The following is a 57,671-nucleotide window of genomic DNA, read 5'->3' on the forward strand; positions in this document are numbered from 1 at the left end:
GTAGGGGTGAAAGGCCAATCAAACTGAGAAATAGCTCGTACTCCCCGAAATGTTTTTAGGAACAGCGTCGTGGAATGTATGGCGGAGGTAGAGCTACCGATAGGACTAGGGGGAGTCATATCCTACCAAATCCTGACGAACTCCGAATGCCGCCATACAGTAACGGCAGTGAGGGCTTGGGTGCTAAGGTCCGAGTCCGAGAGGGAAAGAACCCAGACCTACCGCTAAGGTCCCGAAATTTACACTAAGTTGAACAAAGGTGGTCCAGCTGCTTAGACAGCCAGGAGGTTAGCTTGGAAGCAGCTATTCCTTTAAAGAGTGCGTAACAGCTCACTGGTCGAGCGGCAGGGCGTCGATAATAAACGGGCATCAAGTGTAATACCGAAGCGTAGGATTTACGGCAACGTATAATGGTAGGGGAGCATTCCAGCGGCGGTGAATGTGCATGGCGATGTGCGCTGGAGCTTCTGGAAAAGCAAATGTAGGCATAAGTAACGATAATGCGGGTGGGAAACCCGCACACCGATAGACCAAGGTTTCCTGATCAATGCTAATCAGATCAGGGTCAGTCGGGACCTAAGGCGAACCCGAAAGGGGCAGCCGATGGACAACAGGTCAATATTCCTGTACCGCGCATATGATAAAAGCGACGTAGGGGTGTACCCGGTGCGCACTGACGGAATAGTGCGTTGAACCGCGCGGAAGCGCGGGATAGTACACGGAGGCTCCGGCCGAAGTGATAATCCGGGGAATCCACTTCCAAGAAAAGCGAATATGCGTGCCCGTACCGCAAACCGACACAGGTGGTCAAGGAGAGGATCCTGAGGTGCTCGAGTGAATCATGGCTAAGGAACTCGGCAAAATGGCCCTGTAACTTCGGGAGAAGGGGCGCCTACCCTCACTTCGGTGGGGGAGGCCGCAGTGAAAAGGCCCAGGCGACTGTTTAGCAAAAACACATGGCTTTGCGAACTCGAAAGAGGAAGTATAAGGCCTGACACCTGCCCGGTGCCGGAAGGTTAAGAGGGGAGCTCAGCGCAAGCGAAGGTTTGAATCGAAGCCCCGGTAAACGGCGGCCGTAACTATAACGGTCCTAAGGTAGCGAAATTCCTTGTCGGGTAAGTTCCGACCTGCACGAATGGTGTAACGATCTGGGCGCTGTCTCAGCCATGAGCTCGGTGAAATTGTAGTCACGGTGAAGATGCCGTGTACCCGCAACGGGACGGAAAGACCCCATGAACCTTTACTGCAGCTTAGCATTGGTACCGGGTAAACGATGTGTAGGATAGGCGGGAGGCTGTGAAGTGGCGTCGCCAGGCGTTGTGGAGCCGTTGTTGAAATACCGCCCTTTGTTTGCTTGGTATCTAACCCCGCATAAGCGGGAGACATTGCTTGGTGGGTAGTTTGACTGGGGTGGTCGCCTCCAAAAGGATAACGGAGGCTTCCAAAGGTTCCCTCAGCACGCTTGGTAACCGTGCGCGGAGTGCAATAGCATAAGGGAGCTTGACTGTAAGGCCGACAAGCCGAGCAGGGTGGAAACACGGGTATAGTGATCCGGCGGTACAGCATGGAATGGCCGTCGCTCAAAGGATAAAAGGTACTCTGGGGATAACAGGCTGATCTCCCCCAAGAGCTCATATCGACGGGGAGGTTTGGCACCTCGATGTCGGCTCGTCACATCCTGGGGCTGGAGAAGGTCCCAAGGGTTCGGCTGTTCGCCGATTAAAGTGGCACGCGAGCTGGGTTCAGAACGTCGTGAGACAGTTCGGTCCCTATCTGTTGCGGGCGTGGGAAGTTTGAGGAGCGCTGACCTTAGTACGAGAGGACCGGGTTGGACTGACCGCTGGTGTACCGGTTGTGGTGCCAACTGCACTGCCGGGTAGCTACGTCGGGAAGAGATAAGCGCTGAAAGCATCTAAGTGCGAAACTCCCTCCAAGATGAGACTTCCAAACAGGGCCGTCAGAGACGATGACGTCGATAGGCTGCAGGTGCAAAGTCAGTAATGACAAAGCCGAGCAGTACTAATAGCCCGAAAACTTGCTTCAGGTCAGCCCTGTTGCATTCTCTGCAAGACATATCATCCCGATAGCTATCGGGACAAGTACGAAGGCCATAGGCTGAAGTACGAAGGAAAGAACATAAGAAATCAAGGGTAAAAGGCAAAAGAGACGTGCAGGATGAAAAACAATACTTCATCCTTCCTCCCTCCGCCTTCATCCTTCACAGTCTAGGCGGCCTTGCGCAGGGGTCCCACCTCTTCCCATCCCGAACAGAGAAGTTAAGCCCTGCAGCGCCGATGGTACTGGGGTTACACCCGGGAGAGTAGGCCGCCGCCACATTATTCAAAAAGCCAGCCCATAAAGCTGGCTTTTGGCGTTTTTGGAGGATTCCATTACTGTAATGATATCAGTCCGCCTCTTGCTGCCCCGATCCGCAGGGGCGGATAAGCCCCGCCAAAGCCGGGCAGGCCCGCAGCGCAGGTGGTACCGGTACGCCACGGCGCACGGGAGAGTAGGCCGCCGCCACATTATTGAGAGCCTTTGGAGAAATCCAAAGGCTTTTTGCGTTTATGATCACCCAACAGACCACAAAATTTTTCTGAACAACAAAGAAACAAAGAACCAAAGACTTCAAAGACGGCATTATAGTCGCCTCCACCTACGATCGCTATCTATGTTTAAAATGGAGCTGGCACTAGGTGTAGATACATTCTACACCTTTTTGTTTAGTAGAATTTGTAATTCAAATAGCCAAGAATTACCTTTCGTTTGAGCGTTTGGATAAATAGTCCAATTTCATCCCGATTGCTATCGTTGACGGATTTTATAGTAAAGATGAATCACAATTTCCACACAGTCCTAGCATCAAAAAGTTCTACTATGCCCATAAGAATAGAGTGAGAAATGGCGAAAATGCAAGAATTTGGAACAAACAAATAATAATCAAAAACCATCAATACAAATAAAACTAATTGAAATGCTTAATCAGATCACTTTAGCATGTTATACGCAAGGACATAAAAATCAATCAATTAATTCAGAAGCATGGTCGGTTCCTGAGTTATATTGTTCTTTTCTAAAAGAATTAGAATCTGGCAAAGTAGTAAAAGCAAATATCAATATTAGAGATGAATGGGGTGATTTGTTAGATTACTATGAAAACTATGGTGATGTAATTACTGTTAGGAACCATTTTGACTTTTCTGTCTATTCAATTTTAAACAAGCAAGAAAAGAAAAAGATGCAGCTGGAAGCTGTCCATAAGGGTATGATGCAAATAGCAGAAAAGGAAGGGTGGTCAATAGACTCACTTCTGGATGCCTATAACCAATGCTTGGAAAGGAACCTGGAATACCAATTTCAGGTTGGCAAGCCGAAATCATCACCTAATAGGAAGCACAAAATCGGTCTCTGGTGCAATTGGGATTTGGATGTTTTTGAATTCTATTGGATTTTGTTTGACAAGCAAAACATGGAGTTGAAGCGTGAAAGGTTTGTATCTAAGTCTCCTTATGAAGGTGAGATCGTTTACTATGTGAAATGGAATTGGATAAGTGAATCAGCCGTGGTTTTCCAAGACAAATACAAGTACGGGAAAAACGAATCTTGGAAGATTGATTTTTCGGATAAATTATTCTAAATCAACAAAGTGTAAGCCCCAAATTGGTGTAAAAAGGCCTCAATTTTAGGGGCAATTTGAAACTATACCTAAATTTAAATTAGTTCTTGTATAGCTGTCGGGAAGCAATTTACATTATTAACAATTTTCGTCCGTTTGGACAGCGCCTAAAAAATAGATTAAGATGAAATTTCAAACTGTAAGCCTTTTGTTATTTTTATTTTGGGAAGAAGCTCCCTCCACTAATGTTTTCACCAACTCACTTCCACCATCACCGGAAAATGGTCTGAAGGGTACTTCATTCCATAATTGTCTGTCAGGATTCCATGTCTGATTACGGTGATAGTTGGACTGACAAAAATATGGTCAATGATACCTTCGGGAAGCTTATCCCAATTGAAACCATTGAATGTTCCCTGATTTCCGATTGAAGGAATTTTTGAAATCAGCCTGCTGTCTTTCATATCAGAATTATTAAGAACAGTCTGATATGCCGGATTGTCGGGCATGACATTGAAATCTCCCATAAACAAAACAGGAAGGTTTTCTGTATTGATTTCTTTTATTTTTCTAATTACCAATTTACTGCTCTCTTCTCTTGCCTTTTGACCGATATGGTCATAATGGATATTGAATACATAGAACTTTTTACCTTCCTTACTTTCAAATTTCACCCAGGTACACACCCTATTCAAAGCGGCGTCCCATCCTTTTGAGGGCTTGTCCGGGGTTTCGGACAGCCAAAATGTGCTTTGATCCAAAACTTTTAGCTTTTCTGGATTGTAGAAAACCGCACTGAATTCTCCTTCTTTCCCGCCTTTGTCCCTGCCGACACCTACATATGGATAGCCCAACCCATTTTTGATTTCTTCAAGTTGATGGTACATCCCTTCTTGGGTTCCGATGATGTCCATTTTGTGAAATTTGATTTGATTAATCAAATGAGGCGCACGGTCTTTCCAGAGATTTCCTACGTCATTGGCATTATCAAATCGGATATTGTAGGTAGCAATGTTCATGTTTTGGGCTAAGGAGAATGAAACCGGAAAAGAAAATGCAATGAAAAACAATACAACAAGAGAATAAACGCGAATTGAGGAAGGTATCATGGTCTTTGTAATTTTTGATTTCTAAATTTAGCAATTAAATAAAGGCCTTACCGAACCGTTAATAGAAACCATTGTTATTATCTTAAAATTAAAAAATGAAGACCATCAATCCCAAGGATGTTTCGATTGCCCAATTCCACAGTTACCTGCTAGGTGCTATAGCCCCGCGTCCGATTGCATTTGCCAGTACGGTGGACAAGGAAGGCAGTGTCAATTTAAGTCCATTCAGTTTCTTCAATGTCTTTGGCACCAATCCTCCTGTGTTGGTTTTTTCACCTTCCCGAAGAGTCAGGGACAATACGACTAAGCATAGCTTGGATAATGTCTTGGAAGTGCCTGAGGTAGTCATCAATATGGTCAGCTTCTCTATGGTCGAACAAATGTCTTTGGCAAGTACTGAATATGAAAAAGGAGTCAATGAATTTGTGAAATCCGGGTTTTCGGAAGCATCATCCATTTTAGTAAAACCCCCAAGAGTGAAAGAAGCTTCTGTGGCTTTCGAATGTAAAGTGCTGCAAATATTACCAATAGGTGAAGGAGGAGGGTCCGCCAATCTGGTGATCTGTGAGGTTTTGCTCGCGCATATTTCCGAAGAGGTTTTGGATGAAAACGGGCAGATTTCCCCACAAAAATTGGACGCTGTGGCCAGAATGGGAGGGGATTGGTATTGTAGGGCAAATGGGGAAGCCTTATTTGAAATCGCCAAACCAATCAGGAATAAAGGCATTGGCGTTGATAACATTCCTCCGAACATCAGGAACAGTTCTGTATTGACCGGAAATAACCTTGGGAGGTTAGGCAATTGCGAAAAACTTCCCGAACCCATAGAAATACACCAATATTCTCAGGATGAAACGATTCAAGAAATGAAGTTAAGATTTAAAAATGACAGGGAGAGTTTTGATTTTCACTTGCACGAATATGCCAAAGAAGTGTTGGAATCAGGGGATGTGCAAACTGCTTGGAAGATTTTGCTTCAAGAACAAGGATAAAAAAAGGAGCGTTTAGCTCCTTTTTTTGTTATCTGATCACTATGTCATACGGCATCCTGACCATCATACCTTCGTATTTTTTGACACTTTCTACCTGTTTGTAAATCGGGTAAAATGTACCTAGCTGTTGCCTTTGATAGAATACCTGCACATCATTGCTAAATTCGCTCAAAAATCTTTCAAACCAAGGCTTGGCCTGTGGGTAATATATCACGCGGTAATCGTCTGCAACTCCGGCTTTTTCAGCAGCGATTTTCACAGCATCGTCCAATCCCCCCAAAACATCCACCAAACCATTTGCCAAAGCCTGATTTCCTGACCAAACTCTTCCTGATGCTACTTTCATAATTTCCTCTTTGCTGCGGTTTCTACCGTCCGCAACTCTTGTCAAAAAGACATCATAACCTTCTTCTACCTGGGCCTGGAAAATACTCTTTTCCATTTCAGAGATTTTTCGGGTTGGCGTAAGGAAATCAGAAAGTTCGCCGGTCTTGACCACATCGGTGGTAATTCCCATTTTGTTGTTAAGAAGGCCTTGGGCATTAAACCACAGGGCGAAAATCCCGATAGAACCAGTTATGGTATTGGGTTGTGCCACTATGGTATCTGCAGCAGCAGCAATGTAATATCCCCCGGATGCGGCAACTTCTCCCATGGAAGCGATGACGGGCTTTTCTTTGCTGGCAAGATCAAGTTCTCTCCAGATTACCTCAGATGCCAATGCGGATCCGCCGGGAGAATTTACTCTCAATACTATAGCTTTTACGTCTTTGTTTTTTCTGGCCTTTTTGATTTCTTCTTTGAAAGTGTCTGAAGCAATAGAGCCTTCGGATTTACCACTGACAATGTCTCCTTCGGCGACAATGACCGCAATCCTGTTTTTAGAGGTAAGGTTTTTGGTTTTAGAAGACCTGTTGATACCGGTCATGGTGATGGTATTGATATTATCCTCCTCACCCAATCCAAGTTTTTCTTTCATCAGGTCAATCACCTGATCTTCGTACCAGAGTCCGTCAATGAGTTTGTATTCCAAAGCATCGCTAAGTTTTCTCACCAACATTTTATTATTGATTTCGGTGATCGAATCCAAGGAAATGCCCCTGCTTTCGCTGATTTCATTCAAAGCAAAATTATTGAGGTCATTCAGAAAAGAGGCCGTCTGCATTCTGCTCGAATCACTCATTTTATCCAAAATAAAAGGTTCTACGGCACTTTTGAAATCTCCTACACGGAAAACCTGCGGCTCTATTTCAAGCTTTTCAAACATTCCTTTGAAGAATACCACCTCTGAAGCAAAGCCGTTGAATTCCATCAGACCGGAAGGGTTGATGTAAATTTCATCCGAAATAGAACTCAGAAAATATCCTCCTTCGGTGTAATACTCTCCATAGCTCACAATGAATTTTCCAGAAGATTTGAAATCCTTAAGTGCATCTCTCAGTTCCTTGATTCCTGCCTGTCCGGCTGAAAATGTTCCGGCTTTGATAAAAATCCCTTTTACATTTTCATTTTCTTTTGCTGTTTCAATTGCTCTTTTTAAGGAAGTCAAACCAACCGTCGAAACACCTCCAAAAACGTTGAAAGATGAAAAATCAGGATCATCCTCGCTGCTTCTTTCGACAAGTTGTCTTCCTTCAAGATTTAACAAGAGAACAGTGTTTTCTTTTACATTTACATCACTGTCCGCGGAAGAGGAAATGACCGCAATGATACCTGCGAAGATAAAAAAGCTCATTACCGAAAATATTAGCAATCCCACAATGACTGCCAAAACGTTACCAAGAAATCTCATAATATTTAATTTTGATGGCTAAATTACTTCTTTTTTATTTAAGTTTATCCCAATACAAACCTTAACAGCGGAATGAATCAAGTGGTTTTTATATTAGGGGGGAATCTTGGTGACAGGTTAAGATTAATAGAGGGGAGTGTTGATTTGATGGTCTCGCATTTTGGCTCCATAATCCGCAAATCTTCCATTTTTGAAACCGCAGCCTGGGGTGGAAAATCTAACGGGAATTACCTCAATCAGGTTCTTGTGTTCAACACTTCATTTTTCCCTGAAGAGATTTTAGATGTTATTTTGGAAATAGAGTTAAAAATGGGTAGAACAAGAGGAGAGAAGTGGGGTGACCGGACGATGGATATTGATATCCTTTACTTCGGAAATGAAAAGTTCCAATCAGAAAGACTTACTATTCCACATCCATTTCTACAGGAAAGAAGATTTGTTTTGAAACCTTTGGCAGAGATTCTCCCTGATTTCGTGCATCCCGTTTTATATAAAACTCACCAAGAACTTTTAGAGAATTGTTTGGATAAATCAAGTGTGATGCGCTTTAAAAATTGAAGAAGCCATCCCAAACGTTGGAATGGCTTCCCATTTTTTCTTTCTATTTCAATTAGTTCAATTCAGTTTCTTGAGAATTCAATTAACCAATTAACCAATTAACCAATTAACCATTCCCCGACTCTAAATGCTACTGACTTCCGCTTCTTTGTGGATTTTTTTTACCAAACCCTGAAGTACTTTTCCCGGACCACATTCCACAAAATGGGTAGCACCATCGGCCACCATATTTTGAACAGACTGTGTCCATTTGACTGGTGCGGTCAGTTGGGCAATCAGGTTTTTTTTGATTTCTTCTATGTCACTCACTCCTTTTGTGCTTACGTTTTGGTAAATAGGACAGCTTGGTTGGTGAAATGTGGTTGACTCAATGGCTTTTTGCAGTTTCACTCCGGCAGGTCCCATAAGTGGGGAGTGGAAAGCACCTCCAACAGGCAAAGGCAAAGCTCTTTTTGCTCCGGCTTCCTTCATTTTTTCACAGGTGATTTCAATTCCTTTATTTGTGCCTGAGATGACCAATTGTCCGGGACAATTGTAGTTGGCAGGAACGACAATTTCCTCTTTGACCGAAGCGCAGATTTCCTCTACTTTTTCATCTTCAAGGCCCAAGATGGCAGCCATTCCGGATGGGTTGATTTCACAGGCTTCCTGCATGGCAAGTGCCCGCTGGTAGACTAATTTTAGACCATCCTCAAAGGCTAGAGTTTCATTGGCTACCAAAGCAGAAAATTCACCTAAAGAGTGACCTGCTACCATATCTGGGTTGAAATCTGGAGATGTTTTGGCGAGTATTACCGAATGCAAAAAGATGGCCGGCTGGGTTACTTTAGTTTGTTTCAATTCCTCATCCGAACCTTCAAACATGATATCAGAAATTCGGAACCCCAAGATTTCATTGGCTTTTTCGAAAAGCTTTTTTGCATCTTTATTGCTTTCATAAAGGTCTTTTCCCATACCTGAAAACTGTGCACCCTGTCCCGGAAAAACGTATGCTTTCATAATTTGTGATTTAATTTTTATTTATGACCTGCAAATATACCAAAAAAAAAAGTGGCCTATGTTTAGGTCACTTTTTCACCGTCATGATTTATCATCTTTTCAGGTATTAACTTCGGAGTGATGGAAATCACCAAGATTATAAATTTCCATGATATCTTTTAAAATTCCCTGAAAATCAATGTTTAGGTCAATTAATTTCCCGGTTTGGATGTCAAAAACCCATCCATGAACTTTCATATCCCTTTCTTTAATGGCTTTTTGGACCGCTGCAGTTTTTATAAGGTTGACACACTGTTCCTGTACATTCAGTTCCACAAGCCTGTTGTATTTTTCGTTTTCATCAATAATGGCATTCAATTCTTTTCTATGTATCCTGTAAACATCCCTGATATTTCTCAGCCAAGGGTTGAGTAATCCAAGATCTGCCGCGTTCATTGCTGCCTTTACTCCGCCACAAAAATAGTGTCCACACACCACCACATGGTTCACACCTAGATTTTGTACTGCATAGTTCAATACCGACATCACATTGAGGTCAATGCTGATAACCATATTTGCAATATTTCTATGTACAAAAACTTCTCCGGGTTGTACTCCCATTAATTCTTCTGCGGTGACTCTACTGTCAGAACAGCCAATATATAAAATATCAGGTTTTTGGCCCTTGGACAAATTTTCAAAATAATTTGGATCAATCTCAAGTTTAGAGGTTATCCAGTTTTGGTTGTTTTCAAAAACTCTGTTTATATCCATATCATTAAATAATTACAATTGTTGAGCTTTTGAAGATAAAAAGAAAAGCCAAAATCAGAAGGGGTTTTTATACCAATAGCTAAATTATCCATTCATTCTTTATAAAAATTTTTGTTTTTCTTTTGTAGAGGGAATCCTGCAAGTTTCTTTTTTCCCAAACCACTTATACCTGTTTCTCGCAATCCAGTCATAAATCGGATCTCTAATAAAGGCAGGCACGACATTAAAAATATACATGGCGGGCCAAGGGCTTTCCAAATTTCTTGCGATTTCAAGGGCCGCTTTACTTTTGTAAAACACCAAGTCACCTCTGATCAAAATGATAGAATCAATATAATCTTGGTTAATTTTATACTCCTTTAGAATAATTTTAGTGGCATTGTCCTGAAGAGCTCCAAATTTGAAGCAGTCGTTTTTATCCCTTCGGATAATAAAATCGACGGCGTTGTTGCACAAATTGCAGACGCCGTCGAAAAGGATAATATCATACTTGTCTTGGATTCTCATCGGATGATCTGAACAGTCCCTTTGAGTTTTTGTTCTTGCTTTGTAGGATCCAAGACATCAAATTTTACTGTTGCAGTATAGAAATAAGTGCCCGAAGGCAATTCATTACCTTTTTTATCAGTACCATCCCATCTAATGTAGACGTCATTTTCTGTAGAAGATAGACTGTTGTAATTGAAAACTTCCACACCCCATCTATTGACAATAAATATTTCTACTCCCAACACAAAACGTGGACATTTGGCGAATGGATTGTCAAAAGCCATAAAAGTCTCATTGATGCCGTCCCCGTTTGGGGTGAATGCGTTAGGCAAGAAATAGCTTGGGCAATTGTCTACACAGACAGTGTTGCTTGGTTCGCTTTCATTCCCCGATCTGTCTACTGCTGTGATATAATAACATCCCCTGTAATTAGGAAGGTCTTTGATAAGGGCATCCCTTTCAAATGCAGAGTAAGTTTCGACCAATACAAATTGACCTTCTTCGCCTTCTGAAGTGAAATACAGCCTGAAAGCACTCAATTCATCATCACAAACACCACTGAAATTGGGTTCCCAGCTAAGTTCATGCTCAAAGGTGTTGTTGCCACAGCCTTTTTCAGACAAGTATTCGGTACACTCAGGTCCTTCAAAAACCAATACAGGTGGACAAGGCAATCTGTCATCATCGGGTCTGGCACAGATGATTTGAGATTTGTTTTCCAAAGGATATTCAATTTGATCTATATTATATGCACCCTTTGTGATCACAAAATAGCAATATTCAATGTCCTTTTTTAGTGTGACACCATTGTGTCTGCCATCATCGAAATAAGTAAATCCTGTAACAGTGGGGTCAACTTCAGCAATAAGCTCAAAATTGTTTTCATCCAAAGCATCAGTATCATTTCTATTTCGATATACTTCGTGCTTGTATTGGGAAATCGTGTTGTTCCAAGGAGTGGTGAATTGCCATTTCAACTCAATAGCCTCATTGATGATGACCAAATCCAACCTTACAGAGGAGGCGGAACTTGAACTGTCAATAGTAGTTGTATTTTGCTTTAAAATTACCTTATAATTATACACCAGATTTTCAGTGTTCAATCCTGTATCAGTAAATGATGTATCGGAAGTACTGACAACAGACACTCTGTTTTGGCTTCCCGTAAAACCATTATTTCTTAAAAGTTCATATGTAAAAGGACCCGGGAATTGGGTTCTATCTATATCATAAGGAGGGGTCCATTTCACAAAAATCTGACCTGATTCAGTATCTGTTGCTTCTATGCTGACATTGGTTATCAATGGTACATCCACATCTATAGTAATGCAGATTTCTTCCGAGACAATACTTTCACCTGATCTCGGACTTGGGAATCCTGCCACCAACCTATAGCAGTAGGTATTTCCGGGGGCTAAACCTTCGCCCATATTGGTGTCCAAGAAATCAAAAGTGGCCATATCTGTGGTTCCTACTAGCTCGTAGCCTGCCCTTATCCCGGTTTCACAGGAATCAGGCTCATAAGGATCGGAATTAATCTTTCTCCATACCTGCATGGTTTGCGCTGAACTCCCGCAGGAATAAGGGGCCCATTGGACATTGACAGACCTACCTTGCCCCTGTTCTACATTCTCAAGAACGGGAGGTGGACCGATTACTTTAATATTCCAAGTCTTTATGTCTACAAGTGCAGGGCCTGATCTTGGTTGGTCGGTGATCCTAATTCTTACTTGATATTCTCTTTCACGGACGTGGCTACAAATGGTCTGCCATGAAAAATTAATCACTCCAGGTGTTATTTGGAATACTGACTCGGGAGTGTAGGTAGCAGGAGAGCTAAGAATTTCAATAGGGTCTCCAAAAACTTCAATTTTGATGGGGTCTCCGTCTGGGTCAGAACCCTGGATTATTTCCTCTATTTTTGTTCCTGCAACCACACAGAGGTCATCAGGAAGGATTAGTACAGGTCTATTGTTGTTGGAGTTTTCGATAATAATCTGCATATCCCTCACCACATAGCCGATTAGTTGCCATTCTCCCGCGATTCTTCTGTATTCATTTATCCTGAATGCCACATTATATTGTCCGGCCAGACCAGGTGCATCCCAGACAAGGTCACCTGTCAAAGGGTCCACGGTCAAAAAAGGATTGGGAGATCCGTCTTCTCTATTGAAACTAAACTCAGGACTAGCGGGGCTACGGTAATTATTTACGGGTCTTTGAAAATTCTGCTTTGGAATGTCTAAACTGTAGGATAAACTGTCCCCGTCAGGATCAAAGGCTCCGGGATTGTGAATAAATCTCCTGTTTACAGCACCATTGTCTACCGGAGGAATCGTCAAAACAGGAGAATTGTTGACTCCAATAAATGGATCGATGATGATCTGAGTCTCCACATAAAACGGAGTTTCAACAGAATTATCCATATTTAGGGTAAGGTCATTCCTGTTGAATTCCCTAAACCAGATAGTATATCTTCCTGGCCCCTGAAATGTGTGTTCAATGACAAATGTATTTTTTTCGATTTGGTTGCCTAAAGCTTCTACAAGTTGAAAGTCGCTTTCGGTATTAAGGCTGACTTCTCTGCCATCACCAAAATTGATAAATCCAGGACCAAACTCAACACTTGATCTGGTATCAGTATAACCAACTACTGTTATCTTATAAGTCAATGTCTGTATCGAAACCCGCTCTGCTGTGATCTCCCCAGCACGGATGTGCGTGGCAAATGCCTGGGAAACAGAAAGGATCAAAATACAAAAGGAAATTAAAAATGAATATCGTAATCTCATGCAGGTAGAATTTGATCATCAAGATATACGAAAATAAATAAATCAGGATGAAATTTTGTACTTAAATCAAACAATAAAAATAAACAGATGGTTAGCAGTAAATTAAAAAGAAGTGAAAATAACCTCTTAATAAAGGCTATTTAGAATAATTTAAAATAAGTTCATTCGATTGCTCTTGGATTGTTTACTAACCTTTCCAAATGTAAATTTGGCCTCTAAGTTTAAAAACCTATTTTCAATCGAACACTTAAGAAAAAACATATGAGTTGGGTATCAAAAACCTTAAGCAGCACCTTGGGCAAAAAACTACTAATGGCCCTTACAGGATTGTTTTTAATATTATTCTTGGTCATCCATTTGATTGGTAACCTTCAGCTTTTATTTCCCGATAACGGTGAGTCTTTTAACCTTTATGCAGACAGCATGGCCAACAATCCACTCATCAGGATAGTCTCTATCGGTAACTTTGCTTTTATCCTTCTTCATGTTCTCTATTCTATTATGTTATCAAGACATAATAATATTTCTAGGCCGATAGATTATGCGGTAAACAAAGCTTCCACAAACAGTTCTTGGTCTTCACGAAATATGGGGATTCTTGGTACAATTATCTTAATATTTCTCTTGGTACATTTAAAGGGGTTTTATTACGAAATCAAATTTGGCGAAATGCCTACGGTGGATTACGCGGGAGTGACTTACAAAAACGTATTTGCAATTGTTGCGGCAGCGTATTCCAATGTGCTATATGTCGCATTTTATGTTGTCGCTATGGGGTTCTTGGGTTTTCACCTTTCCCATGGATTTGCAAGTGCCTTTCAGACCCTTGGTCTAAATCACGTGAAATATTCTCCTTTGATCCAGAAAGTCGGTTTTGGCTTTTCTATCATAGTTCCGGCTCTTTTTGCCCTGATTCCTATTGTGATGTACATCCAGTCGCTTTGAATGGATTGATTAAAAATGAATGTAGAAAATTAAATCTGACCTAGATGATACTAGATTCTAAAATACCTGAAGGCCCATTGGCAGAAAAATGGACCAAACATAAATTTAACGTGAAGTTGGTCAACCCGGCCAATAAAAGGAAATATGATGTCATTGTCGTTGGGACAGGACTTGCAGGTGCTTCAGCAGCAGCTTCTCTGGCAGAGTTGGGGTACAATGTAAAAGCGTTTTGTTTCCAAGACAGCCCACGAAGGGCGCATTCTATTGCAGCTCAGGGAGGAATTAATGCAGCTAAAAACTACCAAAACGACGGGGATTCAGTGTACAGGTTGTTTTATGACACCATAAAGGGAGGTGACTACAGGGCAAGAGAGTCCAATGTCTACCGCTTAGCAGAGGTGTCTGTAAAGATCATTGACCAATGTGTGGCCCAAGGCGTTCCTTTTGCCCGTGAGTATGGAGGCTTGTTGGCCAACCGGTCTTTTGGAGGGGCGCAAGTTTCACGTACTTTTTACGCGAGAGGCCAGACAGGCCAGCAATTACTTCTAGGCGCTTATTCAGCATTGAGCCGTCAGGTTGCCAATGGTAAAGTGAAATTGTACCCACGTACTGAGATGATGGATGTGGTGACTATTGATGGGAAAGCAAAGGGAATCATAACAAGGAATCTGATTACAGGTGCTATAGAATCTCACGCTGCACATGCAGTTTTGCTTTGCACAGGCGGTTATGGTAATGTATTCTTTCTGTCTACCAATGCCATGGGATCTAATGTGACGGCAGCATGGAGGGCGCATAAAAAAGGCGCCTTGATGGCAAATCCGTGCTTTACACAGATTCACCCTACATGTATTCCGGTGTCAGGAGACCATCAGTCCAAATTGACGCTTATGTCCGAATCTTTGAGAAACGACGGTAGGGTATGGGTACCTGCCACTGTTGCTACTGCAGAAAAACTTAGAAAAGGCCAAATCAAAGCCAACGATATCAAAGAGGAAGACAGGGATTATTTCTTAGAAAGAAAATATCCTTCCTTCGGTAACCTTGTGCCAAGAGATGTTGCATCAAGAAATGCAAAATATGTTTGTGATGAAGGCAGGGGAGTAAATGAAACAGGAGAAGCTGTTTTCTTGGATTTTAGAGATGCTATCAAAAGAGACGGAAAAGATATCATCAGTGCCAAGTATGGCAACTTGTTTGACATGTATCAGCAGATTACAGGTGAAAATCCTTATGAAATGCCAATGATGATATACCCTGCAGTCCACTACACAATGGGCGGGCTTTGGGTGGATTACAACCTGATGACCAATGTCCCCGGCTTGTATGCATTGGGTGAAGCCAACTTTTCTGACCATGGTGCCAATAGGTTGGGTGCCTCTGCGTTGATGCAGGGACTTGCAGATGGATATTTCGTGATTCCTTATACCATAGGGGATTATTTGGCGCAAAATCCTGCCGGAAAAATCGGGACCGACCATCCGGAATTCCAAAAGGCCGAAAAAGAGGTAAAAGAGAGGATTCAAAAACTTCTCGGCATCAAAGGAGAAAAGACCATTGACCATTTCCATAAGAGATTGGGAAAGATCATGTGGGATTATTGCGGAATGGCTAGAACAGAAGAAGGTCTAAAAAAAGCAAAAGCTATGATCAAAGAACTGAAATCGGAGTTTTGGTCAAGCGTTAATGTACTTGGAGACAACGAAGAACTCAACCAATCTCTCGAAAAAGCGCATAGAGTTGCAGACTTTATTGAGTTGGGAGAGCTGATGGTCGATGATGCTTTGAACAGAAATGAATCCTGTGGGGGTCATTTCAGGGAAGAATACCAGACTCCTGAAGGAGAAGCCCTAAGAGACGATGAAAATTTCGCCTACGTGGCAGCTTGGAAATACCTTGGAGAAGGTCAGGAAGAGGAATTGGTCAAAGAACCGTTGATATTTGAAAACGTCAAACTGACCCAAAGAAGTTACAAGTAAACCAGACGCATTTAACTCGTTAGAGATATGAATTTAACTTTGAAAATCTGGAGACAGAAAAACAACTCCGACAAGGGGGGATTTAAAGATTATAAATTGGGGGGAGTATCCAAGGATATGTCCTTTCTGGAAATGCTTGATGTACTCAATGAAGAACTTGCAGCCAAAGGCGAAGATCCGGTACATTTCGACCATGACTGTAGAGAAGGAATCTGCGGAATGTGCTCTCTTTATATTAATGGAAAGCCTCATGGCCCTCAGCAAACTACCACCTGCCAGTTGCACATGCGTTCGTTCAATGATGGGGAGACCATTACCATTGAACCTTGGAGAGCAAAAGCATTTCCTGTATTAAAGGATTTGGTGACTGACAGGTCTGCTTTCGATAGGATAATCCAAGCAGGAGGTTATGTTTCTGTCAATACAGGAGGCGTCCCTGATGCCAACGAAATCCCTATTCCAAAAACTATCGCCGATATGGCTATGGATGCAGCACAGTGTATCGGATGCGGTGCCTGTGTAGCCGCCTGCAAAAATGCCTCAGCCATGTTGTTTACTTCTGCCAAAGTTTCTCAGTTGGCATTGCTGCCCCAAGGTCAGGTAGAAAGAAAAACACGAGCAGAGAAAATGGTAGCCCAAATGGACGCCGAGGGTTTTGGTGCCTGTACCAATACCGGTGCCTGTGAAGCGGAATGTCCAAAAGGAATCAGCATCACGAATATTGCCCGTATGAACAGGGAATATTTTTCAGCTGTTGTCAGCAGTCAAAACGTCTGATTCCAAATATAATAGAATAGAAAAAGCCGGCTTGTCCGGCTTTTTTTTGACCAAACCACACCTTACATCGGTGAAATTATATTAATTCTTTCTTTTGGCCTAAAGTAATTATTCATATCTTTGAAAAATCATTTTAAATAGATTTTTTATTAGGTAAAGGAAAGTGCACATGTACTTTCTCTTTTTTTGCTTGTAAATCCCATAAGTTTCTGTAAAAGGAATTCATTGATTTTGTGAAAGGCACATATTCAACAGATGAATAGCCTTACTCCGGATTATTAAAGTCTAGCCATGTCTTTGGCGGCTTATTTGCTTATTTTCTGATTTATGAAAACCAAGAATCAAATCCACTTAGGACCTATGCTTAAAATAGAAACCTTAGCCCCCAAGAATCAAGCTACTATCCTGCAGAAAAAAGAAATAGCTGAGTTTCTATTTGTCCAGCTAGAACAATATGGAGATCCAATAGGCCATATATTGAAATGTTTGGATTATGCTTTAAATCAAGCTGAAGACAAGGGCGGATTTGTAGTCATGGCTAGACAAATTGATGAGATAGTCGGTGCAGTAGTGGTAAACAAAACTGGAATGTCTGGATATATCCCTGAAAATATACTTGTATATATCGCTGTTGATGCCTCCCAGCGCGGCAAAGGTTTAGGAAAAACTTTGATGAAAACAGCCATTGATTTGGCACATGGAGATATAGCATTGCATGTAGAACCGGATAATCCGGCCAAAAAGCTCTACGAGAAACTGGGGTTTTCCAATAAGTACTTAGAAATGAGGTTAAATAAATAAGATGGCATTTTTGACTTTAAACAGAATCAAACTCCAAGAGAATTTCTACTACCTTAAAAAAAACTTTGAAGAGAATGATATCTCTTGGGGGGTTGTATCCAAAATGCTCTGCGGAAACAGGAGTTTTCTAAAGGAATTAATAGATCTTGGAGTAACCGAAATCCATGATTCACGGATCAGCAATCTTGCCAAAGTAAAAGAAATAGCTTCCTCTATTCAGACAGTTTATATAAAGCCAGTCTCGAAAAGGAATATTCCAAAAATGGTCAAATACGCAGATGTCAGCCTAAACAGCGAATTGAATACGATCAGATGGATTTCGGAAGAGGCAAAAAAACAATCAAAGAACCATAAGATCATCATCATGGTCGAAACAGGAGATCTCAGAGAAGGTGTTGTCGGTGACCTAATTGTAGATTTTTATGAACAGATATTTGAACTCCCTAATATCGAAATTATTGGATTAGGTACCAATCTTAACTGTCTCAATGGGGTGATGCCTTCCTCCGATAAATTGATTCAGCTTTCGCTTTATAAGCAGATTATCGAACTCAAATTCAATAAAAAAATCCCTTGGGTATCGGCAGGCACTTCGGTGACCATTCCCTTACTCAAGACTCATCAGCTTCCTAAAGGCATTAACCATTTTAGAGTAGGTGAGACACTTTACTTCGGGGTAGATCTATTTGAGAATAATATTATACCGGGAATGCATGGTGATGTCTTTGAGCTTAATGCCGAAATCATTGAAATGCAGGAAAAATCCCTGTTGTCTTCAGGGACGCTTGCTGCTAATCCACAGGGAGAGGTCATGGAAATCGATAGTAGTCTATACGGCAGGACTTCTTTCAGGGCAATTTTGGATATTGGGCTATTGGATATTGACCCAAGATACCTCATTCCTAAAGATGATAAATTTGAGATATTGGGGGCTAGTTCAGACATGTTGATTCTGAATCTCGGCCGTAATCCCCATGAATATAAGGTTGGTGATTTAGTCAAATTCAACCTAAAATATATGGGAGCCCTGGGGATAATGAATTCTAGTTATGTCGATAAGGTGATTATCAATTAAAAATAAAGGATTGGCTATCATACAATTTTTATGAATACTCCGTAATAGTGCTTTTTGATTTTTTTAGTTAAAAAATAATCCATACTTATATTGGATTAGTACTCATCATTGATTTCAATCCAATAGCCATCTGGATCCTGAACATAGATCTGCTTTATGCCATCAGGACGGATATTGATTTTATTTTTATTTCCCGGCCAGTCTTCGTATTCCACACCGTTTTCTTTCAGGTTAGCAATGATCAAATCCATATTGGAGACGCTGAAGCAGATATGGTTAATTTTGTTGACAGTTATAGGTTGCCAAGGTGCTTCGATGAGATGGAGCGATAGGTTATTTCCAATATTCAGCCAAGCGTGTAGGCCATCTTTAAAAGGTTCATCAATTTCAGGAAACTCGAAGATATTTTTATAAAAATCACTGCTTCTCTTCAATTCCTTAACATATACAGCAATATGGGTAATTTTAGATTGTTGTGCCATAAGGTTAGTGGGGATCAGAGGCAAGATAAAAATAATCAATGCAATTAGAACCTGCTTTTTCATGTTACTTGGGGTTTTGTATTTTTGAAGTTACAGTTTTTATCAGAATTTTCCGAAATAACAGGTAGTCTTGATTTTTTGAAGAAAAAAAAGGGGGATGTTTATCCCCCTTTTTTATTTCTTTCTGCTACTCTAATTCTTCCTGTTTAACTTTAGAAGAGAAGGCAAGTTTTTCTGCTTCATCAAAAAGCCCCAAAGCCTGCAGGTAAACCTCGTTGATGTCATTGATTACCATGTAAAAGGCATTGTCATCGTATATCTGTCTTCCCATATGTGCTTTCAAAAGAACTTTAAGATAATCTTTTGATTTATTGAAATCTTTTTCATCAAACTTCACCTTATTTCTTTCTCCTACTTTGACCAATGCCTGCAACATTTCTTCAGAGATTTGATATTTTTTATAATATTCTTCGAAGCTCATTCCATCGAATTTCTTCTTGTTTTTATCTAGGTAATCCAGGATAAATTCTCTCGAGGAGTCCGAATTGAAAAGCCTGTTTACATAGGCACTCGCCATCGTGGTGTCAAGTGGTACAAAGAAATCCGGCATGATACCCCCACCTCCAAATACAGACCTGCCGGATACAGTTTCATATTTTAAGCTGTCATTGAATTTGATACTATCTGCTGAGAAGAACTCTCCATGCTCAAATCTATTTGAAAAATCCCTACTGTAATCTTCATCTGATCCATATGGTTTTTGGATAGACCTGCCGGAGGGAGTATAATATCTTGCTATCGTAAGTCTCAACTCTGCACCATCTGAAAGGTCAATCGGCATCTGTACTAATCCTTTTCCAAATGACCTTCTTCCCACAATCAAACCACGGTCATTATCCTGCAAAGCACCCGCGACGATTTCTGATGCAGAGGCACTTCCTTCATTGATCAATACAATCACGGATCCATCTTCAAACAAGCCAGGTTTGACAGCATAGGCTTTTTGGTTATACCTGTTCAATTTTCCTTTTTGGGATACGATGAGAGAATTGGAATTCAGGATTTCATCAGCAATGTTGATGGCAGCACCCATATATCCACCTGGGTTGTTTTGAAGGTCAAGGATGAGCTTTTTCATTCCTTTTTCTTTCAGTTCCGTTACGGATTTTTTGAATTCTTCATGTGTAGTGGCACCGAATCTCGTCACTTTGATATAGCCGACCTCTTCATTTACCATGTAGGAAGCATTGATACTGTATTGGGGGATTTTGTCCCGGATTATATCATACCTGATCAGATCTTTTTGGTTTTTTCTTTTTATATCCACTTCTACTTTACTTCCTCGAGGCCCTCTCAAAAGATCGAAAACATCCCTGTTGGTGATGCCTGTGCCTGCCACGGTTTTGCCATCCACGATGATGATTTGATCTCCAGATTGGATTCCAAGTTTTTCTGAAGGTCCACCCGTCAGTGGTGCAACGACATAAATGGTGTCCCTAATTATACCAAACTCAACTCCGATACCGTCAAATTCTCCGTCCAATTCTGATTTCGCAAGGGTTGCGTCTCTAGCAGGAATGTAGGTAGAGTGAGGATCAAGTTTTTCAAGCATCTTTTCAATTCCAAATTCAACAAGTTCATTGGTGTTGACACTATCTACGTAATCCCTATTGATGTAGGTGATTATTTCTTGAAGCTTGTAAATTGCTGCTTTGAGGTCGTTGGTGTCACTTTTTGGCTCTGCAAATGTGGCCCCGATCCAGATGCCGGCAGATATAGCCAAAGCCAAAATAATTGGCAACCTGATTTGCTGTTTTGTATTTTTGATTTCGCTCACGATATCCTCCGGTTAATAAATTTTTGTTTTATTAAATAATGAAATTAAATCAAATATAACATTTAACTGAAATTTGAGTCATTTCGTTTATATAAATGCAATAAATTGAATTTTGATGAATAGTCTAAGTGTAATTGGTTAAATTACCTTAATTTTACAAATATGTTTGATTCCAAAGATATCGAAAAAAGCCCCATCAAAGAACTCGTTTCTGAGAATTATGTCTTTGCTGCGGTTCTTCATTATTTTGGCATCAGTTTTTTTCAATACGAACATAATTCGCTTTTTGAGGTCTGTAAAAAATATAAAATCAATTCCCAACAACTGATCGATGAACTCGAATCTTGGGCAAAGGTAAAAGAACCTACCTCCGAGGAATTATACCTGCATCCGATAGAAGTTCTCGTTTCTTACCTAAAAAGAAAGCATTATTTTTTTGTCAGACAGGAGTTGCCTTTTTTATCCAATATGATTTCGGGTATAAAAGTCAAAGAGGATATTTATGCAGGGATATTGGCTGACTTAAAGATCATGTTTCCTCTTTTTGTAGATGATTTTATCCATCACATTCATGAGGAAGAAAGTCGGTTGTTTAAAAGGATTAAATTGTTGCATCAAATCGAAGCTGATGAATACCGGCTCAATGATGCCTTACAAATCTTAGAAAAAAGCCCTGTAACATTACTCTCGGAAGCACACGATGCCCATGATGATGAGATGGAAGGAATCAGAAAACTGACAAAGGATTATTTTTTACCTGAGGATGCACCTATCAGTATGAAAGTTCTCTATAATGAATTGCAGGTTTTTGAAAAGGAATTGAGTATCCATGCCCAAATTGAAGATTGCTTGCTTTTTCCCAAGGCCATAGAGCTGGAGAAGGAAGTGCTTAGAAAAGTAAAAAAGAAAATCCGTAACAACTGATGGGCAGAATTATAGCCATTGATTTGGGAACCAAAAGAACAGGTGTTGCAGTTACAGATCCGCTCAAGATGCTCGCCAATCCTCTTGAGATGGTCGAAACACACAGGCTCCTCGATTTTCTTACATCCTATTTCAAAAAAGAAGAAGTTGAAACCATTGTCTTGGGTTATCCGCGACACCTTGACGGTAATCCAAATGAAATGACACCTAGAGTCCTTAGTTTTAAAGATAGACTTTCAAAATTGTATCCTGATAAGAAACTCGTTCTAGTTGACGAACGTTTCACCTCCAAAATGGCCATGCAAACCATGATTACCATGGGGAGCAAGAAAAAAGACAGAAAAGAAAAGGCAGGTAACCTTGATAAAGTAAGCGCTGCCATCATCCTACAATCTTACTTAGAACAAATATGATTTACCCAATTGTCGCTTATGGAAATCCCATACTCAAAAAAGAGGCAGAAGAAATCCATGAAGGTGAAAATATCAATGAATTGATACAGGACATGTTCTTTACCATGGACAATGCCAGTGGAGTAGGCCTAGCCGCTCCTCAAATTAACAAAGGGATAAGGCTCTTTGTAATTGACAGTACCTTGATGCTCGATGAAAAAGACGAGGAAAAAGGGATCAGAAGGGTTTTTATTAATCCCATTATTTTGGATGAATATGGGGATAATTACGGTTTTGAAGAAGGTTGTCTAAGTATACCTGATATCAGGGCAGAGATTATCCGTCCGGAAAAACTCACTCTGGAATATTTTGATGAGAACTGGAACCTGAAGGAAGAAGAATTTTCGGGCATGACGGCAAGGGTAATTCAACATGAATATGACCATTTGGAAGGTATTCTTTTTATCGATTACCTCAAGGGTCTCAAAAAAAGAATGGTCCAAAGCAAACTTATAGATATAAGCAAGGGAAAAGTTTCCACAGATTATAGAATGGTTTACCCTCTGAAATAAAAATATAATTATCAAAACCTCACATGAATTCAGCCTCTCTAAAAATAGCATTGGTTCAGACTGACCTTTATTGGAAAGACAAAACCGCAAACATGGCGATGTTGGAAGAGAGGCTTATGAATTTGGAGGCAAAGGTGGATATGGTCATTCTGCCCGAAATGTTCACGACGGGTTTTACAATGGATGCTAAAGAGGTAGCTGAACCCATGAACTTCACCACCACCAAATGGATGAAGCAAATGGCCGCTCAAACACAGGCCATTGTGACAGGGAGCTTTGTTGTGGAGGAAAAGGGGGATTTTTACAATCGCTTACTCTGGGTCAGTCCGGATGGGAAAATTGACTTTTATGATAAAAGACATCTTTTCAGAATGGCCGGTGAAGATGGACATTATGACATGGGTAAGGAAAGAAAAGTTTTTGAATGGAAGGGTTGGAAAATCATGCCGCAGATTTGCTACGATCTACGGTTTCCTGTTTGGACAAGAAACAGGCTTCAGGATAGTAAACTGGAATATGACCTTGTTTTTTATGTAGCAAGCTGGCCGAGTCCAAGAATCAGTGCTTGGGATATTTTGTTGAAAGCAAGGGCTGTAGAAAATCTTTCTTATTCCATTGGGGTAAATAGGATCGGTCAGGACGGAAATGGCATCCCGTATTCCGGACATTCTGCGGCTTACAACTTCAAAGGGGAGACTTTGGGTTTCATTGAAAGTAAAGAAGATATTCTTTTTATTGATCTTGATCTTGATTCTTTGCAGGAATATAGGCAGAAGTTTCCGGCTTGGCTCGATGCAGATAGATTTGATTTGCGGTGATTTTTTAATGCTACAGCATAGAATTTTGGTGGCAGTTCACTTAATTTCCCTTTTTTACTTGTCGATTTTCCCTTGGCATAATCCCTCTTTGAAACCGTAATAATTTGCTTAATTTAGCCGAAATTTTGAAAATGGGCCGAGATGTTTTGTGAATAATTCGTGAGTTGCGGATGCCATTTTGTTTCTTTGCGCCTTTTCGATTATTAATTGTTATACCTATCTGAATCTATTGAAAATGACTACAAAAACAGCTAAAATTCTGTATACGCTGACCGACGAAGCACCTGCTTTGGCCACTTATTCTTTACTACCTATTGTCAAAGCCTTCACTGACTCTGCCGGGATTACGGTAGAGACAAGAGATATTTCATTGTCAGGAAGGATTATAGCTTTATTTCCTGAGTATTTGAGCCCTGAGTTGCGGATCAATGATGATTTGTTGGAATTGGGTAATATCGCCACTTTGCCCGAGGCCAATATTGTCAAGTTGCCGAATATATCGGCTTCTATGCCCCAATTGAAAGCAGCCATCAAAGAATTGCAAGGTTTGGGATATGGATTACCTGATTATCCCGACCATCCCAACAGTGAAGAGGAAAAAGGTATCAAAGCCAAATATGATAAAGTGAAAGGGAGTGCTGTCAATCCGGTTTTGCGGGAAGGTAATTCTGATAGGAGAGCCCCATTGGCAGTGAAGCAATATGCCAAAAACAATCCACACAGTATGGGTAGGTGGTCTGCAGATTCCAAAACGCATGTTGCAAGTATGAACCATGGGGATTTTTACGGAAGTGAAAAATCAGTCACATTGGAAAATGCCGGGTCTGTCAACATCGAATTACACACATCAGCAGGTGATGTGGTCCAATTGAAAGAAAATCTCACTTTACAAAAAGGAGAAATTATTGATGCCTCTCTGTTGAGTGTAAAGGCGTTGAAGCTATTTCTCAAAGAACAAATTGAGGATGCCAAAGCTGCAGGGGTTTTGTTTTCACTTCATATGAAAGCCACCATGATGAAGGTTTCTGACCCAATTATTTTCGGTCATGCTGTAAAAGTGTTCTTTGCTCCGGTTTTTGAAAAGCATGCAGCTACTCTGAAAGAAATGGGGGTAGATGTCAATAATGGTTTTGGAGATTTGGTAGCCAAGCTATCAACTGTATCTGCTGATAAGAAAAAAGAAATTGAAGCTGATATAGAAGCTTGTTTTCTGACTGGCCCGGAGTTGGCCATGGTCAACTCAGATAAGGGAATCACTAACCTGCATGTGCCAAGTGATGTCATCATCGATGCTTCTATGCCTGCTATGATCAGGACATCAGGTAAAATGTGGGACAAGCACGGCAAATTAAAAGATACCAAAGCTGTGATACCTGACCGTTGCTATGCAGGTATTTATCAAGAGACAATTGATTTCTGTAAAGAACACGGGGCTTTTGACCCATCAACAATGGGGAGTGTCCCCAATGTAGGTTTGATGGCGCAGGCGGCTGAAGAATACGGATCTCACAATAAGACTTTTGAAATTGAAGCTGAAGGTGTAGTAAAAGTGGTCTCCGAGTCAGGAGAGACTTTGATCGAACACAAAGTAGAGAAAGGTGATATATGGAGAATGTGCCAAACCAAAGACGCCCCAGTGCAGGATTGGGTAAAGTTGGCAGTCAATCGTGCAAAAGCCACCGGTGTCCCAACTATTTTCTGGCTCGATGGAAAAAGAGCCCATGATGCTGAAATCATCAAAAAAGTAAATCAATACCTTCCAATTTATGATACCAAAGGATTAGATATCCTGATCATGACTCCTGCTGCCGCGATACGATTCTCTTTGGAGCAAATCAAAGCCGGCAAAGATGTCATTTCAGTAACAGGAAATGTGCTGAGGGATTATTTGACTGACTTATTCCCGATTCTTGAATTGGGAACCAGCGCAAAGATGCTATCAATCGTCCCATTGATGAATGGTGGAGGCCTTTTTGAAACCGGTGCCGGAGGTTCAGCTCCAAAACATGTCGAGCAGTTGATAGAAGAAAATCACCTCAGATGGGATTCTTTGGGCGAATTCTTGGCCTTGGCTGTTTCTCTCGAACATTTGGGTGATACATTTTCCAATGACAGGGCGAAGGTATTGGCCGAGACTTTGGATCAGGCTACCGGGAAATTTCTGGAAAATGACAAGTCACCATCAAGAGATGCCAAAGAATTAGATAATAGAGGAAGTCATTTTTACTTAGGGCTGTATTGGGCGGAAGCTTTGGCAGCACAGAATAAAGATCTGGATCTCAAAACCAAATTTGAACCTATTGCCAAAGAACTGCAGGAAAATGAAGTTAAAATTGTATCCGAACTCAATGATGTCCAAGGAGTAAAAGTTGATATAGGAGGGTATTATAAGTTGGATGAAGCTAAAATTTCCGCAGTAATGAGGCCAAGTAAAACCTTCAACAAAATCCTTGAAAAAATCTAATTGGTTTTTTCAATATTCAAAAAAAATAGCGGCTTCGGTCGCTATTTTTTTGTAACTCCCTACCTCACAGCCAAGTGTTTTAAACTTAATCAAAAAAACACCTGAAAATTATGGTTCTGATTATCAGAGATTTGATTTTTGACTCTTTTTCCGCAATCGATTGTATTTCCTTCTTATTTTAAAATGTTCATTTTCAAACCTTTAAATATTTTGGGGAGCAAGATATATTTGGTAAATTTATCCCATTAAAAGTGGTAATTTATTTCAGTTATTGAGATTTCGAACTTCAAAAATCCCTTTTTGCATACTAACCAGTACAACAATAAATAAAATAACTATGAGCAAAATTAAAGTAGGAATCAACGGATTCGGAAGGATCGGTAGATTGGTTTTTAGAGCAGCACAGAATAGAAGTGATGTTCAGGTCGTGGCTATCAATGACCTTATCGATGTGGATTATATGGCTTACATGTTAAAATATGATTCTACCCATGGAAGATTCGACGGAAGCGTTTCTGTGAAAGACGGAAAGTTGGTAGTAAATGGAAATGAAATAAGGGTTACTGCTGAGAAAAGCCCTTCAAATTTGAAATGGGGAGAAGTGGGGGCTGATTATGTGGTAGAATCTACAGGTATATTCCTTACCAAAGAAACAGCACAGGGCCATATCGATGCCGGTGCCAAAAAAGTAATTATGTCTGCGCCTTCCAAAGATGATACTCCGATGTTTGTAATGGGAGTAAACGAAGGTTCATATACTTCAGATATGGTATTTGTTTCCAATGCTTCTTGTACTACCAATTGCCTTGCGCCAATTGCAAAGGTATTGAATGACAATTGGGGTATTGAAGAAGGATTGATGACGACTGTACATGCTACTACAGCTACCCAGAAGACCGTAGATGGTCCTTCAGCAAAAGATTGGAGAGGTGGAAGGGGCGCAGCCCAAAACATCATCCCTTCCTCCACAGGTGCAGCTAAGGCTGTTGGGAAAGTTATTCCGGAATTGAATGGCAAATTGACAGGAATGGCTTTTAGGGTTCCAACTCCAAACGTATCAGTGGTGGATTTGACTGTAAGGTTGAAAAATCCTGCTACCTACAAAGAAATCTGTGCAAAAATGAAAGAGGTATCAGAGACTTCCATGAAAGGGATACTTGGATACACTGAAGACGCTGTGGTTTCTACAGATTTCAACGGAGATCCAAGAACTTCTATTTTTGATGCTGAAGCAGGTATCCAACTGAGTGACACATTTGTCAAAGTGATTTCTTGGTATGACAATGAGTGGGGTTATTCCAACAAAGTCGTAGACCTATTGACCTATATTGCGAGCAAATCCTAATCGGGAAATGTTTTGCAAAAACGGGCTGTCTCAGATTTGGGACAGCCTTTTTTGTTGGTAATCCTCATTAAGTTTTAATTCCTATCCTTAATTTAGGGTAGATGTTAAGTAAAAAATAACCAAACCCTATCTGGGCTGTTACTATTCATATGGACTATCAAATCCCTTTATTTCCTTTAAAGCTTGTTGCTTTTCCGGGCGAGCAATTGAACCTACATATTTTCGAACCGAGATATAAACAGCTCATTGAGGATACCCTGTCTACAAAAGGCACTTTTGGAATCGCAGTTTATTTGGATACGCTGATGTCTTTTGGTACAGAAGTGGAGTTGGAAGAGGTATATAAAGTATATGAAGATGGGAGGATGGATATCAAGACTCGGGGGAAAAGGACATTTGAGATTATTTCATTTCAAAATCCCTTGAAAGACAAGTTATATGCAGCAGGCAAAGTTTTTTTTCATGACAATGACCCAAGGGTAGGAGAAAATCAATATGCCGAATTTATTTTTTACCTCAAGGAGCTTTTTAGACTGATGGAATACCAAGCAGAGATAATTCCACTCCGGCTTAATTCCTTCACTTATGCGCATAAGTTGGGATTGAAGTTGTCAGAAGAATATGAACTGCTACTGATGTCTAAAGAATCAGATAGGATCAAATTCCTTATCAATCATATGATGAAGGTCATTCCAATAATGAGAGAAATTGAAATCGCAAAAAAGAAAATCCAGATGAATGGCCATTTCAAAAACCTTGAACCTTTGGATTTTTAGGTACTATAGCCTAGTGATATTGTCTTTCTTCACAAAAGCTACCTTTTCTCCCCAAATTACCTCATACCATACATCTTTTGTAGATTTGATGATGACCCTATGTCCCGGTTCTACCAGCTCAATTAATTTTCCACCTGCTGTTGGTTGGTCCATAATCAGTGTGGGACTTCCTGTTACGATTCCTGTTTTTGGTTCTGACAGAAAATTGTTGATGATAAAAACCAAAATAATCAATACAGCTGTGGGAAGGTAATACCTCGGTTTATCGGCCTTGGTCCTAAACACAAACAATAGAATCAGAGAAAGAAAGAGTAAGAGCGAAAATGTACTTGAAAGCTCTGTTTGGAAATCAGATACAAATTTGAAAAGTCTGTCACTGTCATCAAGGTCATAACCTATCAAATTGACCTGTTCGGTCAATGATTTGATTTTCGTGATTACCCTCTGGTTGGGATTTTGGTCATAATATTTGGCCAAAAAGAAACTTGCGCTTGAATAATCACCCTTTCCTTCAGATATAAATGCCATCTTCAAAAGCATTGCAGGAGAGAAAGTTTCTTCATTGTTGAGCAAGTTTTCATAAACTAACATTGCTTCTTGGTAATTCTTGGTAGAAAACAAAGAATCTGCTTTTTGGAGCTTTGATATATTGGCCTGACAATTAAAGCTTTGTAAAAAAGCCAATAAAAATATTATAAATTTTGTAAGAAAGATTCGGTTTAGGTTTGGCATTTTAAATTCAGAGGCTTAAATTTGCACTCCAATTACGGGAATGATTTAAAAAAAAACAAATCAATTCGTAACTGATTATCCTTCCTGATAACGATCAGAAAGATAAAAAAACAACATGATTCCGTAGCTCAGCTGGTAGAGCAATACACTTTTAATGTATGGGTCCTGGGTTCGAATCCCAGCGGGATCACTGAGAAATCAAAGGGTTTTTCAAAAAAGTTTGAATAAGTTCGGGGTGTAGCGTAGCCCGGTATCGCGCCACATTTGGGATGTGGAGGTCGTAGGTTCGAATCCTGCCACCCCGACTATTTTACCGGTCCTGTAGCTCAATTGGATAGAGCAACTGCCTTCTAAGCAGTAGGTTTCAGGTTCGATTCCTGACAGGATCACATCAAGACTTCAAGAGCATCTCTCCAGAGGGATGCTCAATTTATTAATATGAGTTCCTGTTCATTCTTCCAGCAGAATGATATAGGTATAGCAAAGAAAATGATTCCGTAACCCGATAGCTATCGGGATGGTAGAGCAAAATAAATGATTCCGTAGCTCAGCTGGTAGAGCAATACACTTTTAATGTATGGGTCCTGGGTTCGAATCCCAGCGGGATCACAAAAACCTCCCCTAAAATGGAGGTTTTTTGTTTTAATGACCTGGCTATTTCTTGTGGCATTTTTTTTAAAAATCAAAAAACCTCAGGATTTTTAGGTTATTTGGATCTAAAAAATTTAATTCGGTTTAGATTTCTGTAACAAACCCTTCTATATTGAGTACAATCATTTTGGTGTAGCTTTGAACCTACTCCATAACCTACCCAAATTATGTCTAGAACCATTACCCAACAACGGAAATTAAAAGTTGCCATTATTCTGACGGTTTTAATTGTCATGATTTTTGGAAAAAATATCCTTGAAAGAAAAAATTTCAATGAGCTTGGCAATTCCTTCGTGTCGTTTTATGAGGACAGGTTGGTGGTCGAAAGTTATATATTCTCAATATCAGAAAAACTGTTTAGAATAAAGCTTTTGGTGAACCATTGTCAGTTTGAAAGTGACTACAGTCATGTGGTAGAGGACATCAGTGGCTATGAAACCGATATTTTAAACCTCGTCAAAGAATTTGAGGATACCAAATTGACGATTGCTGAAGCAGGATTTTTGACAGACTTCAAAAAGATTATTCAGGAAAATTTGAGAATAGCTGATTACCAGTCGCTTTATTCTGAAGAATCCGGAATAAATGCAGATAAGGTTAAAGAATACAATTCCTATATTGAAAGGGCGATTTTGGACTTGGAGAAGCTTTCTTTGATCCAGATTGAGGAAGGAAAAAAATTGGCGACTAATTCTGAAAAAGTGGTCAATAGATCAAAAATTTGGGCTCAATTTGAAGTGGCAGCCTTAGTGATATTAATTGTAATTATCTATTTATTGATTTATACCTCAAGATCCATCAAATCCGATTTTGTAGAATAAACTATATGTTTTTACGCAAAGATGCCACAAGATTGGATAAATATATTAAATCTCGTCCGCAGACCGAAATGCCTGGTACTTCGGCCTTCCGTCAAGCTAGAAGAAAAACAAAGTGTTACTGGCAAAGAAGCGGATAACCATAATAAATTATAAAGGCCTGCATCAAATATGCAGGCCTTTATTGTATTAGAATACTAAGGACTTCATAAATGTGGCATTTTTTTCAGCTGCTTCCATAGGGTTTGTTCCGTCAAACCTTTCTTGCTCCACAATAAAATATTTCATTCCGTTATCCATACCGGCTCTAAGAATAGAAGGGAAATCCATGATACCTGAACCGATTAGGGTTGACCCGTTGGGTTCTGAGAATTCCAAGTCAGCAGATTTGTCCTTCACATGACCTAGCGTAAACCTATTGGGGTACTTTTTGATATATTCTATCGGGTCTTTTCCTGCGGTATACACCCAATAGGTATCCATTTCGAATTCCACCAAAGTAGGGTCTGTATTTGCCAAAAGATAGTCGTGTGGGATTTGGCCGTCGAGGTCTACAAAAGTATAACCATGATTATGATAGGCAAATTTGATCCCGTGCTGTTTGCAAATTTCCCCCTGCTTGTTAAAATCATCATTGATTCTCTTGAAGTCATCCATGGATTTTTGAGGACCTACCCAAGGATTGATCAGGTATTTCATTCCGATGGCGGCAGCCTCCTCTGCTTGTTTCTCAAGATTTTCATAGGTATTGGCATGCGAGGCGATAAAGTCAAGGCCCAAGTCGCTTGTCAGGCTTTTGAATTCAGTATTTTTCATTCCCCAAAATATACCTTTTCCTCCATCAAATCCTTCGATCTGTGTATAACCAAAGCCTGCAACGGCCTTTATTGTTGCCACGGGGTCTTCTGCCATGTTCTCTTTGACCGAATATAGCTGTATACCAAAGTTGTCCAAAATTCCTACAGAAGCGCTTAAAACTGCTTCTGAGAGGCTGTCACCTTCTTTTTTTGGCGAGCAAAATTGCAAGGGCAGGAATGCTCCCATTCCCATTGCGGTGCTTAGCTTGATAAAATTTCTTCTATTTTTCATGTTGGGCTTTTTTTAATAGAGAAGAGACTGTCCAAAGACAGCCTCTTATTTTTATACTAAGTTAAATGGCATAAGCTTTATCTCCCGGCTTATATTCAATGCAAGGGTCATATTTACCCGGTACTTCGTAATACCTTAGTTGCTGTGTTGCCCCCACCTCAGAAGTAAAGTACCCCAAAACCGTCAAATCCTGAAGCATTTTTATCACGCCTGCATTTTTGTCTTCTGCATCTGCATTTGATTTTGCTTTGAGTTCGTTGAGGTAGGCGGTGCGTTCTTCTAAAGTAGCTGCCATGAAATCACTTCCTATGCTTGTTTTGAAATCCTTCCTAATGAAATTCAAACCTTCCACGAAGGAGGTTTGCTGCTCTGCATTGTAGGTGTCTTTTACCATCATTACCATAAATCCTCCAATACCAACAGCTTTGGCACCCGGAGTATCAGTAGTTGGTATGATTGCTTCACCGATCTCGTCGAGAAACGCAATGTCTTTTGGCGAAAACTCCAAGCCTACTATTTGGTCTTCCGGGGCACAACCGGTCAGGATCACATTGGCACCGACCATTGTTCCTCCCATCATCAAAACGACACTTTTCAAAGCATCTCTTCTATTCATTGCCATGATTCAATTCTTTTAAGATTATAAATTTCCTTTCTTAAATTCACTTACAGCAAAGTCTACCGCCCGAGCTGTCAAAGCCATGTAGGTCAAGGATGGATTTTGTGCTGCTGCAGAAGTCATACATGCTCCATCTGTGACAAAGACATTTTTGGCATCCCACACTTGGTTGTTTTCGTTTAGAACCGAAGTTTTAGGGTCCCTGCCCATCCTGGCAGTCCCCATTTCGTGGATTCCTTGACCAAAAGTATAACCGGCATCAAAGGTCTTGACATTTTTCAATCCTGCAGCTTCCAGCATTTCGGCTGCATCATTCATCATATCCACCCTCATTTTCTTTTCGTTCTCTTTGATTTCGGCATCCATTTCCAAAATTGAAATACCCCATTTGTCGACCTTGTCTTTACTGAGTTTGATGGTGTTTTCATGGTAGGGAAGGATTTCCCCGAAGGCAGTGATCCCCATACTCCATGGCCCTGGTTCGCTCAAGGCCTCCTTCATAGGTGCGCCAAAGTTCATCTCCGCTACATTCCTATTCCATCCTGACCTTGAAGCTGCGCCTTGATAGCCAAAGCCTCTTAAGTAGTCTCTCTTGTCTCCATCGATATTTCTGAATCTCGGGATATAAACCCCATTTGGCCTTCTTCCAAAATAATACTTATCCTCATATCCTTCGGCTACTCCATTGGCGCCCAATCTGAAATGATGGTCCATCACATTATGGCCCAACTCTCCCGAACTGCTACCCAATCCTTCCGGCCAAATATCGGTCGCTGATCTCATCAGGATAGAAGTCGAATTGAAGGCAGATGCACACAGGAAAATGATCTTGGCATTGAATTCATATGTCTGATTTGTCTCGCCGTCAATGATTTCAACACCAGTGGCTTTTTTGCTGTCTTTGTCATATATCAATTTGGTAACAATTGACCAAGGTCTCAAAGTCAGGTTACCTGTCTTTACAGCTGCTGGTAAGGTTGACGCTTGCGTTGAAAAATAACCGCCAAAAGGACATCCCAAAGAGCATTTGTTTCTAAACTGACATTGTGATCTTCCTTCCAAAGGTTGGGTCAGGTTGGCAACTCTTCCGATAGTGACGAGTCTTCTTCCGTCAAAGGCCTTCTTTACCCTTTCTGCTACATCTTTTTCCACGCAGTTGAGTGGCATAGGCGGCTGAAAATCACCGTCAGGAAGCTGTGCCAGTCCATCTTTGTTTCCTGATATCCCGGCAAATTTTTCCACATAACTGTACCAAGGGGCCAAGTCTTTGTATCTGATTGGCCAATCCACGGCAATGCCTTCTTTGAGGTTTGCTTCAAAATCAAGATCACTTAACCTATAGCTTTGTCTTCCCCAAAGTAAGGATCTTCCTCCGACCTGATATCCCCGAAACCAGGTGAATGGTTTGGTTTCGATATAAGGTGACTCGGATTCGTGTGCCCACCAGTCAAGGTTAAGCTCATTCAGTACATAATCTCTCTTTAAATTGGGATGCGCATCCAGCATCTCTGTAGTTCTCCTACCCCTGTGTGGGACCTCCCAAGGGGCAAGGGTGGCTGTTTTGTAATCTGTTTTGTGTACTACATTTGGTCCTCTTTCGAGCATAAGGACTTTAAGCCCTTTTTCTGTCAACTCTTTCGCGGCCCAGCCTCCGCTGATTCCCGAACCGACCACGATAGCGTCATACGTATTGTCTGCCATAATAATTATATAATTGAGTTTACTTATAAATCACAAATTTTGATTGCTTCGGCAAGTGAAGCCATTTTGTCTGCCTTCTTTGGAACGAATTCCTGACAGAAATATCCTTTGTATCCTGTCTCCAGTATAGCTTTTACAATCGGAGGATAATAGATTTCTTGGGACTCGTCTATTTCATTCCTTCCGGGATTGCCTGCCGTATGGTAATGCCCAAAGTATTGATGGTCTCTTTTGATCGTCCTGATGATGTCACCCTCCATGATCTGCATGTGGTAGATGTCGTAGAGCAGTTTGAGGTTTGGAGAACCAACCATTTTGCAGAGTTCTATGCCCCAAGCGCTTTTGTCGCACATATAATCAGCATGGTCTACTTTGCTGTTGAGTAGTTCCATGATGATCATGACATTGTGTTTTTCGGCAGTAGCCATGATTTTTTTGAGACCTTCGGCAGAATTCTTCAACCCCGTCTCATCATCCATGCCATTTCTGTTACCACTGAAAGCTATCAAATTTTTATAACCGGCCTTTTCTACCAACGGAATCACTTCCTCATAGCCTTTGATCAATTGTTCGTGGTTTTTGGGGTCATTCCATCCTTTGACTATACCCATATCTGCACCGTTGCATAGGGAGCAAACTACTCCGTGTTTTTGGAGAATGTGCCAGTTTTTTGGGCCTATCAAGTCAATGGCATTGAATCCGATTTTTTTGATTTCGATGCATAGCTCTTCGATTGTCATCGGATTAAAGGGCCAATGACAGACAGCATGGTTCACATTGCCTTTGAGCTGATACGGAAGGCTTTCAGCATGAGAGCTTACGAGGGGAAGGCCTGTGGCGGCCACTGTCCCCACTAACATTTTTTTTAGACTGTTTCTTCGGCTGAGTTGGGTCATGATTCAATAGGTTTGATTTCGGGTTTTTTGTTCATTGTTTCATTTTTAAAGAAGATTAGGAATATCAATACCACCAATATAGCAATACCGGAGGGAATCATCCAGATGGATTTCCAATCATGTGTACCATCTGCATTCAAATATAAATCAGTGACTTGTCCGGCGACAGCAAATCCTATCAGCATTCCCAGACCATAGGTTGCCAGGGTAATAAGGCCTTGAGCTGAAGATTGAAATTTCTCTCCGGCCTTCGAATCGGTATAGATTTGACCGGAGACAAAGAAGAAATCATAGCAAATGCCATGAAGTGCTATTCCGAGGATCAATAAATAAAGTCCGTTACCTGCATCTCCAATAGAAAACAAGGCATACCGTATCACCCAGGCTAGCATTCCTACCAACATGGTCATTTTAAATCCAAATCTTTTGAAGAAAAATGGAAGCAATAGAAGGAATAACGCTTCGGAAACCTGTCCGATAGTCATTTTTCCGGTAGGGTCTGATACGCCGATTTCAGCTAGGAACGGATTTGCGTTTTGATAATAAAAAGCCAAAGGAATGCAGATTAAAATTGAAGATAAAAAGAAGATAGCGTAGTTTTTGTCTTTCAATAATTTCAAGGCGTCCAGTCCGATCAGATCGCCCATATTTACTTTTTTGGTTTTATTGGCTCGGGGAGGAGTTTTTGGAAGGGTAAATGAAAACAAACCAAGAACCAAAGAGGATATGGAGGCCATCAGAAAAGTGTTTTTGAGAAAGCCATTCGACATGTTTGCGGCTTCATCCCACAAGAAGACATAACTGATCGAAAGCCCTGCTGCGATCCAACCGATTGTTCCCCATACCCGGATCGGCGAAAATTCTTTTTCGGGATCTTTCATCTGTCTAAAAGAAACAGAATTGACCAAAGCCAAAGTAGGCATGTAGAGAACCATGTACCCAAATATGAACGGATAAAACAATTCAAAACTTGTAGCCTGATAGCATAAATACAATAATACAGCACCAATCAGATGAAGGAAGCCCAAGATTTTTTCTGCATTGAAATACCTGTCTGCAATCAATCCGATGATAAACGGAGCGATAATGGCGCCAAATGACTGCGTGGAAAAGGCAGCGGCTATTTGGGTATAGCTAGCACCAAGATTGGTAACCAAAAAAGTGCCCATGGTCACATACCATGAACCCCAAACGAAAAATTCCAAGAACATCATAAAAGAAAGTTGGGCTCGGGTTCCGGAATGCATAATTATCGTGGTTGATTGGTTAAAATCGGAGATAACGAAGCTGTAAAGTATTAATTTTATGTTTAAAATTCAGGTATTTTGCCTTAATTTTAGTTTTTCCGAAAGACCAAATGAAATAAGTCAATAAGCGGTTCAAAACTTTACCACTCATAACATCTTACTGCAATTGGTCATTTATTTCATTTCGTGTTTATGGGAAAACAAATCATAAATTATCTTACAAGAAATTTAATCCAAAATATTTAACCCTGAAAACCAATAATCCAATATAATATGGCAGCACAGAAAAAACTCAAAATGGGAATGGTTGGCGGAGGTCCAGGTGCATTTATCGGTGCAATCCACCGGAGTGCGGCGTTGATGGACGGTTTGATAGAAATCACAGCAGGTTCTTTTAGCAGCAATCCTGAAAAAACCAAGCAGGCCGGTGAGGAACTCATGCTTGACCCATCCCGGGTTTATTCATCCTATGACGAAATGATCCAAAAGGAACTGGCATTGCCTGAATCCGAAAGGATAGACATCATCAGCATCGTCACACCCAACAATGTACACTTTGATCCAACAAAGAAAGCTTTAGAGGCAGGATTCCATGTGGTCCTCGACAAGCCGATGACCCTAACCTATACAGAAGCAAAAGAATTATACAAGATTATCAAAAAGAGTGACAAGCTTTTTTGCCTGACACATACCTATACCGGATATCCGATGATCAAGCAGATGAAGCAAATGATTGCAGAAGGGGTGATCGGAGAAGTCAGAAAAGTCTATGTGGAATATCCTCAGGGATGGTTGCATAAGCTGCTAGAGTATGAAAACAAACAGGCGGAATGGAGAACAGATCCTGCCAGAAATGGGAAAGCCGGTTGCTTTGGCGATATTGGGACACATGCCTTCAACCTCGCTGAATATGTGTCCGGAATCAAAGTCGCTAAAATCTGTGCAGACCTTGATATCAAAGTAGCAGGTCGCCCTATCGATGACGATGGAGCAGTTTTGATGCGATTCGAAAATAATGCCTCCGGAATACTGACTGCATCCCAAATAGACGCAGGATGTGAAAATAACCTCAAAATCCGTGTTTATGGAGAAAAAGGAGGGTTGGAATGGATGCAGGAAGATAATAATTCCCTAAGACTAAGATGGTCTGACAGACCGGATGAAATATATCGGGCAGGAAACGGCTATCTAGGCTCAATGGCCAATGAAAATACCAGAACTCCCGCTGGTCATCCGGAAGGATATATTGAAGCTTTTGCCAATATTTACCGAAACTTCGCAAGGTGCATTTGTGCCTTGAGAAAAGGGGAGGAGCCCAAAGCTGAATGGTGGGACTTCCCAGGTGCAGAAGATGGAATCCGCGGCATGGCCTTTATCGAAAATGTCTTGGCAAGCTCGGCTTCCGATCAGAAATGGACACCGTTTACAGTAGAATATTAAAAATAGAAGCGAGAGGCGAGAACCGAGAGACAAGAAAAAAGTACTATGTACTAAGTATCAAGTACCAAGTCCTGAATTCTTTTAAAATATCGGACAAACCTTAACCAACTTTAAAACCTTCTAATCTTTTAACATTTAAACCATTTCAATTTTCCAATTTTGCAATTTTCCAATCTTAAAATCAAAAAAATAAACCTATGAAAACCATAAAAGGACCCGCAGTTTTTTTGGCACAGTTTGCCGATGACAAAGCACCGTTCAATAGCCTTAAAAGTATTTGCGAGTGGATGTCTGCTGCCGGATACAAAGGTGTACAGATTCCATCTTGGGACGGAAGATTGATCGACCTCCAAAAAGCCGCCGAAAGCAAAACCTACGCCGATGAAATCAAAGGCATCGTCAATGCCACAGGCATGCAAATCACCGAACTTTCGACCCACCTTCAGGGTCAGTTAGTGGCGACCCATCCTGCTTACAACGAGCTTTTCGATGGTTTTGCTCCTGCAAACCTTGCCGGAAATCTCAAAGCAAAATCTGAATGGGCAACCCAACAGCTAAAATTTGCGGCCAAAGCCTCTGCCAATCTTGGACTAAATGCACACGCCACCTTTTCCGGAGCACTGATGTGGCAGACAGTATATCCTTGGCCACAGCGTCCGGCAGGTTTGGTGGATACCGGATTTACCGAATTGGCAAAAAGATGGATGCCTATCTTGGATACTTTTGAAGAATATGGCGTCGATGTATGCTATGAACTCCATCCCGGAGAAGATTTGCATGATGGTATTACTTTCGAAATGTTTTTGGAGAAAGTAAACCACCATAAGCGAGCAAATATCCTGTATGATCCAAGCCACTTTGTATTACAGTGCCTTGACTACCTCCAATTCATTGATTTCTATCACGAAAGAATCAAGATGTTCCATGTCAAAGATGCGGAGTTTAATCCAACAGGCAAGCAGGGCGTCTATGGAGGATACCAAGGATGGGTGCAGCGTGCAGGAAGATTCCGCTCCTTGGGAGATGGCCAAGTAGATTTTAGTGGTATCTTTAGCAAACTTTCGCAGTACGACTACTCAGGATGGGCGGTACTCGAATGGGAATGTGCCATCAAACATCCTGAGCAAGGAGCACTTGAAGGCGCTCCATTTATTGCAGAACATATCATCAGAGTCACAGAAAAAGCCTTTGATGATTTTGCTTCGGCAGGAGCTGACGAGGCTTTCAACAAAAAAATCCTAGGAATTTAAATTACCGTTAACCTATATTTTATGAAACTGATTAAATCTTTGACACTTGGCTTGATAGCCGTATCCGCCTTGACTTACTCCTGTGGAGGAGGTTCTACTTCCGAAACTGCCACTACGGAGACCGAGGTCACCACTCCCCCTCCTGCTGCTCCCGTTAGTTTGGAAGATAAATACAAAGACAACCCGCTCTTTATCGCAGGTCAAGCAAAAACAAAAGAAGCGGGCTGTACAGCCTGTCATATGGTGGAGAGAAAAATCGTAGGGCCATCTTACGCGGATGTAGCAGCCAAATATGAAAGCACTCCTGAGAACATCGCCTTGCTTACCAAGCACGTGATAGAAGGACACGTAGGAACATGGGGTGAAATCATGATGCCTTCTCACCCACAACTTGCACCTGCAGATGTAGAAGAAATGGTGAAATATGTTCTCCTTTTGAAGAAATAATAATGAAAAAACAAGCATTTATATTCCTGATTTCAGCATCCTTGGCATTTGCCTGTGGAGGAAATCAAGAAGCAACTGAGGAAACTGAAGTTGCAGAGGTAGCTGAAACTGTTGCTCCTGAATCTGAATGGATCAGCCTATTTGATGGGACTTCATTTAACGGATGGTCCAAATATGGTGGAGGTGAAGTCGGTAAAGCCTGGAAAGTTCAGGATGGTGCCATTTACCTTGATGCTACCAACAAGGCCGGCTGGCAAACTGGTGACGGTGGTGACATCGTGACCAATGAGGAGTTTGACAACTACCACCTACAAGTCGAGTGGAAAATAGCTCCAAACGGAAACAGTGGTATTATCTTCTTTGTGCATGAAGCACCCGAATACACCTATCCTTGGAATACCGGCATGGAAATGCAGGTTCTAGACAATGATGGACATCCTGATGCCAAGATTGTAAGCCACCGTGCTGGTGATTTGTACGACCTGATCGTCAGCAGTGAAGAGACGGTCAAGCCTGTTGGAGAATGGAATCTTGCTGAGATCATCGCCAAAGACGGTAACCTTGAACTTCACCTTAACGGTGTCATGATCGTGTCTACCACACTTTGGACTCCTGAGTGGGAAGCTTTGATCGCCAAAAGCAAATTCAAAGACATGCCGGGCTTCGGTACTTTTAAGAAAGGCAAGATCGCACTTCAAGACCATGGTGATGAAGTTTGGTTTAAAAACATCAGAATCAAGAAGCTGTAGATTTCTGAAAATTCATTGAAAAAAAGAAACCCGAGCCTTGGCTCGGGTTTTGTCGTTTACAAGGGAAAGTAATTTATTTTCCAGGAAGCCTAAAAACCAAACCTCCATCAAATCCAAACTGATACATGGTGGAAAAAGTCGAAACTCCTGCACCCAATCCACCTGTGCCAAAATACAATCCCCCGCCCAGTGATTGAACAGCTGAGAACAAAGATGCCTGAATTCTGATCGCTATATTGTCAGCTACCCAGAAGTTGGATCCACCCCTGATATTCCATGCAAATTTTGTCCCGTTGTTGGTGTTTCCGTTGTCCGGATTTCTTACATTAAAAATCCCCATACCTAGACCTCCTCCAAAAAAAGGTTCGACAGTTTCATTGAGCGGAATATAATTGGTGAAATTCAACATGACCCAGTTAATTCCTAACTCAAAATTTGACCTTTTCAGCCCACCCCCGCCTATGCTTGGATCCCTGAAGGTCGTCGGGGCAAATGTGTCCTGCCTTTTATATTGAATTTCAATGGCACGGTTGCCGGGAATGGCATATTCCAATCCCAAACCCCATCTGAACCCATCTTGGATTTGCCCTTCGGCATAAGAATTTGCCGAATAGAAATTGTTAAATCTATCAGGAAAAACATATCCCGCGTAGGTATTTACTCGAAGTTCCTGAGCAAATCCTAAGCCACTCAATACCATCAATAGGATTACAATAATTGATTTTTTCATTTTATTAGGGTTTATAAAGTTGTTTTTATTCTTCAATCAAAAATTCAGAAAACATAGTTTCCAGTCCAAATTTCTTTATCTGCTTAATGGAATTATTTTACTCGCAGAAGTAAATTTTCTATAATGAACGGGTAATGATGATTGTTTCTTGCAACCATGATCATTATCAGGATATAATTCTCAAATATTTTTTTCTTTAAAATATGAATCGATCAACAATATATAGGATTAAAAGATGGTGTAATAAACCACATTACTCTTTCTTTTTTCCGGTAAAGGTTCCCTCAGCCATTGTTCCCAATTTCACTTTCCCCTTCATTTCATTTCCGGTCACTGTACCGTTATATTCGATGATTTCTCCACTAATGCTAAACTCTAGGTAAATGATATTGCCATTTAGGGTTCCTTTTACTTCGAAATCTCCCAACTGACCGGTGTAGGTTCCCTTGAGGTTGGTGGAGTCCACATGCTCAAGGACAAAAGTAGGTGAACCGCTCCCCGCTGAGGTTTCGACATTCATAATCCAAGTTCCATTTACATTTGTGGCGGTTTGAGCCAATAGAAAATCGGTTTTTACCACAAAGAATAAGATGAGAATAAAGGCTAATTTTTTCATTTCGATTGATTTAAGTAAAAGTCGAATTTAAGAAAATTCTGAAATTATTTTATTTCACTTTTTATGCTCATCGGGAAAGTTTCTGATTTCTGCCTTTGGTTTTTAATTTCAGATTTGAAATTCCTCCTATGGAAAAATCCCATTGGTGGTGTTTTGAGCAACTACCTGAAGAAATTGAATTGAAGGATTTAAGCTATAGCAGCCTTTTCCTGCTTTTCTAATTTTCTGACTACCATCAGTAGAATCAGCCCTATGGAAAACCAAATGGCCAAAGCAATGATCGAATTGCGCATGCTGCCGGTGAGGTTGTCCATAAATCCCCACATGACGAGTCCGCACATCATGGCCAACTTTTCGCAGACATCAAAGAAGCTGAAGTAACCTGCGTTGTTTTCTGTTTTGGGGATAAACTTCGCATAAGTCGACCGGGACAGAGACTGTATTCCTCCCATCACCATCCCGATAAAGAAACCTGCTATGTAAAAGTGAAAAGCAGTCTGTATAAAATAGCTGCCGATGCACACGAAAATCCAAATAGTCACCGCAATAGTCAGAGCCTGAAGGTTTCCCGTCTTTTTGGAAATCCAAGCAAACAGGAAAGCACCGATAATACCTACATATTCCAATAAAAGGATGGTTATGATCAACTCTGTCATACCCATTCCCACTTCCTTTTCTCCAAATGATGCAGCCATGAACATTACCGTCTGTACACCCATGATATAGAAGAAAAAACTCATGAGGTACATCTTTAATTTTGGTTCGGTATTAAGTCTCTCCCAGATCTTGGCCAATTCCCGGTATCCATTGAGGAGAAACTTCCTCTCTGTCCTGGTTTTGGAATAGATTCCTTTGGGAAGCTTTCGGAAAGTAACCTGAGCAAATCCAAACCACCATATCCCTGTGAGGAGAAATGAAATTCTGGGGAGTAGCGAACCATCTTCTATGCCTAGGGCTTCCTGATTGAGGATGGCGGCAAGATTGAGGAGTAGTAGGGTCGTAGAACCGATATACCCAAATGCGTAACCCCGGGCGCTGACTTTGTCTTGTTGGTCTTCGGTGGCGATAGCCGGGAGATATGAATTATAAAAAACAATGCTGCCCGAATAGCCAATCGTGGCCAACATCATGAAGGCCAATCCGAAGTGAACCATTTCGGGTCCATCAAAAAAGAATAGAGAAGAACAGCCGATCGCTCCCAGGTAGCAAAAGAACTGCATAAACCTTTTTTGATTGCTGTAATAATCCGATATCGAAGACAGGAGTGGAGAGACGAGGGCAATGATTCCAAAAGCAATACCGAGGTTGATGGAGTAAGCTGCTGTATTTTCGATCTCCAATCCAAAAACCGTGATTTTGCTGCCGGCATCGGTGGTAGTAATCGAATTGTAATAAGCCGGGAAAATCGCCGAGGCGATCACCAAAGAATAAGCGGAATTGGACCAATCATACATGGCCCAAGCACGAATCGTTTTTCGGTCATTCTTTGCGATGACCTGACTGTCTTCTTTCATCTGATTTGGTTATTGGGCTAGTGGTACCCAATGAAGATAAAAAGAATTTTGTCCAATAAATAGCTGTCAATTATTCATATTCTTTTGATACGCCGCAATGGCTTCCTGTAGGACTTGGAATGCCTCTTCTTTTTCACTTATTGATTTGATTTTTACTTGACCTTTTCCTTTGTAATTTTCAAACCAGATAGTCAATATTTCAATCATCCCCGGATAATCATCCTCTAGGTTTTTCATAGTGCGAATATTTTCAAGGTATCCTTTTGCCGGCAATCCGATCAATTTGTCATCCAATTCGCCATTATCAAGCATTCTGATAATCCCAATGACACGACATTCTACGAGGCTTCCTCGGGTTAGGGGCGGTCCCAAAATCAGAATATCAAGAGGATCTCCATCTCCGCCTTTTGCCGGATCCTGCAGGGATTGGGGTATCATCCCATAGTTTCCCGGATACCCTAGGTAGTCCACCACCCGTCTGATTCCATCTATTTCAGGCAATTCAAGGTGACCGTTCTCCTTATTGACTTCCCATTTTTCCAAAGTTCCTGTCGGAATTTCGACCACCACGTTGATTAGGGAATCTCCAACCATCGCAGGATAACCGTGAAGAAAATGAACTGAATCCTTTATCGAATGTTCCTCAACTTGAGGCAATGGTGGCAAAACAGTTACAGAACTTTCATTCCTCTTTTGACAGGAAAACAAAACAATTCCCAAAAACAAAATGAATCTAACAGTTACCTTATTCATAAATCATTATAAAATATTGGAGGTATAAATTATATTTTTACACTTGATGAGGATACTTTTTAAAGAGTTTGGGTTTATTGAATTCATTATTTTTTTGAATTTATCACCATGTTTTTTTAACTAAAACTGGGTTCCGACAATTCCAATCAAGCAAAGCAAAAATAAAAGATATCCAATTCTGACTAACCACTACATAAATTTCCTGTCTTCTGCGTAACTGCCACGCCCTTCCCTTTTGCTTATTGTTCTTTCAAATGCCAAAGAAAATGCTCTCCTTGAAAATTCTAGAGGTGCTTGAGTTAATGTTAACGGAATAAACTCTTTTGAATATTTTATCCAAAAAATGATTCTTACGGCCTGATATAAGGCAAAACTACTTAATGGTAAATATGATATCGATGTGCCTGCCCATAGGAATGAGAAACATAAAATCAGCCATGTGATAAAAAAATAGATATTTCTGAATCGTAATCCAATAGGTCTTGTAATAGTAATTGCCAAAGTGGCAATCCCTATAAAAAGTAGGCTAAAATGTTTGAAATTCGGCAAATACTGGACGAGTAAAAAATGAGACAAAATGCAAATCGAAAAGGTTAAGAGGATTAATAAATCCGAATTGTCAAGTTTTCTAAATTCTAATTTCAGATATGTAAATTTTCTTTCATTGGGAATTCCACTTTTCTTCATTTCGAAATATGTGCTAGTAGATTGGTATCTAATTTGATTTTATGTAGATAGTGATTATACAATAATATTTTTCTGATATAAATATTGATGAGTGTAAGGTTATTTATTCCTTTTAAAACTAACCCTTCTCCTTTTATTTTCCTATAAAATCACTTCCTTTCCCCCATCCTCCACCGATCACTTTCATTTTCCATTGGTAGATTTTGGAGTTTTCGGACTGTTATTTTAAAGGTCAATACCCTATATTACAGCAGTATTGCATTCCGAAATCACTTTATGGACAGAAGAAAATCGCTTAAAATCCTTGGAGGTACCGCAGTGGGTATCGCAGGGTTGGTTCTTGTGGACTGGAAATGGCAGCTCGTCGACCAGTTGACACACAAAGGTTTTTTCTCTTTCAAGGAAGAGCAATTGATCACCGCCATCGCGGACACGATCATTCCTGCAGGATTGCCAACCAAAGTCCCTACCCCGGATGCCCAACCTATCGGTGCACTGAGTACCGGCACGGACAAATATCTGATCAGGCTTTTTGAGCATTGCTACGAAAAGGAAGATCAGGATATGATCAAATCCCAATTGTCATCACTTGCAGCAAAGTCAAAGACAACACTAGGTAAATCTTTTGAAAAAGGTACTCAAGAGGAACGTGAAGGGCTTTTACTTTCATTTTCTGCTTCCGAAAATGAGGAGGAGAAGAAGTTTTTTGACCTTATAAAATCACAGACCATCACGGGATTCACCACCGTCAAGGAGGTGATGGCAGATTATCGAGGCTACAAAGTGGCACCGGGCTATTTCCATGGATGCATCGATGTACCTTCCCAAGCTTAAACCCAAGACGACATGTTACAGGATTCAAAAGATAAGCGCACCTATGATGCGATCGTGATTGGTTCAGGCGCCAGCGGAGGATGGGCTGCCAAGGAACTCACAGAAAAAGGATTGAAGACCCTAGTCCTCGAAAGGGGCAGGATGGTCCGGCACATAGAAGATTACCCCACCGCTTCCAAAGCACCTTGGGAGTTTGAGTTCCGTGGTGCGGTTCCTGTAGATAAGCGATCAGGTATCGGTGCAGCCAGGTGGGCGAGAGAAGAGACCATGCATTGGGCTTTGGCCGAAGATGAGCAGCCGATCATTGAAGAAAAGCCATTTCGTTGGTTTAGGGGATACCATGTCGGAGGCAAGTCATTGCTTTGGGCTAGGGCAACGCAGCGTTGGTCTGATTATGATTTTGAAGGTCCGGCGCGGGATGGCTTTGCGGTGGATTGGCCGGTGAGGTATAAAGACTTAGAGCCTTGGCTGGATTATGTAGAGACATTTGCAGGAATCGCCGGAGGAAGGGACGGATTGCCTGAGTTGCCGGATTCCATCGTGCAGCCGGGATTTGAGTTGAGTTGCATCGAGCAATATTATAAAGAACAGCTCAAGCAGAATTATGGCGATCGACACCTCATCCAAGGAAGGTGTGCACACCTAACTGATCCTCAGCAAATACATAGAGAACAAGGACGGAATAAGTGCCAAAACCAAGGTATGTGTAACCGAGGCTGCGTGTACGGAGGTTATTTTTCTGCCAATGCTTCTACTTTGCCATGGGCAGAAAAGACAGGAAATCTTACTATCAGACCCGATTCTGTGGTGGAATCTATCATCTATGACGAATCAAAAGGAAAAGCTTCAGGTGTGAGGATAATTGACAGGAATACAGGGGAGGCAATGGAATTTTATGCGAAGATTATCTTTGTGAATGCGTCGACCATTGCGACAAATGCCATATTACTCAATTCCAAATCATCCCGATTCCCCAATGGCATCGGCAATGACAACGGTTTGATGGGCAAATTCCTTGCCTGTCATAATTACCGTGGAAAAGGAAGCGCGAGCTATGAGGGATTTGCTGACAAGGCCACCGACGGCAGGCATGCAGGACACGCCTATGTGCCGAGGTTCAGGAATGTATTCCGTCAGGACACAGACTTTTTACGCGGCTATTCGATCGGGATGGCAGGAGGAAGAGGTCTTGGCTCGGACACAAGTGGCATCGGGCATGACCTTCGTGACAGCCTACTCAACCAAAAATATGGTACTTGGCGCATGTCTGCTTGGATGCAGGGAGAAACCATTCCCATCGAAACCAATCATATCCGACTCAGCACAGAAGAAAAGGATAAATACGGAATCCCAAAGATTATCCTTTCGGTCGAATGGACTGAGAATGACGATAAGATGACAGCAGATTTCCTGCAGCAGCAACAGGAGATGTTCGAAAAAGCGGGTTTTACAGATATCAAAGTCGAAGACAGCAAAGCACCTCCGGGATCAGATATCCACGAGATGGGAGGCGTCCGAATGGGAAAAGATCCAAAAACCTCCCTGCTGAATGAATGGAATCAGTTGCATACCTGCAAAAATGTTTTCGTCTCGGATGGGGCGAGCTTTACGAGTACAAGTACCCAAAATCCTACACTGATGTTTATGGCTTTTACTGCCCGTGCAGCAAACCACGCGGTGGAGGAATTAAACAAGGGAAATTTGTAGCTATTGTGGAATAAAACCATTCGGAAAGAGAAAAGCCTAAAAGTGGTTGAGAATTGCCTCTTGATTTTGTTGATGTAAAAGTAACAAAAAAAACCTCAGTGATGAGGCTGACGGTTTTTGGGCTAGAAAGAATCGACGATCAGTATATGTCCTTTTTGTCTATCGTTCTATCGATTGAACTAGCTGCACTAACCTAACAAAAAGTAAAATATAGTAAGTACTATGAAGGTGCTGACACAGCCACCATCTAATTTTTTTGCGCCGTAGTCTGCAATCAATGTTCTGAACAGGTTGTTCAAACTTTTTAGGTGATTTTTGAATCTTGGTTTCTAACCTTCCCAATCAAATTGCTGTAGTTGCAGAGGGAATACCAATGCTGTTTTGGTATTTTGGAAAAACACCCCTCCTGAATACTCAGAAGAGGTTGATTTCGAGTTCGATTTTTATTTTTCAGAAAGTGTCCGGTTTGGTTGGGGTTGATTCCTCATCGTTCCGGTCTTTTCTCTGCGGTTTTCATTCTCTGCATTTACATTTGGATCTTCATTCCTTGGAAGGGACTTGTTCTTGTTTTGTTTATCCAAATCTTTATTTTTTGAGGGATCAACAGTTTTGGAAGTCACCTTTAATTTTCTTTCCTTTTCCTCATCAAGGTCAAATTCACGATCAGTTTTTCTTTCACCTTGGTCAGTAGGATTCAAGTCATTTCTGCCTCTTTCTTGGTTTGTTCTTTGATTTGAATTTTTTCCATCCTGAGGATTGCGGTTTTCATTTTTTTGTTTGTTCATGATTTCGTGGGTTTATGTTGGTAAATTATTGACTCTCAAAGTTACATCACCCAATAAATCAATGTTTTACATGAATTTTTAAAATAGATGCAAAATTCACAGCAAGAAAAATCTCTATAAAAAAATAGAGTTGACGGGAGATTTAAAAATAATGGTCTAGAAAGGATTCCTAGACCATTTAATTTCTTTTAAAAATCAATTTTTACATACTCAATTCAGCAAGGGAAAAAACTGCCCTTCCATTTTGTGTCCTTTTTCTATGATTGGCACACCTTTGAGCAATTCGTCATCCGTATTGGAGATGGTTCCGTCGGCAAAAACATTTAGGACAAAAGCCCTCCGGCTTCTTGGGGAGCGGTTTTCGTAACTTCCATGCACCATCAGTGGATGGTGGAAAGTTCCATATCCGGCTTTGAGTTCGATGGCCACCGGTTTGAATGCTGCTTTTTGTTCTTCTGTCATGAACTCCATCAATCCGTCCATTTTGCCTGCAAGGGATGGTTTTTCTAATAGTCCCCATTTGTGGCTGCCGGGGATATAGTAAAGGCAGCCGTTTTCCGTAGTTGCATCATCGAGTCCACACCAACAGGTGAGGTGTTGCATCTTGATCGTGCGGGTCCAATAGGAATAATCCTGATGCCAAGCCACCACACCGCCATGATGGGCAGGCTTGCAGAATAATTGGTCATGCCAAAACCGGACTTTTTGATCACCAAGAAGCTGACTTGCCGCCATAACAAAAGCCGGATTCCAAATCACATCATGAAAGGCTTTGGAAATCCTCCAATGACCTAGGGAATGGAACAAGACAGTATTCGGATCATCCGATTCATTGCTGTGAAACTCATGGAAAAGATGGTGGAAAGGATGCTTTGGATCTGCAACTTCATCCAATTCTTTTTTGAGGATTTCTATCTGATTTTCGTCAAGGAGTTTGATGCCGCTGAGGTATCCTTGCTCATGAAAAAAATCAACCTGTTCTTGGCTTAATCTGTACGGTTCCCAATCTTCTTGGGTTTTTGGATAAGGGAATAGCCCTGTGATAGGTTTGTGAATGAGGGATAAGTCTTGCATGGGATTGGTATTTTGGGAATAGCCTTGAAGTTAAAAGAAAGATTGGAGAATTGGAAGATTACAAAATTGAAAAATTGGAAGATTGGAAAATTAAATCTATCGGTAGAGAGGTTTCAGAAAAGAAACAATGTGGCTCTAAAAATATGACGCATCATCGGTCATCGGACAATCAACATCTCTACTTCTCCAGCCTTTCCAATCTTTCAAGCAGGGGAGGATGGCTGTAATTGAAATAAACATACCAAGGATGTGGGTTGATATTGCTTAGGCTATTGACCGATAAGGTTTTCAATGCTTCAGCAAGAGGTTTGCCATCATAAGTTTCCTTGGCAAAAGCATCTGCCTCAAATTCGTTTTTGCGGCTCATCAAATTCATCCCAATGCCCAATATGCTGGAAATGGGAGAAAAAAGGATTGTAAACCCAATGATATTCAGATGGATAGCCATCTCTGTGCCGCCAAGAGCAAGACTCATCTGCTCGCTGTGAATAAACTGGGCAAGGATAAAAAGCAGGATTCCGACCTGTAGGACAGAGGTGACCATGCTCCATAAGATGTGCTTTTTCTTGTAATGTCCGATTTCATGGGCGAGAACTGCCACCAATTCGTCGGGAGTATGTTGGTCGATAAGCGTATCAAAAAGGACTACTTTTTTCCTTTTACCAAAACCTGAAAAGAAAGCATTGGCTTTTGCGGAGCGTTTACTGCCGTCCATCACCAGAATATTGTCCAAAGGAAAATCAACAGACCGCGCATACCTGACGATACTGTTTTTGAGTTCACCCTCTTCAAGTGGAGTAAGTTTATTGAAGAGAGGCAAGAACCAAGCAGTATAGAACATATTGACAATGACCATGAAAACACCTGAAACTAACCAAAACTGCCACCAAAAGTCTTTACCCATCTGATGGATGAGCCAAAGCAGCGTTCCAAGCAATAGTCCACCGACGACAATAGATATAATATATCCTTTGATTTTGTCTGAGAAATAAGTTTTTTTGGTGGATTTGTTGAATCCAAATTTCTCTTCAATCACAAAAGTCTGGTAGTAATCGAATGGAATGGAAATAATGTCAGAACCGATAAACACCACTGCAAAATAACCCAAAGACAAGAGAATGGGGTGGCTGATGTATTCTTTGAGGAAAAGGTCCAGCCATCCAAATACTCCAAAATAGATAAAGGCAATAGTTAAAATGAAGACCGTTGTACTGGTAAGCAAACCAAAGCGAAAATTTGCCCACTGATAAGATTTTGATTCTAGCAGTTTTTGTTGGCTGATGTATTGGTCAAGGGTTTTTGGAATGGCAGGAACTGGTCTATTGATATTAAGGAAGCTAAGGGATTTTTCGGCTATAAAACCTAAAATAAGAACCCCCAAAATTAGGTACTTGATCTCTTCAGCCTCCATCAGCCTAAAACTTTGGACAAGGTAAGAGTGTATCCCTTTTTCGTGTTCTTCCTTGGTTTTTGTCAGCCAAAAGGAACGAAATACTGACCTCATGGGCACCACCTGATTGAATGCCAAGCTGAGATACCGTGTAATCGAAACTATATCCCATACTCATTCCTGTCGGAAGGTTAAAACCGATCATCATGACGATGGCGTCACGGTTATTTTGATTTTCTACAGGTTTGTAAGGGAGCCCACGGTACCATATTCCGAGATTCAAGGGCTCCATATGGAGGTAAGCGCCTATATCGAGTTGCTCAAAAGGGCCCTGACGTTTGTAATTCAAGGTAGGAAGGAGATATCTTTGCTTTCTTTGATGCGTAAAATCAGAGCGGTAACTACCGGAACCCAAGGAGATTCTGTATCCGGTATGAATGGAAAATTTTGCAGGTAATGGACTTACTCCTTCTAAGAAAGATTGGTTTGGTTCATTGATATGGTGTGCAGAGAGACCAAACCAGAATTTGTCAGTAAAAAAAAGTCCACCAAAAGAAAGGGATAATAAATTTACAGGGTCACCTGACCCGGGAAGATCCGTACTAGGTAAAGTAGGCCCCAAGGGGTCAGCCGGATTAATCTGGTTGGCAAAAATGAGGTTTTCAAAAAAACCGATGTCCCTCCGGATGTAAGCAGCCTGAACACCCGGACGGAAGTAGGCGTTTTCGCCTACTCTGAGTTCATATGAATACAATCCGGCAACAGTAGTAGATCTTAATTTTGCACCGCCTTCTACATCATTCATAACCATAAAACCAATTCCGCTGTTATAATCATCAAGATAGGTATCATAGTATGCTGAGAAAGTAGTAAACTGTGCCTGAAGCCCGGGCCATTGGTTTCTGTAGTTCGCGCCGATGCGGGGCAACATTTCGGATCCCGTAAAGGCAGGATTAAGATATAGAGGCGCTGCATAGTACTGACTGAATTGCGGGTCCTGTGCCTGCAATGTCATTGTTCCCATAAAAATAAAGGAAACGAAAAAAAGACGGTGGATAAAAGACCTTTGCAAGTTGTAATTCGTTATGTTAGCAATTAGATTCACCTTTGCAACGTCCAAAACGTTTTGTTGTTTTAAACGCAACGTGTAAATTATGAAAAGCCTAAGTAATTCCATAAAAATTTCCTTTTTTTTTAGTGCGCTAATAATTTTGAACTTTGTATTCAATGCCGCACCCCTATACGCCCAAGGTTTTAACAATAATGAATGGATATTTGGCGATTGTGGAACAGGCCAAAACAACATTCTTTCATTTGGAAAAGGTGAAGAACCAATAGTAAGGAATCTTCCAAGCGGGGTGATTATTGGACAAAATAACAACGCTGTTGCCATTGATCCAATTTCTGGGAACATTATTTTTTATTCCAATGGAGTTTTGGTCTATGACGCTAACAATCAGGTGCTCGAAGGTGTAGCTCCGGGCATTGACGGGAACATCAACGGACAGCAAGAATTGGCCATTGGTGTATTGAGTTATGATCCTCAGGGAGATAGGTTGTATTATATTTTTTACGTAAACCCCGTAGGAGATTTGCAATATGCCCTGATTGACATGAATGCACCGGGCCAGGCAGTTGGGAATGAACCTCCCTTGGGTGAGATCATAGAGAAAGACCAAGTCATCGTGGGTGCTGTCTCAGGACCAATCATGGTCGTAAAGACCCCTCAATCTCCATCTTACCTGATTAGTATCGAAGGAGGTTCGATTGTGTCCAGAAGGATAGGAGCCAATCCCGGTGAATTTATACTCAATTCAAATGCGGCGGTACCATTTACACCAAAGTTTATGGTTTTTGATGAAGCTTCCCAAAAAATCATATTAATACCCGAAGATCCTAACGAAGATATCGTGGTTGTGGATTTTGATGTTGCCACTGGATCTTTTGGTGCCCTTGAGCCTATCACCCAGTCAAGCAATGCCAATGATTTTGGAGGAGCCTCCTTTTCCCCTGATGGAGATTATATTTATTTCTCCAGAGGAGACGAGTTGTTGCGTGTACCCTTGAGTGACTTGACGGCAATTCCCGAGGTAATCCCGCTTGAAAACGATGTTTTTCAGATTTATGACGTCAAAATTGGACCTGATGGCAGGCTTTACTATATCTACGAGGAGGTCGCAGGCGGCCCGCAGCTGATAGGCAGAGTAGAAAATCCCGATGTAGTCGACCTCGCTGAAATCGAATTGGAAGAAGATCTATTTGACGGAACTGATTTTTGCGGGAGGATTTTCCCTCAGTTTGCCCCAAATCAAAATATCAATGCCACAGTGGATTTTGAATGGAACCCGGATGAACCTTGCTCTAACAATCCAATACAGTTGACAAGTCTGATTACTCCTGAGAACTTCCGACCTGTAAGTTTTGAGTGGACTTTTAATCCACCGTTGACAGATGAAGATGGAGCACCTGTAGATATTGATTTTACCCAGGAACATTTGTTGATCCCCGAGGAAGCTACTTCCAACGAGAGCATAGATGTTACCCTGACCGTAACATTTGCAGACGGAACCACACAGACAGTAAACAAAACCATCACTTTGTTGCCCAACGAATTACAGGTTCAATTCAGCGCGCAGGATACCACAGTTTGTGAAGGGGCATGTGTGGACATTGGATCAATGCTTGAAGTTCAAGCTGGTGATGGCCAAGGTGGCGGGGGAGGCGGAGGTGGAACTTATGAATATTTCTGGTCCAATATCCGGGAATGGAGACCAACCAAAGATAATTGTGTTGATTTGCCGGGTTTGTATTGGGTATTGGTGAGAGAACCTGGTTCTGAATGCTATGCTTATGGTAGTGTCAGGGTTAGAATTTGGGATTTAAATGACCAAAGCAATAACATTTGGTATTTTGGTGATGGTGCCGGATTGGATTTTAATCCTGATCCCAATGATCCCAACGGACCTACACCTAGAGCAGTCAGCCATAATCAGAACATTCCCGCCGGTACCACCACGATTTCAGATGAAACTGGGCAGGTTTTGTTTTTTACAGACGGAGAGACTGTGTGGGATCTTAATGGCAATGTCATGGAAAACGGAGATAGCATAGGTGGAAGTAACCTTTCTTCCCAAAGTGTATTGGCTATACCTGTTCCTCAAGACGAGACCATCTTTTACCTCTTTACTACTCAAACTGCAGCAGACGGCAGCAATCAGGTAAAGTTTTCAGTTGTTGATATCAAGGTCGAAAACCCCAACGGGGTAGGTAATGTAGTAAGCAAAGATAATTTTCTTTTCAGTCCAAGCACGGAGCATTCAGCGGCCCTTGCAGCTGGAGATACCACATGGGTTTTATTTCACGAACTCGGTAACAATACCTTTAGGGCATATCCGGTTTCCATATTTGGTATAGGTAGCCCGGTATTTAGTTCTGTTGGATCCAATCATGGTTTCAATACAGGAGTGGGTACTATGAAATTCAGCCCTGATGGGACCAAGGTCGCTGTTACTATTCAAGATGGGGCTTGTAGCCGATTGGAAATATTTGACTTCGATCCTGAGAATGGAGAAATGACAGAGTATGCTTTATTGGATTTGGGTTGCAATGGAGAGGATATTTACGGAATGGAATTTTCTCCTGATGGCAGTCGGGCTTATGTCTCCTTTCTAGGTGGCGGGGGGAAAGTGGAGGAGTTTTTGATCCAGGCTCCAGAGCAAACTGGTACCACACCTTTGGCATGTGCGGCTTGTTTTGATAATGCCAATACAAGGCCACAAAGAGAAGCATGTATTTTGAATTCACCGGTAAGGGGAGTTTTAAGTACATCGGGTCCATTTGGTGCGCTACAGATAGGTCCGGATGGACAAATTTATGTAGCACGTCCAGGTCAAAACATGTTGGGATCAATCAATGCCGGTTCAGATTGTAACGTAAGTATTTATAATGAAATGGGTTCTCCTCCATTGACCGGAACAAGCAACCTTGGATTACCGTCTTTTGTACAACAGTCAGGAAGTAGTATTCCGGATCCGTTGCTTTCAGGAACCCCTCAGTTATGTCTTGATCCACAAAATGGGGTAATAGGACAGTTTCAAGGTGCCGGCGAATCCGATATTGACAGTTACTTCTGGACAATAACCCATGAGGACGGTACCGTGGAGTTAAATAACTTTGGAGGACCTGGTGAGCAGTTTCAAATTTATGAACATCAATTTACCAGACCTGGTTTTTATACTGTTGATCTTAGGGTAGACCGCTGTGGCGATCCTGATTTTTATGAAGGAAGGCTTGATGTTTTAGTCATAGCTCCGCCTACTCTCACTTTGCCTGAAGCCGTTACTTTGTGTTTGGGAACTCCGATAAGCCTTACTGCCATAGATGGTTATGATCCTGCTGAGGGTCTTTATGATTTCGAATGGAGGAACGCTGCAGGGCAGTTATTTGGAGACCAAAACTCAAATACCATCATAGTCAATGAAGAAAGTATTTTCACTGTAACAGTCTCTCATAGACCGGGTGCAGGCGTAGATCCGGCCTTTTTTGACCCCTGCCCTTCTGAAGCTTCGGTTTTTGTTGGGCCTGCCTTCGAATTTGACCTGACCCAAACAGCAGAGCAGGTTTGTTACGATGAAAACCTAGTTGTTTTCGCACCCAACACTCCCATCTCCGGACAATGGTTTTATCAAGTTCAAGGGACAGTAAACAGGATTCCTCTAGGTGAATTTTTTGAGCTGAACTTGATTCCAAATACCCTGCCTTCTCCTGGGGTTTATGACATCATATTTATAACAGAAGATCCAATCTTAGAAGGATGTATTATCGAAAAGCAATTGGAATTGATTGTTTTTCCGATCCCTGTATTTGAAGTTGTCGTTTTGACTGATGCGGATGATTGTGTCGCGGCAAATGGAAGTTTTGAAATAACCATGTTGGCTGATGCGGATGAAGTCAGGATTGTTGAAACAGGTCAAACCTTTACAAATGTTAGTTCGGGAGATGTGTTGCCGGTGGTTACCGGACTTGAGCCGGGAGTTTATACACTGGTAGCTACAAGTGATTCAGGTTGTGAGTTTTTACTCCCTGTAGTTGTCAGGAACCTAAATCCACCTGTGGGGATTTCTGATTACGAAATCACAGCCAACCCTGAGACTTGTTCGGCAACTGGAGTGGACTTTGGATCAATGGATATTGTTTTTAACCTGGGTCCACAATCAGGTTCTTACCAATTAATCCGACAAGAGGATGGTCAGCAGTTTACAGGAACTTTCACTGGTGTAACTACTATCAATGTCCCACTACCGGATGGAACCTATAATCTGACTCTGATAGATGATGTCGATTGTGCTTTTCCTGATCCGGTTTCTTATATTATTGATAATGCCGACCAAGTTGAGTTTTCGGTTCCTACCAATGTCACAGCTTGCGCCCTTTATGTATTGGTACCTATCTCTCAGAATAATCTAAACTATGAGGTAAGGGGTCCAAATGGACAGTTGATCAGTCCTGACCAAGACGGTGGTTTTACTTTTGAGTTTACAGGTGTTTACACAGTCCGTGGCATCGATCCAAGTGGGGTTTTGTGTCCAAGCGAATTGAGCCTGATTCAAGCAGTAATAAACAGTCCAATTGATTTCTCCTTGAGTGACCCAATTGTAGACTGTGATTTGGGAATTTCCTATCAGGCAGTTCTTTTTGGCTTCAATCCAAACAATGCTAATTTTTATTGGAGAGATTCTAATGGAAACATTGTAGGTAGAAATCAGGTCTTTTTCCCGGCAAGTCCGGGAGTTTATTCTGTTGAAGTACAGCCAAGAAGTGGTGGATTGTGCCCGGAAAGAACAATAGAATTTGAGGTTGAGGAATTCTTGGAAAATCTAGAAGTCAATTTGGTGGCCCAACAATTTTGTGAGGGAGATACATTCGCTAACATCAATATAGAAGCTGATTTCACCAATGTTGATGAAATTCTATGGTTTAGTGTCCTCGGTTCAGTAAGGACACCTTTACCCGGGTTTACGGATCAACAAACCATTACCGTATTTGACACAGGAGTATTTGAAGCTGTGCTCAACAGTGTTTTTGGCTGTGAATTGGCAAGAGAGCAAGTTCAGATCTCGAGGTCGGTTATCGTTCCTCCAGTATTGGCGCCTAGCTACACCATTTGTGCAATTGAAAATGTGACTGTACAGCTTCGTCCCGGTACATATGACTTCTATTCATGGAAACTTGAAGGCAATGAAGTTTCTACGGATTCTGTATTTGTGCCTACACTGCCCGGCAATTACCTATTGACCGTATCGGATCTCCTTGGTTGTGATTACACTATAAGCTTTGAAGTTGTGGAAGACTGTGCATTAAGGGTAATTTTCCCTGATGCCATCGTTCCAAGCAGGCCTGATAGGCATTTCTTGGTTTATGCCAACGACTTTGTTGATGAATTGGAAGTGTTTATTTTCAACCGATGGGGAGAGCTGATTTTCTATTGCGAGCAAAAAAACATTAATAGTGATACTTTTGTTTGTAGTTGGGATGGATCAGTAAATGGAACTTATGTCCCCATCGGTGTGTATCCAGTAGTAGTTAATTACAAGAGCAATAATCAAAACGTCACCAACAAAATCACCAAATCTATTTTAGTCATTGAGTAAACTTCAAATACAGCATGATTACCCTTATTTCCCCTGCCAAAACACTTGATTTAAGTACCTCAGAATTCCCGGTATATTCATTGCCTGACTTTCAAAAGGAAACTTTTGAGCTTGTCAGAATAATGCAGAAAAAATCCATACAGGATCTACAAAATTTAATGGGTATCAGTGAAAACCTAGCAGTCCTGAATAAGCAGCGCTTTGTGGATTTCCAAAAAAAATTTGAAATCCAAAATTCAAAACAATCACTTTTGGCTTTCAAAGGAGATGTCTACATGCAAATTGATGTCGAGAATTACTCAAAAGAAGATTTTGAATTTGCCCAGGAAAGACTCAGGATTCTTTCTGGATTGTATGGTATGTTAAAGCCTCTGGACTTGATTCAGCCTTATCGTTTGGAAATGGGGATTCGTTTGGAGAATAAAAATGGGAAAAATCTTTACGAGTTTTGGGGTACAAGGATCGCCAAAGCCATTAATGAAGTTGCTAAAGGGGAAACTTTAGTGAATCTTGCTTCCCATGAATACTTCAAAGCAGTGGATCAAAAAATATTGGAACCGAAAGTCATCACGCCTATTTTTCAGGAATACAGAAACGGTAAATATGAAATTATCGGTCTATTTGCCAAAAAAGCGCGTGGAATGATGGTCAATCACATCATTAAAAATAGAATTAATGACCCAGAATTACTCAAAACATTCAATGAGTCAAATTACGAATGGGTGGGAGAGGATGCTGATGGGATTTGGAGGTTTGTAAGATAATTTTGATTAAATACCTCAAGGTTTTTTTGAGCAGATATTATACATATAAATGTTTTTTATATTTAAAATAATGTATTTTAAATACATAAATATTTTTTTATATAATTAAAATACTGTAGTTTTGGGTCAAGGTTTCTTTTGAATCTTTATCCTATCTCGCAAATGAAAACTTTAAAAAATCACCTCATTGCAATTCTATTGCTTTTTTTGTCCCTGCAATCGGGAATTGCCTCTATAGAAC

47 protein-coding genes, 4 tRNA genes and 2 rRNA genes (2 of these 53 running past the window's edge) are annotated in these 57,671 nt (G+C 41.1%); 31 read left to right on the forward strand and 22 right to left on the reverse strand.

The annotated features are described in order from the left end of the window. From MMU07_RS11545 to MMU07_RS11555, 3 genes are all read left to right on the forward strand, one after another. A 23S ribosomal RNA gene (locus MMU07_RS11545) occupies positions 1–2,043 on the forward strand; it begins 798 nt to the left of the window's first position. A gap of 182 nt (positions 2,044–2,225) precedes the next feature. After that, positions 2,226–2,337 (forward strand): 5S ribosomal RNA (gene rrf / locus MMU07_RS11550). Positions 2,338–2,974: 637 nt separating this feature from the next. Further along, positions 2,975–3,637 (forward strand): hypothetical protein, encoded by a 663-nt coding sequence (locus MMU07_RS11555; protein WP_241126033.1) that lies wholly within the window; start codon positions 2,975–2,977, stop codon positions 3,635–3,637. Positions 3,638–3,867: 230 nt separating this feature from the next. Here the strand turns inward: MMU07_RS11555 and MMU07_RS11560 are convergent, their stop codons facing one another. After that, the gene (locus tag MMU07_RS11560) at positions 3,868–4,635 is read right to left on the reverse strand and encodes an endonuclease/exonuclease/phosphatase family protein (RefSeq protein ID WP_241126034.1); all 768 of its coding nucleotides are present in this window, start codon (positions 4,633–4,635) and stop codon (positions 3,868–3,870) included. 185 nt (positions 4,636–4,820) lie between these two features. Here MMU07_RS11560 and MMU07_RS11565 point away from each other — a divergent pair, with 185 nt between their 5' ends. Next, positions 4,821–5,717 carry a flavin reductase family protein gene (locus tag MMU07_RS11565; protein ID WP_241126035.1) on the forward strand — a complete coding sequence of 299 codons (897 nt, stop codon included), beginning with the start codon at positions 4,821–4,823 and terminating at the stop codon, positions 5,715–5,717. Between the two features lie 28 nt (positions 5,718–5,745). On the opposite strand, the gene sppA is transcribed toward MMU07_RS11565, so the two are convergent. After that, positions 5,746–7,509 (reverse strand): signal peptide peptidase SppA, encoded by a 1,764-nt coding sequence (sppA, locus tag MMU07_RS11570; protein ID WP_241126036.1) that lies wholly within the window; start codon positions 7,507–7,509, stop codon positions 5,746–5,748. A 72-nt stretch (positions 7,510–7,581) separates the two neighbouring features. On the opposite strand from sppA, the gene folK reads away from it, so the two are divergent. After that, positions 7,582–8,067 carry a 2-amino-4-hydroxy-6-hydroxymethyldihydropteridine diphosphokinase gene (folK, locus tag MMU07_RS11575; protein ID WP_241126037.1) on the forward strand — a complete coding sequence of 162 codons (486 nt, stop codon included), beginning with the start codon at positions 7,582–7,584 and terminating at the stop codon, positions 8,065–8,067. A gap of 123 nt (positions 8,068–8,190) precedes the next feature. On the opposite strand, the gene fabD is transcribed toward folK, so the two are convergent. The 4 genes from fabD to MMU07_RS11595 form a co-directional block, all read right to left on the reverse strand. After that, the gene (gene fabD / locus MMU07_RS11580; protein WP_241126038.1) at positions 8,191–9,066 is read right to left on the reverse strand and encodes an ACP S-malonyltransferase; all 876 of its coding nucleotides are present in this window, start codon (positions 9,064–9,066) and stop codon (positions 8,191–8,193) included. A 99-nt stretch (positions 9,067–9,165) separates the two neighbouring features. Further along, entirely contained in the window at positions 9,166–9,819 is a 654-nt protein-coding gene (locus MMU07_RS11585) for a carbonic anhydrase (RefSeq protein ID WP_241126039.1), read from the reverse strand. Positions 9,820–9,918: 99 nt separating this feature from the next. Continuing rightward, positions 9,919–10,326, reverse strand: a complete 408-nt coding sequence (locus tag MMU07_RS11590) for a thiol-disulfide oxidoreductase DCC family protein (RefSeq protein ID WP_241126040.1) — start codon at positions 10,324–10,326, stop codon at positions 9,919–9,921. Beyond that, positions 10,323–13,100 carry a T9SS type B sorting domain-containing protein gene (locus tag MMU07_RS11595; RefSeq protein WP_241126041.1) on the reverse strand — a complete coding sequence of 926 codons (2,778 nt, stop codon included), beginning with the start codon at positions 13,098–13,100 and terminating at the stop codon, positions 10,323–10,325. Before MMU07_RS11595 ends, MMU07_RS11590 begins: the two co-directional genes overlap by 4 nt. Positions 13,101–13,361: 261 nt before the next feature. Between MMU07_RS11595 and MMU07_RS11600 the strand changes: the two genes are divergently transcribed. From MMU07_RS11600 to MMU07_RS11620, 5 genes are all read left to right on the forward strand, one after another. Further along, entirely contained in the window at positions 13,362–14,045 is a 684-nt protein-coding gene (locus MMU07_RS11600) for a succinate dehydrogenase cytochrome b subunit (protein ID WP_241126042.1), read from the forward strand. Between the two features lie 44 nt (positions 14,046–14,089). Beyond that, positions 14,090–16,024, forward strand: a complete 1,935-nt coding sequence (locus tag MMU07_RS11605) for a fumarate reductase/succinate dehydrogenase flavoprotein subunit (protein WP_241126043.1) — start codon at positions 14,090–14,092, stop codon at positions 16,022–16,024. Between the two features lie 27 nt (positions 16,025–16,051). Continuing rightward, on the forward strand, positions 16,052–16,801 hold the full coding sequence (locus tag MMU07_RS11610) for a succinate dehydrogenase/fumarate reductase iron-sulfur subunit (protein ID WP_241126044.1): 750 nt from the start codon (positions 16,052–16,054) through the stop codon (positions 16,799–16,801). Between the two features lie 360 nt (positions 16,802–17,161). Continuing rightward, complete coding sequence (locus MMU07_RS11615) at positions 17,162–17,602, forward strand: GNAT family N-acetyltransferase (RefSeq protein WP_241126045.1); 441 nt, start codon at positions 17,162–17,164, stop codon at positions 17,600–17,602. A 1-nt stretch (position 17,603) separates the two neighbouring features. Beyond that, positions 17,604–18,677 carry an alanine racemase gene (locus tag MMU07_RS11620; protein ID WP_241126046.1) on the forward strand — a complete coding sequence of 358 codons (1,074 nt, stop codon included), beginning with the start codon at positions 17,604–17,606 and terminating at the stop codon, positions 18,675–18,677. Between the two features lie 95 nt (positions 18,678–18,772). Here the strand turns inward: MMU07_RS11620 and MMU07_RS11625 are convergent, their stop codons facing one another. Continuing rightward, the gene (locus tag MMU07_RS11625; protein ID WP_241126047.1) at positions 18,773–19,222 is read right to left on the reverse strand and encodes a VOC family protein; all 450 of its coding nucleotides are present in this window, start codon (positions 19,220–19,222) and stop codon (positions 18,773–18,775) included. A 124-nt stretch (positions 19,223–19,346) separates the two neighbouring features. After that, entirely contained in the window at positions 19,347–20,996 is a 1,650-nt protein-coding gene (locus MMU07_RS11630; RefSeq protein WP_241126048.1) for a S41 family peptidase, read from the reverse strand. Between the two features lie 162 nt (positions 20,997–21,158). On the opposite strand from MMU07_RS11630, the gene MMU07_RS11635 reads away from it, so the two are divergent. The 7 genes from MMU07_RS11635 to MMU07_RS11665 all read left to right on the forward strand — a co-directional run bounded on the left by MMU07_RS11635 (position 21,159) and on the right by MMU07_RS11665 (position 28,287). Continuing rightward, entirely contained in the window at positions 21,159–21,920 is a 762-nt protein-coding gene (locus MMU07_RS11635; protein ID WP_241126049.1) for a hemerythrin HHE cation-binding protein, read from the forward strand. Beyond that, positions 21,920–22,333 carry a Holliday junction resolvase RuvX gene (ruvX, locus tag MMU07_RS11640; protein ID WP_241126050.1) on the forward strand — a complete coding sequence of 138 codons (414 nt, stop codon included), beginning with the start codon at positions 21,920–21,922 and terminating at the stop codon, positions 22,331–22,333. The genes MMU07_RS11635 and ruvX overlap by 1 nt, the downstream gene beginning before the upstream one ends. Further along, complete coding sequence (gene def, locus MMU07_RS11645; RefSeq protein WP_241126051.1) at positions 22,330–22,884, forward strand: peptide deformylase; 555 nt, start codon at positions 22,330–22,332, stop codon at positions 22,882–22,884. The genes ruvX and def overlap by 4 nt, the downstream gene beginning before the upstream one ends. A 23-nt stretch (positions 22,885–22,907) precedes the next feature. Continuing rightward, positions 22,908–23,702, forward strand: a complete 795-nt coding sequence (locus MMU07_RS11650; RefSeq protein WP_241126052.1) for an amidohydrolase — start codon at positions 22,908–22,910, stop codon at positions 23,700–23,702. Positions 23,703–23,937: 235 nt separating this feature from the next. After that, positions 23,938–26,166 carry an NADP-dependent isocitrate dehydrogenase gene (locus tag MMU07_RS11655; protein ID WP_241126053.1) on the forward strand — a complete coding sequence of 743 codons (2,229 nt, stop codon included), beginning with the start codon at positions 23,938–23,940 and terminating at the stop codon, positions 26,164–26,166. A gap of 337 nt (positions 26,167–26,503) precedes the next feature. Beyond that, entirely contained in the window at positions 26,504–27,511 is a 1,008-nt protein-coding gene (gap, locus tag MMU07_RS11660) for a type I glyceraldehyde-3-phosphate dehydrogenase (protein WP_241126054.1), read from the forward strand. 149 nt (positions 27,512–27,660) lie between these two features. Then, entirely contained in the window at positions 27,661–28,287 is a 627-nt protein-coding gene (locus MMU07_RS11665) for an LON peptidase substrate-binding domain-containing protein (protein WP_241126055.1), read from the forward strand. A 3-nt stretch (positions 28,288–28,290) separates the two neighbouring features. On the opposite strand, the gene MMU07_RS11670 is transcribed toward MMU07_RS11665, so the two are convergent. Next, positions 28,291–28,908 carry a tetratricopeptide repeat protein gene (locus MMU07_RS11670; protein WP_336246189.1) on the reverse strand — a complete coding sequence of 206 codons (618 nt, stop codon included), beginning with the start codon at positions 28,906–28,908 and terminating at the stop codon, positions 28,291–28,293. A gap of 228 nt (positions 28,909–29,136) precedes the next feature. Between MMU07_RS11670 and MMU07_RS11675 the strand changes: the two genes are divergently transcribed. The 5 genes from MMU07_RS11675 to MMU07_RS11695 all read left to right on the forward strand — a co-directional run bounded on the left by MMU07_RS11675 (position 29,137) and on the right by MMU07_RS11695 (position 30,491). Continuing rightward, positions 29,137–29,209: transfer RNA gene (locus MMU07_RS11675), tRNA-Lys, on the forward strand. 41 nt (positions 29,210–29,250) lie between these two features. Beyond that, positions 29,251–29,324: transfer RNA gene (locus MMU07_RS11680), tRNA-Pro, on the forward strand. 10 nt (positions 29,325–29,334) lie between these two features. After that, positions 29,335–29,408: transfer RNA gene (locus tag MMU07_RS11685), tRNA-Arg, on the forward strand. A 147-nt stretch (positions 29,409–29,555) separates the two neighbouring features. Further along, positions 29,556–29,628 (forward strand) — tRNA-Lys (locus tag MMU07_RS11690). Positions 29,629–29,837: 209 nt separating this feature from the next. Beyond that, on the forward strand, positions 29,838–30,491 hold the full coding sequence (locus MMU07_RS11695) for an MCP four helix bundle domain-containing protein (RefSeq protein ID WP_241126057.1): 654 nt from the start codon (positions 29,838–29,840) through the stop codon (positions 30,489–30,491). Positions 30,492–30,677: 186 nt separating this feature from the next. Here MMU07_RS11695 and MMU07_RS11700 read toward each other — a convergent pair whose 3' ends face one another. The 5 genes from MMU07_RS11700 to MMU07_RS11720 form a co-directional block, all read right to left on the reverse strand. After that, on the reverse strand, positions 30,678–31,577 hold the full coding sequence (locus MMU07_RS11700; RefSeq protein WP_241126058.1) for a sugar phosphate isomerase/epimerase family protein: 900 nt from the start codon (positions 31,575–31,577) through the stop codon (positions 30,678–30,680). A gap of 61 nt (positions 31,578–31,638) precedes the next feature. After that, positions 31,639–32,199, reverse strand: a complete 561-nt coding sequence (locus MMU07_RS11705) for a gluconate 2-dehydrogenase subunit 3 family protein (RefSeq protein WP_241126059.1) — start codon at positions 32,197–32,199, stop codon at positions 31,639–31,641. Between the two features lie 18 nt (positions 32,200–32,217). Further along, the gene (locus tag MMU07_RS11710) at positions 32,218–33,897 is read right to left on the reverse strand and encodes a GMC oxidoreductase (protein WP_241126060.1); all 1,680 of its coding nucleotides are present in this window, start codon (positions 33,895–33,897) and stop codon (positions 32,218–32,220) included. Positions 33,898–33,920: 23 nt separating this feature from the next. Continuing rightward, entirely contained in the window at positions 33,921–34,793 is an 873-nt protein-coding gene (locus MMU07_RS11715) for a hydroxypyruvate isomerase family protein (RefSeq protein ID WP_241126061.1), read from the reverse strand. Then, a complete protein-coding gene (locus tag MMU07_RS11720; RefSeq protein WP_241126062.1) occupies positions 34,790–36,040 on the reverse strand; it encodes a nucleoside permease in 1,251 nt (416 codons plus the stop codon). The genes MMU07_RS11715 and MMU07_RS11720 overlap by 4 nt, the downstream gene beginning before the upstream one ends. A gap of 273 nt (positions 36,041–36,313) precedes the next feature. On the opposite strand from MMU07_RS11720, the gene MMU07_RS11725 reads away from it, so the two are divergent. From MMU07_RS11725 to MMU07_RS11740, 4 genes are all read left to right on the forward strand, one after another. Then, positions 36,314–37,480 (forward strand): Gfo/Idh/MocA family protein, encoded by a 1,167-nt coding sequence (locus tag MMU07_RS11725; protein ID WP_241126063.1) that lies wholly within the window; start codon positions 36,314–36,316, stop codon positions 37,478–37,480. Between the two features lie 197 nt (positions 37,481–37,677). Further along, complete coding sequence (locus MMU07_RS11730) at positions 37,678–38,730, forward strand: sugar phosphate isomerase/epimerase family protein (RefSeq protein ID WP_241126064.1); 1,053 nt, start codon at positions 37,678–37,680, stop codon at positions 38,728–38,730. Between the two features lie 21 nt (positions 38,731–38,751). Continuing rightward, positions 38,752–39,177 carry a c-type cytochrome gene (locus tag MMU07_RS11735; protein ID WP_241126065.1) on the forward strand — a complete coding sequence of 142 codons (426 nt, stop codon included), beginning with the start codon at positions 38,752–38,754 and terminating at the stop codon, positions 39,175–39,177. 2 nt (positions 39,178–39,179) lie between these two features. Further along, positions 39,180–39,926: a 3-keto-disaccharide hydrolase gene (locus MMU07_RS11740; protein WP_241126066.1), complete on the forward strand. Its 747-nt coding sequence runs from the start codon at positions 39,180–39,182 to the stop codon at positions 39,924–39,926. Positions 39,927–39,999: 73 nt separating this feature from the next. On the opposite strand, the gene MMU07_RS11745 is transcribed toward MMU07_RS11740, so the two are convergent. From MMU07_RS11745 to MMU07_RS11760, 4 genes are all read right to left on the reverse strand, one after another. Continuing rightward, positions 40,000–40,656 carry a porin family protein gene (locus MMU07_RS11745; protein WP_241126067.1) on the reverse strand — a complete coding sequence of 219 codons (657 nt, stop codon included), beginning with the start codon at positions 40,654–40,656 and terminating at the stop codon, positions 40,000–40,002. Between the two features lie 253 nt (positions 40,657–40,909). Then, the gene (locus tag MMU07_RS11750) at positions 40,910–41,272 is read right to left on the reverse strand and encodes a hypothetical protein (protein ID WP_241126068.1); all 363 of its coding nucleotides are present in this window, start codon (positions 41,270–41,272) and stop codon (positions 40,910–40,912) included. Between the two features lie 188 nt (positions 41,273–41,460). After that, complete coding sequence (locus MMU07_RS11755) at positions 41,461–42,786, reverse strand: MFS transporter (RefSeq protein ID WP_241126069.1); 1,326 nt, start codon at positions 42,784–42,786, stop codon at positions 41,461–41,463. Positions 42,787–42,852: 66 nt separating this feature from the next. Then, positions 42,853–43,539 carry an inorganic diphosphatase gene (locus MMU07_RS11760; RefSeq protein WP_241126070.1) on the reverse strand — a complete coding sequence of 229 codons (687 nt, stop codon included), beginning with the start codon at positions 43,537–43,539 and terminating at the stop codon, positions 42,853–42,855. Between the two features lie 963 nt (positions 43,540–44,502). On the opposite strand from MMU07_RS11760, the gene MMU07_RS11765 reads away from it, so the two are divergent. Next, positions 44,503–45,060, forward strand: a complete 558-nt coding sequence (locus tag MMU07_RS11765; RefSeq protein WP_241126071.1) for a gluconate 2-dehydrogenase subunit 3 family protein — start codon at positions 44,503–44,505, stop codon at positions 45,058–45,060. A 12-nt stretch (positions 45,061–45,072) separates the two neighbouring features. Continuing rightward, positions 45,073–46,767, forward strand: coding sequence for a GMC oxidoreductase (locus MMU07_RS11770; RefSeq protein WP_241126072.1), 1,695 nt, complete (start codon positions 45,073–45,075; stop codon positions 46,765–46,767). 443 nt (positions 46,768–47,210) lie between these two features. Here the strand turns inward: MMU07_RS11770 and MMU07_RS11775 are convergent, their stop codons facing one another. The 4 genes from MMU07_RS11775 to MMU07_RS11790 all read right to left on the reverse strand — a co-directional run bounded on the left by MMU07_RS11775 (position 47,211) and on the right by MMU07_RS11790 (position 51,088). Then, positions 47,211–47,552, reverse strand: coding sequence for a hypothetical protein (locus tag MMU07_RS11775; RefSeq protein WP_241126073.1), 342 nt, complete (start codon positions 47,550–47,552; stop codon positions 47,211–47,213). Between the two features lie 210 nt (positions 47,553–47,762). Beyond that, on the reverse strand, positions 47,763–48,626 hold the full coding sequence (locus tag MMU07_RS11780) for a phytanoyl-CoA dioxygenase family protein (RefSeq protein WP_241126074.1): 864 nt from the start codon (positions 48,624–48,626) through the stop codon (positions 47,763–47,765). 178 nt (positions 48,627–48,804) lie between these two features. Further along, the gene (locus MMU07_RS11785) at positions 48,805–50,037 is read right to left on the reverse strand and encodes a M48 family metallopeptidase (RefSeq protein ID WP_241126127.1); all 1,233 of its coding nucleotides are present in this window, start codon (positions 50,035–50,037) and stop codon (positions 48,805–48,807) included. A gap of 4 nt (positions 50,038–50,041) precedes the next feature. After that, positions 50,042–51,088 (reverse strand): PorP/SprF family type IX secretion system membrane protein, encoded by a 1,047-nt coding sequence (locus tag MMU07_RS11790; RefSeq protein ID WP_472843677.1) that lies wholly within the window; start codon positions 51,086–51,088, stop codon positions 50,042–50,044. Positions 51,089–51,227: 139 nt separating this feature from the next. Between MMU07_RS11790 and MMU07_RS11795 the strand changes: the two genes are divergently transcribed. From MMU07_RS11795 to MMU07_RS11805, 3 genes are all read left to right on the forward strand, one after another. Beyond that, on the forward strand, positions 51,228–56,666 hold the full coding sequence (locus MMU07_RS11795) for a gliding motility-associated C-terminal domain-containing protein (protein WP_241126076.1): 5,439 nt from the start codon (positions 51,228–51,230) through the stop codon (positions 56,664–56,666). A gap of 14 nt (positions 56,667–56,680) precedes the next feature. Beyond that, positions 56,681–57,430: a peroxide stress protein YaaA gene (gene yaaA, locus MMU07_RS11800; protein ID WP_241126077.1), complete on the forward strand. Its 750-nt coding sequence runs from the start codon at positions 56,681–56,683 to the stop codon at positions 57,428–57,430. Between the two features lie 162 nt (positions 57,431–57,592). Continuing rightward, positions 57,593–57,671, forward strand: partial view of a gliding motility-associated C-terminal domain-containing protein gene (locus tag MMU07_RS11805; protein WP_241126078.1) — the 5' portion only. The gene runs 3,404 nt beyond the window's last position; the window shows 79 of its 3,483 coding nt (coding positions 1–79); it begins with the start codon at positions 57,593–57,595; its stop codon lies off the right edge, out of view.

This window comes from Cognataquiflexum nitidum (assembly GCF_022538055.1).
GTDB classification, from domain to species: Bacteria; Bacteroidota; Bacteroidia; order Cytophagales; family Cyclobacteriaceae; genus Cognataquiflexum; species Cognataquiflexum nitidum.

Coding starts and splice junctions, on each gene's coding strand:
- MMU07_RS11595 (WP_241126041.1), bottom strand. CDS start 13,100: ATGAGATTACGATATTCATTTTTAATTTCCTTTTGTATTTTGATCCTT.
- folK (WP_241126037.1), top strand. CDS start 7,582: ATGAATCAAGTGGTTTTTATATTAGGGGGGAATCTTGGTGACAGGTTA.
- MMU07_RS11695 (WP_241126057.1), top strand. CDS start 29,838: ATGTCTAGAACCATTACCCAACAACGGAAATTAAAAGTTGCCATTATT.
- MMU07_RS11725 (WP_241126063.1), top strand. CDS start 36,314: ATGGCAGCACAGAAAAAACTCAAAATGGGAATGGTTGGCGGAGGTCCA.
- MMU07_RS11565 (WP_241126035.1), top strand. CDS start 4,821: ATGAAGACCATCAATCCCAAGGATGTTTCGATTGCCCAATTCCACAGT.
- ruvX (WP_241126050.1), top strand. CDS start 21,920: ATGGGCAGAATTATAGCCATTGATTTGGGAACCAAAAGAACAGGTGTT.
- MMU07_RS11755 (WP_241126069.1), bottom strand. CDS start 42,786: ATGAAAGAAGACAGTCAGGTCATCGCAAAGAATGACCGAAAAACGATT.
- MMU07_RS11705 (WP_241126059.1), bottom strand. CDS start 32,199: ATGGCAATGAATAGAAGAGATGCTTTGAAAAGTGTCGTTTTGATGATG.
- MMU07_RS11770 (WP_241126072.1), top strand. CDS start 45,073: ATGTTACAGGATTCAAAAGATAAGCGCACCTATGATGCGATCGTGATT.
- MMU07_RS11610 (WP_241126044.1), top strand. CDS start 16,052: ATGAATTTAACTTTGAAAATCTGGAGACAGAAAAACAACTCCGACAAG.
- MMU07_RS11765 (WP_241126071.1), top strand. CDS start 44,503: ATGGACAGAAGAAAATCGCTTAAAATCCTTGGAGGTACCGCAGTGGGT.
- MMU07_RS11715 (WP_241126061.1), bottom strand. CDS start 34,793: ATGACCCAACTCAGCCGAAGAAACAGTCTAAAAAAAATGTTAGTGGGG.
- MMU07_RS11780 (WP_241126074.1), bottom strand. CDS start 48,626: ATGCAAGACTTATCCCTCATTCACAAACCTATCACAGGGCTATTCCCT.
- MMU07_RS11785 (WP_241126127.1), bottom strand. CDS start 50,037: ATGGAGGCTGAAGAGATCAAGTACCTAATTTTGGGGGTTCTTATTTTA.
- sppA (WP_241126036.1), bottom strand. CDS start 7,509: ATGAGATTTCTTGGTAACGTTTTGGCAGTCATTGTGGGATTGCTAATA.
- MMU07_RS11710 (WP_241126060.1), bottom strand. CDS start 33,897: ATGGCAGACAATACGTATGACGCTATCGTGGTCGGTTCGGGAATCAGC.
- def (WP_241126051.1), top strand. CDS start 22,330: ATGATTTACCCAATTGTCGCTTATGGAAATCCCATACTCAAAAAAGAG.
- MMU07_RS11665 (WP_241126055.1), top strand. CDS start 27,661: ATGGACTATCAAATCCCTTTATTTCCTTTAAAGCTTGTTGCTTTTCCG.
- MMU07_RS11585 (WP_241126039.1), bottom strand. CDS start 9,819: ATGGATATAAACAGAGTTTTTGAAAACAACCAAAACTGGATAACCTCT.
- fabD (WP_241126038.1), bottom strand. CDS start 9,066: ATGAAAGCATACGTTTTTCCGGGACAGGGTGCACAGTTTTCAGGTATG.
- MMU07_RS11750 (WP_241126068.1), bottom strand. CDS start 41,272: ATGAAAAAATTAGCCTTTATTCTCATCTTATTCTTTGTGGTAAAAACC.
- MMU07_RS11615 (WP_241126045.1), top strand. CDS start 17,162: ATGCTTAAAATAGAAACCTTAGCCCCCAAGAATCAAGCTACTATCCTG.
- MMU07_RS11600 (WP_241126042.1), top strand. CDS start 13,362: ATGAGTTGGGTATCAAAAACCTTAAGCAGCACCTTGGGCAAAAAACTA.
- MMU07_RS11735 (WP_241126065.1), top strand. CDS start 38,752: ATGAAACTGATTAAATCTTTGACACTTGGCTTGATAGCCGTATCCGCC.
- MMU07_RS11745 (WP_241126067.1), bottom strand. CDS start 40,656: ATGAAAAAATCAATTATTGTAATCCTATTGATGGTATTGAGTGGCTTA.
- MMU07_RS11730 (WP_241126064.1), top strand. CDS start 37,678: ATGAAAACCATAAAAGGACCCGCAGTTTTTTTGGCACAGTTTGCCGAT.
- gap (WP_241126054.1), top strand. CDS start 26,504: ATGAGCAAAATTAAAGTAGGAATCAACGGATTCGGAAGGATCGGTAGA.
- MMU07_RS11620 (WP_241126046.1), top strand. CDS start 17,604: ATGGCATTTTTGACTTTAAACAGAATCAAACTCCAAGAGAATTTCTAC.
- MMU07_RS11555 (WP_241126033.1), top strand. CDS start 2,975: ATGCTTAATCAGATCACTTTAGCATGTTATACGCAAGGACATAAAAAT.
- MMU07_RS11740 (WP_241126066.1), top strand. CDS start 39,180: ATGAAAAAACAAGCATTTATATTCCTGATTTCAGCATCCTTGGCATTT.
- MMU07_RS11720 (WP_241126062.1), bottom strand. CDS start 36,040: ATGCATTCCGGAACCCGAGCCCAACTTTCTTTTATGATGTTCTTGGAA.
- MMU07_RS11635 (WP_241126049.1), top strand. CDS start 21,159: ATGTTTGATTCCAAAGATATCGAAAAAAGCCCCATCAAAGAACTCGTT.
- MMU07_RS11775 (WP_241126073.1), bottom strand. CDS start 47,552: ATGAACAAACAAAAAAATGAAAACCGCAATCCTCAGGATGGAAAAAAT.
- MMU07_RS11590 (WP_241126040.1), bottom strand. CDS start 10,326: ATGAGAATCCAAGACAAGTATGATATTATCCTTTTCGACGGCGTCTGC.
- MMU07_RS11760 (WP_241126070.1), bottom strand. CDS start 43,539: ATGAATAAGGTAACTGTTAGATTCATTTTGTTTTTGGGAATTGTTTTG.
- yaaA (WP_241126077.1), top strand. CDS start 56,681: ATGATTACCCTTATTTCCCCTGCCAAAACACTTGATTTAAGTACCTCA.
- MMU07_RS11650 (WP_241126052.1), top strand. CDS start 22,908: ATGAATTCAGCCTCTCTAAAAATAGCATTGGTTCAGACTGACCTTTAT.
- MMU07_RS11700 (WP_241126058.1), bottom strand. CDS start 31,577: ATGAAAAATAGAAGAAATTTTATCAAGCTAAGCACCGCAATGGGAATG.
- MMU07_RS11560 (WP_241126034.1), bottom strand. CDS start 4,635: ATGAACATTGCTACCTACAATATCCGATTTGATAATGCCAATGACGTA.
- MMU07_RS11625 (WP_241126047.1), bottom strand. CDS start 19,222: ATGAAAAAGCAGGTTCTAATTGCATTGATTATTTTTATCTTGCCTCTG.
- MMU07_RS11605 (WP_241126043.1), top strand. CDS start 14,090: ATGATACTAGATTCTAAAATACCTGAAGGCCCATTGGCAGAAAAATGG.
- MMU07_RS11655 (WP_241126053.1), top strand. CDS start 23,938: ATGACTACAAAAACAGCTAAAATTCTGTATACGCTGACCGACGAAGCA.